This is a genomic window from Micromonospora marincola (assembly GCF_056150385.1).
The window spans coordinates 670,514-726,822 of record NZ_JAXCFT010000001.1 but is presented as its reverse complement, the minus strand read 5'-3'; the positions used below and the strand labels follow the sequence as shown (position 1 = coordinate 726,822).

Genomic DNA, 56,309 nt, shown 5'->3' with positions numbered 1-56,309 from the left:
CGCGGAGCACCCCGCTGGTGGTGCCGCCGAATATGGCAGACGCCGGGGTCGAGCCGGCGAACACCAGCGCGAACGCGAGGCCGGCCGCCGCAGCGGCTGCCGCACCTGAACGGATCAAGCGTCTGATCATGAACAAGGTTCTCCCGTCCACCCGTTGATGTTGGTCATTCTGCACGGGCGGCAGAAGCACCTGATGACAATGCGGTTTCGCGGTGATGACGCAACTCGCCGTCAGCGTGGCGCGCCCGCCCGCGCTCGTTCGAGGCCGTCGAAGAGCAGGTCGAGGGTGAATGCGAACTCGGTCTGACTGTCGCACCAGCCGAGCGTGGGGTCGGCCGCGTCGTGCGTCTCGGCGGCGACCATCGCGGCCAGGTGGGGCAGCCGCTCGGCCAGCGCCGCCAGCTCCGCCTCCGCCGCCTCGGCCCCCTCTTCCGCCGCCGGCTGGAAGACCTCCTGGGCGAAGCCGAGCGCCAGGCTGCCGAAGGCGTGCAGCGCCCGGTGGGCGATCCGGTACGAGAAGCCGCCGTCGACCAGGATGGCGAGGATGCCGTCGTAGTAGGCGTACACCCCGGCGGGGACGGTCAGACGGGCGGTGAGCAGCGCGGGGGCCCACGGGTGGCGCAGCATGACCGTGCGCGCGGCGAGGAAGCGCAGCCGCAGCCGGGTACGCCAGTCTCCGTCGGCCGCCTCCGCCTCGGCGCGGGCGGCGGCCGACCCGATTTCGGCGACGACCGCCTCGACGAGCCCGTCGAGCAGCCCCTCCTTGCCGGGCAGGTGGTGATAGAGCGACATCGCCTCGACGCCGAGTTCGGCGGCCAGCCGACGCATCGCCGTCGCCATCCTCGGCAGCGCCGCCATGCTCGCGACGGCCGTCCAGGTCGCGGGCGGCGGGCCGGGCGACGCCGCCGGCACCGTCCAGACGCTCTACCTCGTCAGCGGGAACCTGTGGGAGGTGGGTGGGATCTTCTTCGGCCTCTGGCTGGTGCCGATGGGCTGGTGCGTGCTCCGCTCGGGCTGGCTGCCCCGGCCCCTCGGCTGGATCCTCGTCGTCGGGGGCGTCGGCTACGTGCTCAAGACATTCGTCGCATACCTCGCCCCCGGTGCGGGAATCGTCGGCGACCTGCTGGTGGTCCCCGCCACCGTGGGCGAGATCTGGATGCTCGGCTACCTGATCACCTTCGGCGTCCGGCGGCGGGCGCTCGGGTGAGGTGGCCGGTTGTTAAGCGGGGCCCCCGCCTATACCGAATGCGTTAAGCGGGGGCCCCTCCTTACATGTTCACGCAGCGCAAGGCGGGGCGGCGGATCAGCGCCGCCGCGTCGAGCGGCGCGGGCGCGCGCACGGTGAACGCGGTGCTCTCCCCCGGCAGCAGCGTCACCAGCGCGGTGTCGACCTGCGCGGACGGGTCCAGCCGGTCCGGGAACAGCGTCAAGTCGCGCAGCACCGTCCGGGCGGTCACCACGATCCGCTGGCCGCCGTCGGTCGGCTCGACAGTCGCGTCCCACTCCGCCGCCGGCCACTCGACGTCGCGGTCCTCCGCGAAGAACCACAGCGCCCGCTCCGCGGTGTCGCCGGCCTCCGCGACAAGCAGCTCGCGGCGGCCCTCGTCCGGCCGCGCCAGCTCCGCCGGCAACGTCCAGACCACCGAGGAGTACGCCGGGACGTCGAGGTCGACCGAGGTCTTCGCCCTCGGCTCCCCGGTGACGGTGACCCGGGTGACAGTGGCCGGCGCGGTCCACGCCTGCGCGGTCTCGTTCACCGCGACCAGCGCCAGCCCGCCCCCGCGCGGCTGCACGGTGAGCAGCCGGTCGGCGTAGGCGCGGCGCAGCGCGTACCAGAGGGGTTTGCGTCGGCCGTCGCCGTCGACGGCGGCCCAGGAGGTGACCGGCCAGCAGTCGTTGAGCTGCCACACGATGGTGCCCATGCAGACGGGCCGGTGCGCGCGGAAGTGCTCGACGCCGAGTTGGATGGCGCGGGCCTGGTTGAGCTGGGTGAGGTAGTGCCAGTCGTCGAAGTCGGCGGGCGGCGGGAAGTGGGCGTCGAGGCCACGTTGGAGCTTGCGGTCCCCGTCGGCGGCCTTCTGGTGATGGGCCATGCCTGGTGAGTCGTGTGCGAGGGGTTCGTCGGAGATGGCCCGGCGCAACGTCGCGTACGCGGGTGGCCCCTGGTAGCCGAACTCGGCGACGAAGCGCGGCACGTACTCGCGGTATCTGGTGTAGTCGTCGTCGTTCCAGACGGTCCAGATGTGCATGGTGCCGTGCGCCGGGTCGTTGGGGTGGATGTCCTCCCGCCCGGACCAGGGGCTGCCCGGCCAGTAGGGCACGGTCGGGTCCAGCTCGCCGACGACCGCGGGAAGCAGTTCCAGGTAGTAGCCCCGCCCCCAGGTGCGGCCGGCGAGCGGTTCCTGCCAGTCCCAGTCGTGCCAGCCCCAGATGTTCTCGTTGTTGCCGGTCCAGAGCACCAGCGACGGGTGCCCGGCGAGCCGGGCCACCTGCTGCCGGGCCTCCGCCTCGACCTCGGTGCGGAACGGCTCCTCCTCCGGGTACGCCGCGCAGGCGAAGAGGAAGTCCTGTTGCACGAGCAGCCCGAGCGTGTCGGCCAGTTCGTAGAAGTCGTCCGACTCGTAGCGCCCGCCGCCCCAGACCCGCAGCAGGTTGACGTTCGCGTCGACCGCCTGCCCGAACCGCTGCGCCAGGCGTTCCCGGGTGACCCGGTTTCCGAAGGCGTCGTCGGGGATCCAGTTGACGCCCCTGACGAAGACCGGCACGCCGTTGACGTGCAGCGTGAACGGGGTGCCGTGGGCGTCGGGCGTGGTGTCCAGCCGCACCGAACGGAAGCCGATCCGGCGGTATGCGGCGTCCAGGTCCCGGCCGTCGGCGGCGTGCAGCGTGACGTCCAGGTCGTGCAGCGGCTGGTCGCCGTACCCGACCGGCCACCACAGCGCGGGGTCGGGCACGGTGAGGGTGAACGCGGCGGCCCGCTCCCCCGCCGGCACGGTGACCTCGGCGGTGACCCCGGCGACTGCGGCGCGGACGGTGAGCGGCTCGTCGGCGGCCCGCTCCACCTCGACGTGCAGTTCCACCCGGCCGGCGCCGTCGACCACCGTGACGAGCGGCCGGACCGACGCGAGCCGGGCGGTGGACCAGGCGTGCAGGCCGATCTCCTGCCAGATGCCGGCGGTGACCACTGTCGGTCCCCAGTCCCAGCCGAAGTTGCAGGCGGTCTTGCGGATGAAGTGGAACGGCTCCGGGTACGCGTTGGGCCGGTCGCCGAGCCGGTCCCGGTGCGCCTCGGCGTAGCGGTAGGGCGAGTCGAAGCGTACGGCCAGGGTGTTGTCGCCGGGACGCAGCAGCGCCCGGACGTCGAACCGGTATCCGCGGTGCTGGTTCTCGGTGCGGCCGACCTCGACGTCGTTGAGCGTGACAGTGGCGACCGTGTCCAGGCCGGCGCAGACCAGGTCCACCCGATGATCGTCGCCGGGTCGCCAGGCGAACGTGGTCCGGTAGACCCAGTCGGTGCGCCCGATCCAGGTGAGCCGGTTCTCGTTGTCGTCGAGGTACGGGTCGGGGATGAGGCCGGCCGCCAGCAGGTCGGTGTGCACACATCCGGGTACGGTCGCCGGCACCGCCGTCCCGGCGATCTCCGGTGGCGCCGCCGGGCCGGGCTCGGCCCGCAGCGTCCAACCCTCGTGCAGCAGCGTGGAACGGCTCACGACTTCACCGCGCCTTCCATGATTCCGCGGACGATCTGGCGTCCACCGATGAACAGCATGAGCAGCAGGGGGATGGTGGCGATGAACGCGCCGGCAAGCACCCGACGGTAGATGACGTAGTTGCCGCTGGCCAGGTCGGAGACCGCCACCATGGAGGTCGGGAAGTCGGTGCCGCTGAGCGTGATCAGCGGCCACTGGAAGTCGTTCCAGGTGGCCACGAACGTGAGCAGGCCGAGCACGGCGAGGGCCGGGCGGATCGCGGGCAGCACGATGGTGGCGTACACCCGCATGGTCGTGGCGCCGTCGACCCGGGCCGACTCGACAAGCTCGTCCGGGACGGTGTTGAGGATGAACTGCCGCATGTAGAACACGCCGAACGCGGTGACCAGGCCGGGGGCGATGACCGCGAGCAGCGTGCCGTTCCAGCCGAGCTTGCCCATCACGATGTAGAGCGCGACGATGCCGAGCTGGTTGGGCACGGTGAGCGTGAGCACCACGAAGAGCATCAGCGCGTTGCTGCCCTTGAAGCGCAGCTTGGCGAACGCGAACCCGGCGAGCGAGCAGAAGAACAGCACCGAGGCGGTCACCACTGTCGACACGATCACGCTGTTGACGAGCGAGGCGGCGAAGTAGACGTCCTGGAGGGAGAAGACCTCGTCGACGTTCGTCAGGAACCTGTCGCCCGGGACGATCGCCGGTGGGAGCTTCGCCAGCGCCTCGTCGTTGCTCGTGGCGATGACGAACATCCAGTAGAGCGGGAACGCGGCGAACAGCATGCTCACCGCGAGCAGCAGGTAGGTCCAGAGACCGGCCGGGGTGTCCTGCGGGGCCCGGGCCACCACACGTCGTGTCGTCACCGACGACCTCCGGAGAGTCGGTTGGTCAGCAGGTAGTTCAGGCCGGCGATGATCAGGATGATCAGGAACAGGGCCCAGGACATGGCCGCGGCGTAGCCGAGGTTGAGGTCCTTCCAGCCGACCTTGTAGATGAGCTGGGCGATGGTCTGCCACTCGCCGTTCGGCCCGCCGGTGGCGGCCTGGGCGTTGGGGTCGAAGAGCATCGGCTCGGTGAACAGTTGCAACCCGCCGATGGTGGAGAGGATCACGGTGAACAGGACGATCGGCTGGATCATCGGGACGGTGATCCGCCAGAGCTGCTTCCACTGGTTGGCGCCGTCGATGGCGGCGGCCTCGTAGACGTCGCGCGGGATGGACTGCATGGCGGCCAGGTAGAGCAGCGCGTTGTAGCCGATCCACTTCCAGTTGACCATGGTGGCGATGGCGATCCAGGCGTGCAGCTTGTCGGCCCGCCAGTCGATCGGGTCGTCCGCGCCGCCGATGCCGAGCAGGCTGAGGACCCAGTTGGCCATGCCGAAGTCGCGGGAGAAGAAGACGCTGAACACCATGCTCGAGGCCACGATCGGCGTCACGTACGGCAGCAGCACGCCGACCCGCCACCAGGTCTGCGCCCGCAGCTTCCGGTTGAGCAGCGAGGCGACAAGCAGGGCGAGCAGCAGTTGCGGCACGGTGGAGAGCAGGAAGATGCCGAACGTGTTGTAGAGCGCGTTCCAGAAGTCCTCGTCGGCGACGAGCCGGCTGAAGTTCTCGACGCCCGCCCAGTAGGGCAACGTCGGGTCGTCCAGGCGGTAGTTGCGCAGCGCGACCACCGCGTTGAACAGCAGCGGGAAGAGCCCGAACACGAGGAAGAGCAGGAAGAACGGCGCGATCATGAGGTACGGCATGTAGCGCATGTCGAAGCGGTACAGCCGGTTGCGCCAGGTCAGTCGCCGCTCGTCGGCCCCGGAACGGCCGCGCTCCGGCGCGGGTCGGCGGCTCGGCGACGCGGGCGCGGCACGGGTGCTTGACATCGGGTCACTCCAGGGCCGGGGAGGGTGGACGGGTACGCCGGCGCCGGAGCGGGTCGGGTCCCGCTCCGGCGCCTGTGGCACGTCAGGACTTGGCGGCCTTCTCGGCTTCCTTGACCGCCTCGTTCCAGGCGGCGTCCGACTTCAGCGACTTGTTCTCCACCCGCCGGATGACGTTCTCCACCGCGACCCGGGTCGGGCCGTTCTTCTTGCCCAGGTACTGCGGGGTGAGGCCCTGCGCCATCGTCGGGAAGATCTGACCGACCGGGGCGTCGTTGAAGAACGGGTTCTTGAAGTCGGCGATGGCCGGGTCGGTGTAGAGCGCCGGCTGGGACGGGAGGTTGCCGACCTTCTTGAAGATCTCGATCTGCTGCTCCGGCGCGACAAGCCACTCCAGCAACTTGTACGCCTCGTCGACGTGCTTGCCCTGCTTGGGGATGGTCAGGAACGAGCCGCCCCAGTTGCCGCCGCCACCGGGCACCGCGGCGATGTCCCACTTGCCCTCGGTGCCGGGCGCGGTGTCCTTGATGTGGCCGAGCATCCACGCCGGGCAGGCGAGGACGGCGAACGCGCCGCTTGTGAAGCCCTTGTCCCAGTCGGCCTGGAAGCTGACCAGGTTGGCCGAGAGGCCGGCGTCGACGGCCTTGACCGTGTAGTCGAAGGCGACCTTCGGGCCGCCGTCCATCTGGAGCTGCTCCTGGTCGTTGTAGAAGCCGACCTGCTGCTGCCCGAGGACCGGGTTGAACAGGTTGGTGCCGGCGTCGAGGAACTTCTTCTTGGTCCTGCCGGTGTACTGCTGGCCGACCTCGATGAACTTGTCCCAGGTGGGCCAGAGCGCGGAGACCTGGTCGCGGTCCGTGGGCAGGCCGGCGGCGGAGAACAGGTCGGTGCGGTAGCACATGGCCAGGCCGCCGACGTCGGTACCGAGGCCGATCTGCGTCTTGCCGTCCGCCGACAGCGACTGCTTCCACTTCCAGGGAAGATATTTGCTCTCGTACGACCCGGCACCCTTGTCCAGCAGGTTGACGAACTTGTCGGACTGGCTGCGGAACTGGACCATGAAGCCCTCGTCGATCGCCGCGATGTCCGGCGCGCCGTTGCCGGCGACGAGCTTCTTCTGCAGGTCCTCGTGCTGGGCGTTGTACTCGCCCGAGTTGAGCTGGATCTTGACGTTCTTGTGCTCGGCCTCGTACCTGGTCTTGAGGTCCTGGAGGCCGAAGTCGCCCCAGAAATTGATCTTCAAGGTGACCTGACCGTCGGCCGCGTCCGAGCCGCCGGTGGTGCTCCTGCCGCTGCATGCGGCGACCATGACCAGGCTGAGGGCGCCGACGGCGGCCGTGCGCGCCACGTGCGTCCAGGACCGTTTCATGTCATCCTCCGCGCCGAATGGGAACGCTCCCGATATCGAGAGACGTTGACTGAACCGGATAAGTGACGCCACCGTACGGTCCGCCTCTGGCAGTGTCAACGGCCGATTAACAGGGCGGCCGTTCGGTAACCTCCACGGCGGTTTTCCGGCGCGATCATGCGTGGTGGAGCGCTTTCCGGAGCACGCTCACCGCACCGACAGTCGTACGCTGAACCGGGCAAGTGCCGCACTGTGCGCGGTTCAGTCCCCGCCGGTTCGCCGGCGTACCGGTGCAGTAGCGTCACACCCGCCGGCCACCCCGGCGGTCGAGCAGCGCCCGCGAGGGCCGGACACAGGGGAGGAACGCTTCGGTGAAGCGGCCGACCATCGCCGACGTCGCCAGGCGCGCCGGAGTCTCCAAGGGCGCGGTGTCGTACGCGCTGAACGGGCAACCAGGCGTCTCCGAGGCGACCCGCCAGCGCATCCTGGCGATCGCCGCCGAGATCGGGTTCAGCCCGAGCAGCGCCGCCCGGGCGCTCTCCGGCGCCACCGCCAAGGCGGTCGGGCTGGCGCTGTGCCGGCCCGCCCGGATACTCGGCATCGAGCCGTTCTTCATGGAGCTGATCAGCGGCGTCGAGGCCGAACTGTCGGCCCGCTCGTACGCGCTGACGCTCCAGGTGGTCGCCGACCAGGACGCCGAGATCGCGGTCTACCGCAGGTGGTGGGCCGAACGCCGGGTGGACGGCGTCTTCGTCTGCGACCTGCGCACCGAAGACAGGCGGGTGCCCGCGCTTGAGGAACTGCAACTGCCCGCCATGGTCATCGGCGGCCCCGGGCACACCGGCGGCCTGGCAAGCGTCTGGTCCGACGACGCGGCGGCCCTGGTCGAGACGGTGGAATACCTGGTCGCGCTCGGGCACCGGCGGATCGCCCGGGTCGGCGGGCTCCCGACGCTGCTGCACACCGAGATCCGCACCGACGCGTTCATCGACGTGTGCGCGCGACTCGGGCTGGACGAGGCGAGCACCGTCTGGTCCGACTACACGGGCGAGGAGGGCGCCCGGGCCACCCGCCGGCTGCTCAGCTCCGCCAACCGCCCGACCGCGGTGATCTACGACAACGACGTGATGGCGATCGCCGGGCTCTCCGTGGCCCAGGAGATGGGCCTGGCCGTCCCCGGCGACCTGTCCATCGTGGCCTGGGACGACTCGCCGCTCTGCCAGCTCGTGCACCCGCCGCTCACCGCGCTCGGCCGGGACATCCCGGCGTACGGCGCGCACGCCGCCCGGCAACTCCTCGCCGTGATCGCCGGCGCGGAGGTGACGGGCGTGCAGGACGAGACCGCCCACCTCACCCCGCGCGGCAGCACCGCACCACCCCGCATCCGCTGAACCGGTTCAGCTTCCACCACGACTTGTCACCGCGACGGCGACGGGAACTCCTCGAACCACGCCTCGACCCGCTCCGCCGTCGCCGGCCGGGCCAGCGCGAAGCCCTGGCCGTACCGGCAGCCGGCCCGCCGCGCGCCGGCCACCTGGCCGTCCGACTCCAGCCCCTCGACCACCACCTCCACGCCGAGCCGGCTCCCCAGGTTCGCCACCACGTCGATGAGCGGGCGCTGCCCGTCGGCGCCCGGCGCGACCAGGTTCGGACCGACCTTGAGCAGGTCGATCGGCAGCCGGCGGAGCTGGGCGAGCGAGGCGTGCTCGGCACGGAAGTCGTCGAGCGCGGTGCGGACGCCGAGCGACCGCAGGCCGGCGAGCCGGGCCACCACCGTGGACAGCTCCGCTCCCACCGCCGGCTCGGCCACCTCCACCACCAGCCGCTCCGGCGGCACGTCGTACGCCGCGAGCGCGGTCGCCGTCCGCGCCACGAAGTCCGTCGCGGTCAGCTCCCGGGGGGTGACGTTCACCGCCATCCACAGCTCCCGGCCCCCCTCCGACCAGGAGGCGAGCTGCCGGCAGGCCCGGTCCACCACCCACCACCCGACCTCGCCGAGCAGGTCGAGGTCGGCGGCCACCGGCAGCAGCTCCGCCGGCAGCACGGTGCCCAACGCCGGGCTGCGCCAGCGCAGCAGCGCCTCGGTGCCCACCGGCAGCCGGTCGGCGAGCGCCACCACCGGCTGGTAGACCAGGTCCAGCTCACCACGGGCCACCGCGCCGGGCAGCTCCCGCTCCAGGTCGAGCCGGCGGACAAGCTGCTCCTCCAGGTAGGCGTCGTACCACTCGACCCGGTCCCGGCCGAGCTGCACCGCACGCCGCCGGGCCAGGTCGGCCTGGCGCAGCACGTCCTCCGGATCGCCGCCGGTGGTCTCCGCCAGCCCGATGCTGGCCCGCACGTGGACCACGCCGCCCGGACCGGGGTACGGCTCGGCGAGCGCGGCAAGCAGCCGGTTCCCCAGCGCGTACGCCGGCACCGGCCCGAGATCGGTGAGCACGGCGAACCCGGCGTCCTCGACGCGGGCGACCAGGTCGTGGGCGCCGCAGCCGGCGCGCAGCCGCCGCCCCACCTCGGCCAGGACCGGCCCGGCCGGCGCCACGTCGTCGTCGTGCAGGTCCACCACGAGCAGCGCGCCACCGCTGCGCAGCGGCAACGCCCGCACCAGCTCGGCCCGGGTCAACGGCGCCGGCTCAGAGGCGTCGCCGTCCCCGCCGACGAGGCGCCGCAGCCACTCCTCGCTCGCCGCGAGCCGCTCCACCCGGTGCCGCTGGTCGGCGGCGGCAAGCAGCTCGCTCACCATGATCGGCGGAATGATCGACAACCCCAGGGCCATGGCCGCCGGGGTGAACTCCCCGACCGTACCCAGATGCACGCCGGCGGCCAGGGCGGCGATGCCGGCCGGCGCGGTGAGCCGGGGCCACGCGGCCGGCGCGGCGCCCCGACGCGGTCGCTCCCCGGCCGAGGTACGCCGCGCGCCGGCGGCGGTGAGCAGCGCGCCGGCCAGCACCGGCGGCGCGACGGCCGACAGGGCCCGGTCCGGGGCGTCGTACGCCAGCAGCACCACGAGCAGCGCCAACCCGCCGAGCGTGAGCCCGGCCCCGGCGTGGCAGCGCGCGGCTCCCGGCCGCCGCCGGCGTTCGGCGAGCGCGGCCATCGCGAGCACGGCGAGCGTCACCGCCCCACCCACGCTGGCGACCAGCGCGGCCGGCGGCACCGGCCCGGCGGGCAGCAGCATCCAGCCGGCGAAGACCAGGCTGACGCCGAGGGCGAGCGCGTCGACCGCCCGACGCAGCCGCTCGCGACCGGGAAGCCGGGAACGGCCGGGCAGGCGGAGCAGGGCGGTGGCGTAGAGCGGCGTGGCGAGGCCCAACCCGACCAGCGCGACAGGCAGCCGGTGCCCCCGATCGCTAAGCGGCAGCACCGCGACGGTGAGCCCGGCGACCAGGACGGCGGCGTCGAGGATCGCGGCGACCCGGCGGGACAGCGCCACCCGTCGCGCCTGCCGCCCGGTCGCCGAGCCGCCCGCCCAGCCCACCACGGGCGCGGTGACCCGCCACTCCGACGGGTGGCGCGCCTCCACCGGGCCGGCCCGGTGCCCCACGTACGGCGCGGGACGCCGAGGGACCGCGTCGGCGTGCCTCAGGTCCGGGCCGACGAGCCAGGTAGGGGCCGACGCGGAGTCGCCCGGGGCACGGCCGGCGCGGTCCGCCGAAGACGGCCCCCGGCCACCCACCGGATCGGCGTGACGCGTGGAGCCCGCAGCCGGGTCGGGCGCGCGACTGACGTGGCGCACGGGAGTCGACGCGGGATCGTCCCGGCCACGGTCGGCGTGGCGGGTGGGGGGCGGCATGGGCGGGACGCCTGCGAGCCAGGCGAGGCGGACGCAGGCGAGGGCGGAGCCACCGGCGACGGCGAGCGCTGCGGCGGCCAGGCCGGGCACGAGCCCGGCGATGCCCGCCAGCAGGAAGAACGCGCCGCTGAGCGACACGGCGAGGTCGGGCAGGAGGGGCCACCGGCGGGGACCGGTGGGAGGCATGACGGGCACGGCGGTCGCCTTCGTGAGGGGGCACGGGGCGGTGCGGTTGCGGTGCGGCGTGCGGGTTGCCCGGGTGGGCATGGCTGCATCGGCGGGGACCGATGCGGCCATGCCTAGAAACGATTCCGGACGCGGCGGGTGACGCGACACCACTAGTGACGTCCGTCACAGCCCATGCGAGCGCCACTGAGGAAGCAGCTAGATCTTGGTACGAAACGGCCCCTGGAGGGGCCATTCCCTACCAAGATCTCCCAGGTCGGGGTTGCGCCGACGGGGCGACCGGGGCGGGAGTGTGGGCTGGGCGGGTGGGATCATCGGAGGGTGAGCCGCGCCGACACCGTCCATTTCCGCCACAACCAGGCCATCCTGGTGGCCGCGATCGTCGCCTTCATCGGCGCGCTGCCGCTGGCCACCGCCCGCTGGTGGCTGCTCTGGGTGCTGCTCGTCCCGCTCGTGATCGGAATCTGGGTGTGGCGGGCCGGCACCGATGCCGACGCCCGGGAGCTGCGACTGCGCGCCCTGGTCGGGCAACGACGGGTGCCCTGGGACCGGGTGACCGAGCTGGGCGGCGGCCCCCGTGGCCGGGTGGTCGTCCGACTCGACGACGGTCAGGTGCTGACGCTGCCCGCGGTCCGCGCGACCGATCTGCCCCGGCTGATCTCCGCCACCGGCCAGGCGCCGCCCGGCGACAGCGCCAGTCAGTAGCCGTCGGTCACCCGGTTCGCCAGTTCCTCCCCGGCCACGAAGCGGCGTAGCTGCGCCCCCACCAGCCGGTACGCGCGCGGCAGCAGGCCGCGCACCGACCCGGCTACGTGCGGGGTGAGCAGCACGTTCGGAAGCTCCCACAGCGGATGGTCGGCGGGCAGCGGCTCCGGGTCGGTGACGTCAAGCGCGGCCCGCAGCCGTCCCGACTCCAGCTCGGCGAGCAGTGCCGGCGTGCGGGCCACCGGACCCCGTGCGGCGTTCACAAGCAACGCGCCGTCCGGCATCGCGGCGAGGAACCGCTCGTCGACCAGGCCCCGCGTCTGCTCGGTAAGCGGCACCAGCAGCACCACCACGTCCGCCGTGGGCAGCAGGGTGGGTAGCTCGGCCACCCCGTGCACCTCCTCGTCCGGGCGCGGCGTGCGGGCGACCAGGGTGAAGCTCACCTCGAACGGGGTGAGCCGGGCACGCACCGCCGCGCCGATCGAGCCGGCGCCGACGATCAGCACCCGTTTGCCGGCGAGTTCGTCGGTCGGGGCCACCTCGTCGTACGCCCATTCCCGGCGGGCCTGGGCGCGGGCCAACGGCGCGAACCCGCGCAGCGCGGACAGGATCGCGGTGACCACCCACTCCGCGGTGGCGGAGTCGTGCACGCCCCGGGCGTCGCAGAGCGTCACACCCGCCGGGATCCGCCCCACCCAGGCGTCCGCGCCGGCGGAGAGAAGCTGCACCACCTCGACGTCCGGCAGCTCGGCCAGGAACGCTCCGGCGTCCGCGCCGGAGAGGAAGGGGGGCACCCAGAACCGCACGCCCTCCGGCGCGGAGGGGGGCCGGGCCGGATCCGTGAGGGTTTCCACGGTGACGTCTGGGGGCAGTTCGCCGAGCAGTCGGCGACCCTCGGGGTGCGGGATCCATGCCTTCACGACCGTCGACGATATCCGTACCCGCAGGTCGGCGCCGTTCGGGCCGTGACGAACGCCGCGCTGCGGGTCGGACACACGTGCGACAGGGTTTAATCGGGGACGGACGCCTGCCGGCGTCGCGACGCGCAGGACAGGGGGCCGATGAGCGAGGACGACCCGGAGCGGAAGGCGGCGCCGATTCCCGCGCTTGCCGATCCCGACCGGCTACGGTCCCTCGACGAGACCCGCCTCGACGCGGTGCCCGACGAGGCGTTCGACAGGTTCGCCCGGCTGGTCGGCGACCTGCTCGACGTGCCTGTCGCGCTCGTTTCCCTGGTCGACGCCGACCGCCAGTTCTTCCCCGGCGAGACCGGGCTGTCGCAGCCCTGGGCGGCCCGCCGGGAGACCCCGCTCAGCCACTCGTTCTGCCAGCACGTCGTCGACATCGAGACGCCGATGGTGCTGCCCGACGCCCGCCTCTACCCCCGGGTCCGGCAGAACCTCGCCATCGAGGACCTGGGCGTGGTGGCGTACGCGGGGATGCCGCTCACCGACCTGGACGGGCGAGTGCTGGGCTCGCTCTGCGCGATCGACAGCAAGCCGCGGGCCTGGACGAAGGAGCAGTTGCGGACGCTCGCCGACCTGGCCGCCGCCTGCTCCTCGGAGCTGCGGCTGCGGATCGCGGTCCGCAGCGCCGAGCAGGCCCGTCGCCGCGCCGAGGAGGCGCACGACCGGCTCGCCATGCTGGCCGGGATGAGCGAGATGCTCGGCGGCACGCTCGACCTGGGCACCGCCGTCGACCGCCTCGCGCACGCCATGGTCCCGCTGCTGGCGGACTGGTGCCTGATCACGCTTGTCGATCCGGCGGGGCGACCCCGCGGCATCTCCGGCGCGCACCGCGACCCCGAGCGCGAGGCCGATCTGCACCATTTCGCCCAGTTGCTTGTCACCGGGCTCGGTCCGGAGTCGCTGATCCGGTCGGTGGTGCGCAACGGCCGGCCGGTGATGCGCGCCACCGCCGGCCTCGAAGACGTGGCGCGCGGCACCACCCGTCCGGAGCTGGTGCCGCTCGCCGAACGGCTCGGCGTCGGTTCCCACCTGACGGTGCCGATCACCGCCGTCGGCGACCGGGTGATCGGCACCGTCTCGCTCGTCAACCGTCCGGGCCGGCGCGGCTTCGACACGAGCGACCTGCGGACCGCGCAGGACATCGGGGTACGAGCCGGGCAGGCGGTCGGCAACAGCCGGCTCTACGGCGAGCAGCGGCACGTCGCGGAGGTGCTCCAGCACAGCATGCTGCCGGTGCTGCCGACGGTGCCGGGGATCGAGCTGGCCGCCCGTTACCTGCCGGCGGCGGACCGGGTCGAGGTCGGCGGCGACTGGTACGACGCCTTCGTCCAGCCCGACGGCGAGCTGGTCGCCGCGATCGGCGACGTCGCCGGCCACGACATCGAGGCCGCCGCCACCATGGGCCAGTTGCGCAACCTGGTCCGTGGCAACGCGTACGGGCGGGACGATCCGGTGGAGGACCTGGTGGCCAACCTCGACCGGGCGATCGGCGGACTGCGGGTGCCCACGGTCGCCACCGCCGTGCTGGCCCGGATCCGCCCGGTCGACGGCGGGCTGCGGGTCCACTGGTGCAACGCCGGGCACCCGCCACCGCTGCTGATCCGCGCCGACGGCACGGTGTCGGTGGCGGAGGGTCGCGGTCCCCTGCTCGGCCTGGCCCGCCCGCCCCGACGCGCCGGGCGGACGGTGACCCTCGCCCCGGGCGACACCCTGTTGCTGCACACCGACGGCCTCATCGAACGCCGGGACCAGCCGATCGACGAGGGGCAGGCGGAGCTTGTCGAGCGGCTCGCCGCCGACGGGCCCCAGGTCCCGCTGGCCGTCCTCTGCGACCGCCTCCTCGCCGCCGCGGACCGCCGCGAGGACGACGTCGCCATGCTCGCCCTGCGGGCCGGCTGACCGTCGGACACCGCCGGCCGCACCGAGGCCCGCAGTCGGGGCCGGCGGACGCGGGGGCGCCCAGGCGGCGTACCGGCTCCCGGCAGCGTCGATGCGCCGGCGCGTCCGGCTACGCTGGGTCGGGTGAGCCCGCGTCTGACGTACCCCCGCATCCTCCGCCTCCGGACGGCGCTGGCGGCGTCCGGCGCGGCACTGCTGTTGGCTGCCGCCGGCTGCTCCCTCGGCGAGCCCGAGCCGGACCCGGCCGGCGAGCCGCCCAACCTGCCGACGCCCTCGGGCCCGGCCAGTTCCGGCGGGGCGAACCAACAGGTGGTGGCCACGGTGCTGGCGAAGGGGCTGGAGGTGCCGTGGGCGATCGCGTTCCTGCCCGACGGCGCGGCGCTCGTCACCGAGCGCGACAGCGGGCGGATCCTCCAGGTCGGCCCGGAGTCCGGGCCGGACGGGCTCACCGTGCGCCCGGTGCAGACGGTGCCCGGCGTGGCCTCCGGCGGTGAGGGCGGCCTGCTCGGCATCGCCGTCTCCCCCGGATACGCGCGGGACCGCACGGTCTTCGTCTACTACACCGCCGAGGACGACAACCGGATCGCCAAGCTGCAACTCGGCCAGGCGCCGACGCCGATCCTCACCGGCATCCCCAAGGCCGGCAACCACGACGGCGGCGGGTTGGCCTTCGGCCCGGACGGTTTCCTCTACGCGAGCACCGGGGACGCCGGGCGCACCGAGAACGCCCAGGACCCAAAGAGCCTCGGCGGCAAGATCCTGCGGATCACCCCGGCCGGAAAGCCGGCCCCGGGCAACCCGACCGCCGGTTCCCCGGTGTGGTCGTCCGGGCACCGCAACGTGCAGGGCTTCGCCTGGATGCCGGACAAGAAGATGTACGCCGTGGAGTTCGGCCAGAACACCTGGGACGAGATCAACCAGATCAACCAGGGCGGCAACTACGGCTGGCCGCAGGTGGAGGGGCGCGGCGAGGACAAACGCTACGTGGACCCGATCGTGCAGTGGCGCACCGGCGACGCCTCCTGCTCCGGGCTGGCCGCGGTGGAGCGGTTGCTCGTCACCGCCTGCCTGCGCGGTCAGCGGCTGTGGCTGGTCGAGCTGGCCGACAACGGGACCGTCCTCGGCCAGCCGCGTGAGCTGCTCACCGGCCGGTACGGTCGGCTGCGTGCCGCGACCTTGGCGCCGGACGGCTCGATCTGGGTGAGCACCTCGAACCGGGACGGCCGGGGCAAGCCGGCGGCCGAGGACGATCGGATCCTGCGTCTGGTCTTCGCCGACGGCGGCGCGGGCCGGAGCTGATCCGCTTCCGACAGGTTTGCCAAGATCACACAGTGGGCAGGTCAGAATCTCAGCATGGACGGCCAGGAGAACGAAGAGCAGCGCGCCGGAGACGTGACGTCCCCGGCCACCGGGCGTGCCCGCCGCCTCCCGGCGTGGCGGCCCGGCGCCCGCCTGCGCCGGGTGGGCGTGGTGCTGGCCCTGCTCGCGGTCACGGTCGGCGGCATCGTGATCGGCACGTACGCCGGTGGTCACGTCGGCACCGACATCGGCCCGTTCCGGGCCGAACTGAAGCTCAGCCCGTCACTGGGCGGCGGCACCACCGTCGACATCCCGCCGCTCGGCGCGCTGCTGCTCGACAGTCACGACGGCCCGGCGTACCTGACCGTCGAGGTGGGCTCGCTTGACCAGGGGCGCACCGAGGCGCTCATCGGCGACCCGGCGAGCATCAGCCGGGCCAGCCAGTCCGCGGTGGAGGACGTCCGCGGCGGGGTGATGCGGCTCGGGCTGCGGACGCTCGCGTCGACGGTGCTTGCCACCCTGATCCTGGCCGGGCTGGTCTTCCGCGACGTGCGGCGTACCGCCTGGGCCGGCGGGCTGTCGCTCGCCGTCACCGCCGGCAGCCTCGGCCTGGCCGCGGCCACGGTGCGCCCGCAGGCGATCGAGGAGCCCCGGTACGAGGGCCTGCTTGTCAACGCGCCGGCGATCGTGGGTGACGCGCGGCGGATCGCCAACGACTACACGAAGTACGCCGAGCAGTTGCAGCGGCTTGTCGGCAACGTCAGCAAGCTCTACACCACCGTCTCCGCGCTGCCCGTGGTGCAGCCGTCCCCGGGCACCACCCGGGTGCTGCACGTCTCCGACATGCACCTCAACCCCACCGGCTGGCAGTTGATCCGCACGGTGGTCGAGCAGTTCGGCATCGACGTGGTGATCGACACCGGTGACCTCACCGACTGGGGCAGCGAGCCGGAGGCGTCCTACGTCGGCTCGATCGGCCTGCTCAAGAAGCCGTACGTGTACATCCGCGGCAACCACGACTCGCCGCGCACGGCTGCGGTGGTGGCCCAGCAGCCGAACGCGGTCGTGCTGAACAACTCCGTCACGACGGTCGGCGGGCTGACCATCGCCGGCATCGGAGACCCCCGGTTCACCCCGGACAAGGAGACCTCACCGGCCGGCAGCGGCCTCACCGCGGCGGTCGCCGACCAGGTCATCGGTGCCGGTGAGCAACTCGCCGCCACGGTCGAGAAGTCGCCCCGGAAGGTGAACATCGCGCTTGTGCACGACCCGGCGTCGGCCGGCCCGCTCTCCGGCGTCTGCCCGCTCGTGCTCTCCGGGCACGCCCACGCCCGTCAGGTGTCGAAGCTGCCGCAGGCGCCGGGCCAGCAGCCGACGACGCTGATGGTGGAGGGCTCGACCGGCGGGGCCGGGCTGCGCGGGCTGGAGGGTGAGAAACCCACCCCGCTTACCATGTCGGTGCTCTACTTCGACGAGCAGAAGCTGCTCCAGGCGTACGACGAGATCACCGTGGGCGGCACCGGCCAGTCGCAGGTCAACCTGGAACGGCACGTGATCGGGGACCCGGCGAAGGGCGACCAGGTGCCGGTCACCCCGACGCCCACGCGCGGCGCGCCGGAGTCGTCGTCGCCGTCGGCGAGCGCGACGTCCCCGAGCCCGACAACCACCGGCTGACCGGGCCGCCGTTCGCCGGCCGGCCACGCTCCGCGACGTCTGCGGCACGCAGAGGCATTGACATCGATCGCACCTCCCGGCAGGCTTTGTAAAACCGTCTTCGGCAGACGAAGAACCGGGTTTCTTCAGTTGTGCAATTGATTCTCGAAAAACGTAGCGCCGCGATTCGGTAGTCCCGACTCTCTTCTTCCGATGGATCGGAGATCTGATGCGCGTCGCCCTGCTCACCACGACTCAGCATGGTCACCTGAACCCGTACGTCCCGGTGGTCAGGGCGCTCCAGACCGCCGGTAGCGAGGTGGCACTGCTGCTGTTGTCCGCCGACGGTGGCGCGCTCGACGAGCAGCGTCGCCAGGCCCTGGGCAAGGCGCGGATCCACCGGGTCGGGCACGTCGAGATGGCACCGTGGAGCGGCGACCCGGCGAAGATCGGCCCGATGCTCGAGTCGTCGCCGGTGGCGGACCGGACGACCGAGGCGATCCGTGCGGTGGAGCCGGACTTCGTGCTCGTCGACTCGCTGCCGGTCACGGCGGCGGCCATGGTCGGCACCCGTGCCTCAGGTGTGCCGTACGGAATGACCTGGGCCAACCTTGGCGGAGTGTGCCCGGCCGAGCACCGGCGGGGCCGCTGGGCGTACGACGAGCAGGTAGGCGGCTATCTGACCCGGCACGGGGTGCGGTGGTCGACCCGGACCCACTCCGCGCGGTCGCCGATCCTCAACCTGATGCCGACGATCCCCGCCCTCGTCGGGGCCGACGCGGTCACCGACGACGGCGTGCGACTGGTCGGGCTGCCCGGCACGACGGGGATCCGCGGCGACGAGGTCGCCTTCTCGGGCCTGGACCGGCTCGACCCCGACCGCCGGGTGGTGTTCGTCTCCTTCGGCACCATCTTCTACCGGCGACCGGACCTGCTGCGCACGGTGATCCTCGGGGCGGCGGCGACAGGCGCGCAGGTGATCGCCGCGGTGGGTGACCTCGCCGCGGAGCTGGCGCTCCCCGACGACGTGCTCACCGCCCCCTACCTGCCGCAACGTGAGGTGCTCGCACGCGCCGACGTGTTCGTCACCCACGGCGGCTACAACTCGGTGGCGGAGTCGATCCGGGCGGCGACACCGATGCTTGTGATCCCGCTGGCGGTGGACCAGCCCATCCAGGCGCACTTCGTGGGTCGCGCGGGCTTCGGCACGGCGTTGGAGCCGGCCGGTGTCACCGGGGAGGCGGTCACCGCCGCCGTCGCCGACCTGCTCGATCCCGCCCGGGACTACCGGGCCCGGCTGCGCGCCGCGCAGCCGGAGTGCGGCGACTCCGCCGCACGCACGGCCGAGCTGGTGGTCAGCACGGTCGAGACGCTGCCGCGACAGGGGGCACGGTGACGATCGAACTGCGGCGGCCGGTGGACGACCCGATCGTGCTCGACGATCCCGAGCACCTCTCCTTCCGGGTGGACCGCCGCGCCTACACCGACGAGGACGTGGCCGCTCGGGAGCTGACCAGGATATTCGACAGTTGCTGGCTGTACGTCGGGCACGAGTCGGAGGTGCCGGGGCCGGGCGCGTACGTGGCCCGCGACGTCGGCGGGCGTCCGGTGGTCATGGCGCGCGGGTCCGACGGGGCGATCCGGGTCTTCGCGAACAGTTGCACCCACCGCGGGGCCCTGATCTGCTCGCAGCCGGCCGGGCGGGTGACATCGTTCCGGTGCCCGTACCACGACTGGACGTTCTCCAATCAGGGCGACCTGGTCGGGGTCCCGATCCCGGACGGGTACGGACCGGGCTTCCGCAAGGCGGACTTCGGCCTCGCGCGGCACCGCAGCGACAGTTACCGCGGATTCGTGTTCGTCACCTTCGATCCGCAGCAGCCCCGCACGCTGACCGAATACCTGGCGGGCGCGACGGAATACCTCGACCTGATCGACGACCAGTCCGAGGTCGGGATGGAGGTGCTCCAGGGCGCGCAACTGCACGGGGCCCGGGCCAACTGGAAGCTCATGATGGAGAACAGCGTCGACATCTACCACTTCCGGGCCCTGCACAAGCGCTACGTCAGCTACATGCAGTCGCTGGGGTCGGTGCCGCCCCGACGGCGGGGCGGCTTCGGTCGCGCCCTCGGGCTGGGCCACGGAGCCAACGAGCTGCCCCCGGCGGCGGCCCGCCCGCTCGCCTACTGGACGCCTATGTTCGGCACCGAGGTCCGGCCCCGGATCGAGGCGACGGCCGCGCGGTTCGCCGACAGGTTCGGCGCCGAACGCGCCCAACGGATCACCGGCACCAATCGCGCGCTGCTCGTCTTTCCCAACCTGATGATCATCGACGCGATCGCCATCACGATCCGCAAGATCGATCCCGCCGGCGCCGACCGGATGGCCATCACCTCGGTCGCCCTGGCTCCCCGGGACGAGGACCCGGACATCCGGGAGCTGCGCAAGAGCCACTACCTGACGTTCCTCGGCCCCGCCGGCTTCGCCACCCCCGACGACATCGAGATCATCGAATCGTGCCAGCGGGGCTACCGCAACCGCGCGGTCCGCTACTCGGACCTGTCCCGGGGCATGAACAAGGCGGTCCCGGAGACGACCGACGAGCTTCCCGCCCGCGAGTTCTGGCGGCAGTGGGACAGGCTGATGCACGGCGACGACGGTCACCACGAGGTCGCCCGCCGGGCCGGAACGCAGGAGGCGGAACCACGATGACCATCGAGCTGACCGTCGACGAGACGGCCCGGGTGCGGTTGTGGCACCGGGTGAGCCAGTTCCTGTTCCGCGAGGCGCGGCTGCTCGACGAGTGGCGCCTGCGCGAGTGGTACGACGAGATGCTTACCGACGACATCCGCTACTCCGTGCCGGCCACCGACGTCCGCGACGGGTCGGCCGACGCGCTCGGGCTCATCGACGACGATGCCGCCCGGCTGCGCCAGCGCGTCGAACAGCTCCTCAACGACGAGGTGTGGTGCGAGAACCCCCGGTCACGCACCAACCGGATGATCGGCAACGTGGAGATCCTGACCGATCGGGGCACCCACCTCGACGTGGCGGCGAACGTCGTCGTGCACCGGTTCGGGCACGGGCGCTCCGACGCCTACGTCGGCAAGTACCGCTGCGAGCTGGTCGTCGAGGACGAGTCGTTCCGGGTCCGGCGACGGGTCGTGGTGCTCGACCACGAGACGTTGTACGAGCACGGCAAGCTCAGCATCATCCTGTGACCGGGCAGTGACGGCGGCCGGCATCGGCAACGCCCCACCCGTTGCCACCACCCACCTGTTCGGCCCTATGCGAGGAGTCGATCGATGAGCCAGCCGGATGTCCGACACGAGCGGGGCGTGGCCATGTTCCAGCAGGTCTTCGGCCGCGAACCGCGTCCGGGTTCCTACCCGGAGTTTCTGCGCATCACCGTCGACCACCTGTTCGGCGAGATCTGGACCCGCCCCCATCTCAGCGTCGAGGAGCGCGAACTTGTCGCGCTGACCGCGGTCGCGCTGGCCCGGACCGACTGGGAGCTGCGCGGCCACATCGGCGCCGCCCTGCACCTCGGGATGTCCCGCGAGAAGATCGTCGAGGTCATCATCCAGCTCGCCTACTACGGCGGCTGGCCGGTGGCCAACAACGGGCTGCGCGTCGCCCAGGAGGTCTTCGCCGAGGTGGACGCCGCCGCGGGGAAGGACGCGGACCGTGACCGGTGACCCGTCCCCTCTCGACCCGGCCGAGAAGGTCGACCTGTGGCGTCAGCGGTTCTTCGAGGCCCAGGCAGCCGCGGAGGAGTTCGTCCTGGCCGAGCACGGCGAAGCGGGCCTGGCCGCGTGGATCCAGGCGAACTCCCGGATCACGGCGGAGCTGCTGCGGGCGCAACAGCCCGCCGGGATGTCCGCCACCGATCACTTCATGACCCGGCTGCGCAACCAGTTGTTGCTGTACGACTCGGCTGTGACAAGTGAGCCCGAGCCGTCGGGCACCGTCCTGCGCAACGCCGACTGCGGGATCCTCAGATACCGCAGGCGGGCCGCCCGCGCGGGCGTCGTGCTGACGTTCTCGTCGCCGTGCGCGTACTGCCAGGCGCTCAACACCGCCATCGCCGCCCGCTACGTCGAGCGGGACGTCACGGTGTCGTGCGAACAGGCGGGCGACGGGTGCACCTGGCGCGCGGAGTCCCCTCAGCCCCGGGGAGGCGACGCCGCCGGGTCGCCGCAGCGGGGACGGGCCGGCGACTGAACCACCGTCAGGACCGTGCGGTCCGGGGCCGCCGACCGGCTGCCGTCGAGCGTCATGCCGAGTTGCCGGCCCACGGCCACGCACAGGTCGATCGCCGCGGTGCGGGTCAGATCCTGGTGCTCGTTCTGGGTGACGCACGCCGACGCCACGTTCCGGTTCCGCAGGCGCAGGTACCACGGGAACAACGCGCCAAGCGCGGGCTCGGTAAGCATCGTCCGTGAATGCACGATCGTGCCCACAAGCAGGTTGCCGAACGGGCGTCGCGGCGCGTTCATGTAGCTCTTCAGGCGTTCCTGGAAGATCTTCAGCACGGCGGGCACGTTCCCGGCGTACACCGGCATGGCGAGCAGCATGGCCTCCGCGCCCTCGGCCAGCTCGACGACGTGCGCGAAGTCGTCGTCGAGCGTGCACCGGCCCACCTCGGGATCGAGGCAGGTGTCCTCACCCTCACACATCGCGATGCGATGGTCGATCAACCGGATCCGCTGGATCTCCGCGTCGCCGACCTCCCGGACGAGGCCGGCGACCGCCGCGTCGAGCAGCGCGTCGGTCACCGACGGCAGGCGCTTCTGCGTGCAGGACAATGCGACGATCTTCATCCGGAGGGCCTCCCCTGTCCGCTCGGCGCCGCCCGGGAGCGGCCACCTGACGAAGCCCCGTGGCCGTCACGCGGAGGCAGCCTCAACCTACCGAGGGTGCGGCACCGCCGGAAGCGGCACAGGTCAACGCAACGCGAGCGCGGCAAGCGCGGCGTTGACGATGCTGCCGGGCAGCAGGTCGTGCAGCTCGTACAGGTCCCGGACGCTGCCGGACTGGCCGAACTCGTCCACCCCGAGCGGCACCGCCGGAGCGCCGACCGCCGAGCCGAGCCAGGCCATCGCGTGCGAGGCCGCGTCGTGCACGGTGACCACGGGCACCCGGTCGACGAACGCCGACCGCAGCGCGCCCGGCACACTCGGCACGGTCGCGGTGCGTACGCCCTGACGCAGGGTCCGCTGCCACGCCCGGTAGAGCCGGTCCAGGCTCGTCACGTCCACCACATGCGCGGCGACGCCCTCCTCCGCCAGCTCCGCGGCGGCGGCCAGGACCTCCGGCAGCACCGCGCCGGACGCGGCGAGCTGCACCACCGGGGCGTCCGCCAGATCCGGGTACGCCTGGTGCGCGTCGACGAGCCGGTACGCGCCGGCCACCACCTGCCGGCGCAGCACCGCGTCACCGAGCCGGGCCCGCGCCGCCTCGAACGGCGCCTGGTCGACCGGCCGGGTGCTGAGCCGGAAGTAGTACGCCCCGTCCTCGGCCGGCGCGGCGGTCGCCGCCGGCGCGCCGCCACCGGCGATCTGACCGAGCGCGTCGCAGAGCAGCCAGTCGAGGCTGCCGGCGTACGCGGGCTCCAGGAACGTCACCCCGGGCAGCTCCAGGCCGACCGAGGCGGTGATGGTGGACTGGTGCGCGCCGCCCTCCGGGGCCAGCGTGATGCCGGACGGGGTGCCGGCCACCACGAACCGGGAGCCCGAGTAGGTGCCGTAGAGGAACGCGTCCAGACCGCGCAGCACGAACGGGTCGTAGACCGTGCCGACCGGCAGCAGCGGCTGGCCGGACAGGTCCCATGACAGGCCGAGCTGGCCCAGCAGCAGGAACAGGTTCATCTCGGAGATGCCCAGCTCGATGTGCTGCCCGGCGGGGCTCTCCGTCCAGCGCAGCATCCGGTCCTCGGTCCAGGACCGCTGCTCGGTGGGGGCGAACACGCCTGTCTTGTTGATGAACCCGGCCAGGTTTGTCGAGGTGGCCACGTCCGGCGCGGTGGTCACCAGATAGGGCGCCACCTGCGGGTCCCGGGCCAGGTCGACGAGCACCCGGCCGAAGACCTCCTGGGTGGAGACCGGCTTGTTCGCGCGTACCCTCGTGGTTTCCGGCACGGTGACGCCGAGCGCCCGCTCGCGCGGCGTGCGGGACAGCGCCTCCCGGCGCTCGCCGGCCCGGATGCCCGCCTCCGACGCCGGGTCGAGGCGGTCCCACTCGGTCTCCACGGTCAGGCCGTGCGCGGCGCGCAGCGCGTCGATCTGCTCGCTGCTGAGCAGCGCCGAGTGGTTACGCGGGTTGCCGGCGATCGGCAGCCCCCAGCCCTTCACCGTGTACGCGAAGACCACGCTGGGCCGGTCGGTGACCGCGTCGCACTGGGCGTAGGCGTCGAGCATCGCCTGCGCGTCGTGCCCGCCCAGGTCGGTGACGAGCGGGCCCAGCTCGTCGTCGGGGATGTCGGCGACGAACGCGGCGACCCCGGCCGGCGCGCCGTCCAGGAACTGCTTGCGCAGGGCCGGTCCGGCCAGTCCGAACAGCGACTGGTACTGCTCGTTCGGCATCAGGTCGATCCAGTCGCGCAGCGCCGCGCCGCCCGGCCGGGCGTACGCCTCGGCGAGCCGGCGGCCGTACTTGACCTCCACCACGTGCCAGCCGGCGGCCTCGAACTGGCCGCGCCACTGGTTGATCCGGATGCCGGGGACTACCCGGTCCAGCGACTGCCGGTTGAAGTCGACGAGCCACATCACGTTGCCCAGCCCGGTGGTCGCCGGGTCCGCGACCGCCTCCCAGATGTTGCCCTCGTCCAGCTCGGCGTCGCCGATCAGCGCGACGAACCGGGAGTGCGGACGCGCGCCGAAGTGCGCGTCGACGTAGCGGCGGGTGACGGCGGCGAACAGCGGCGCGGCGGCGCCCAGGCCGACCGAGCCGGTGGAGAAGTCCACCTCGTCCGGGTCCTTGGTGCGCGACGGGTACGACTGGAGCCCGCCGCGGGCCCGCAGCTTCGGCAGGTAGGACTTGTCGAGGTTGCCGAGCAGGTACTGGATGGCGTGGAACACCGGGGAGGCGTGCGGCTTCACCGCGACCCGGTCCTCGGCGTCGAGGTGTTGGAACCAGAGCGCGGTCATCGCGGTGACGAGCGAGGCGCTCGACGCCTGGTGGCCGCCGACCTTCACGCCGTCGCCGGTGTCCCGGTCGTGGTTGGCCGCGTCGACGATGCGGGTGGCGAGCCAGAGCACCCGGCGCTGGATCTCGTCGAGGACATCGGTGTTCACGCTTGCTCCATCCGGGGCGTCGCCGTTGACGCCCACTTGGGGTGGGGGGTAAGGAGGGGCCCCCGCTTAACGCATTCTGCATAGGCGGGGGCCCCTTCTAACACTTCTCAGGCAGCGCCGAGGCGCTCCAGGATCAGCTCGCGGACGGTCTTCGCGTCCGCCTGGCCACGGGTGGTCTTCATGACGGCGCCGACGAGCGCGCCGGCCGCCGCGACCTTGCCACTGCGGATCTTGTCGGCGATCTCGGGATTGGCGGCGATCGCCTCGTCCACGGCGGCGGTGAGCGCGCCCGTGTCCGAGACCACCTCCAGATTGCGGTTCGTCATGATCTCGGTCGGCGAGCCCTCGCCGGCCACCACGCCCTCCAGCACGGCGCGGGCCAGCTTGTCGTTGAGCTTGCCGGCGTCGACCAACCCCTGAAGCTCGGCCACCTGCGCCGGGGTGGCGCCCACGTCGGCCAGCTCCACACCGGTTTCGTTGGCCCGGCGGGACAACTCGCCCAGCCACCACTTCCGGGCCGCGGCCGGGGTGGCGCCGGCGGCCACGGTCGCCTCGATCAGCTCGACCGCGCCGGCGTTGACCACCGACTCCATGTCCAGGTCGGACAGGCCCCAGTCCTGCTGGATCCGCTTGCGGCGCAGCCGCGGCAGCTCCGGCAGGGCGGCCTTCAGCTCGGTCACCCAGGCGGTGTCCGGCGCGAGCGGCACCAGGTCCGGCTCCGGGAAGTAGCGGTAGTCGGTGGCGGTCTCCTTGGACCGGCCCGAGGTGGTGTCGCCGGTGTCCTCGTGGAAGTGCCGGGTCTCCTGGACGATCCGGCCACCCGCGTCAAGCACCGACGCCTGGCGCAGCATCTCCGACCGGACCGCCCGCTCGACCGATCGCAGCGAGTTGACGTTCTTGGTCTCGGTGCGCGTGCCCCACTCCTCGCCCGGCAGGTTCAGCGAGGTGTTGACGTCGCAGCGCAGTGAGCCCTCCTCCATCCGGACGTCCGAGACACCGAGCGAGCGGACCACGTCGCGCAGCTCCGCCACGTACGCCTTGGCGATCTCCGGGGCGAGCGCGCCGGTGCCGGGGATCGGCTTGGTGACGATCTCCACGAGCGGGATGCCGGCCCGGTTGTAGTCGACGAGCGACTCGGTGGCACCGTGGATGCGGCCGGTGGCGCCGCCGACGTGAAGCGTCTTGCCGGTGTCCTCCTCCAGGTGCACCCGCTCGATGCCGATCCGCACCAGCTCGCCGTTGACCTCGACGTCCAGGTAGCCGTCGAAGCAGAGCGGCTCGTCGTACTGGCTGATCTGGAAGTTCTTCGGCATGTCCGGGTAGAAGTAGTTCTTCCGGGCGAACCGGCACCACTGCGCGATCGAACAGTTCAACGCCAGCCCGATCCGGATGGTCGCCTCGATGGCCGCCTTGTTGGCCACCGGCAGCGAACCGGGCAGGCCCAGGCAGACCGGGCAGACCCGGGTGTTCGGCTCGCCGCCGAAGTCGGTCGGGCAGCCGCACCACATCTTGGTGTTCGTGCCCAGCTCGACGTGGGTCTCCAGGCCGATCACCGGTTCGTAGCGCGCGACGACCTCGTCGTACGCGGGCAGTGTCGTCGTCATCTGAGCTCCAGGCGCGATCCGGACAGAACCGTTCCAGCCTAATCGGCTGGCCCGGCCACCCCGCTGCCGGGCTTCGAGATCGCCGCGCGGAGTGCCGCCGCGCCGGCATGAGAGAGACAACCCTGGGGTACGTGTCGACCATGACGAATACGGGGGACAACTCGACAGCACGACGGTGGCGGCCCAGCGTGATGTTGCTGGCGGTCACGGCGGCCTGGTTGGTGGCCGCCCTGACCGGTTGGGCGCTGTGGCTGACCAACGACGACCGTGAGCCCGGCAGCCTGGCCGCGATGCTGGCCGGCACCGCGATCCCCGGGCTGGTGGCGATCGCCGTTGTGCTGGCGTTGACCCGCCTCACCCGCCGCCGGAAGTGACCGCGCCGGACCGGGATCGCGCGGACCGGTGAGAACCGAAACGCCGACCGGCGCCGACGGGGATCCGTCGACGCCGGTCGGCGGGGGTGCTACAGGGCCGGTGGGGTGAACGTGCCGACGCTTGACTCCAGCGCGGCGGCGACCCGGTACATCCGGTCGTCGGCCATGGTCGGAGCCATGATCTGCAAACCGACCGGAAGCCCGTCGGACAACCCGCACGGGACCGAGATGGCCGGCCCGCCGTACAGGTTCGTCGGGATGGTGAAGAGGTCGGCCAGATACATCTGGTAGGGATCCGAGGTGCGCGCGCCGATCGGGAACGCCACGAACGGGGTGGTCGGCGAGATCAGCGCGTCCACCTGCTCGAACGCGGAGGTGAAGTCCCGGGTGATGAGCGTGCGGACCTTCTGCGCCTGGCCGTAGTAGGCGTCGTAGTAGCCCGAGGAGAGCGCGTACGTGCCGATCATGATGCGGCGCTTCACCTCGGGCCCGAAGCCGGCCTCGCGGGTCAGCGACATGACCTCCTCCAGCGACCGGTTGCCGTCGTCGCCGACCCGCAGGCCGAACCGGACGCCGTCGAACCGGGCCAGGTTGGAGGAACACTCGCTCGGCGCGATCAGGTAGTAGGCCGGCAGCGCGTACGAGAAGTGCGGGCAGGACACCTCGACGATCTCGGCGCCCAGCTTGGCCAGCGCCTCCACGGACTCCCGGAACGCGGCCATCACGCCCGGCTCGGCGCCCTCGCCGGTGAACTCGGTGACCACGCCGAGCTTGACGCCGGTCAGGTCGCCGGTCGCCCCGCGCCGCGCCGCGCCCACCACGTCCGGCACCGGGGCCGGGATCGAGGTGGAGTCACGCGGGTCGTGGCCGGCGATCACCTGGTGCAGCAGCGCGGCGTCGAGCACGGTACGCGCGCACGGGCCGGGCGTGTCGAGCGACGAGGAGAACGCGACAAGCCCGTACCGGGAGGTGCCGCCGTAGGTGGGCTTCGCGCCGACGGTGCCGGTGACCGCGCCGGGCTGGCGGATCGAGCCGCCGGTGTCCGAGCCGATCGACAGCGGCGCCTCGTACGCGGCGAGCGCCGCCGCGCTGCCACCGCCGGAGCCGCCCGGGATCCGGTCGAGGTCCCACGGGTTGTGGGTCGGCCCGTACGCCGAGTATTCGGTGGAGGAGCCCATGGCGAACTCGTCCATGTTCGTCTTGCCGAGCATCACCGTACCGGCGGCGCGCAGCCGCTCGACGATCGTCGAGTCGTACGGCGGACGCCAGCCCTCCAGGATCTTCGACCCGACCGTGGTCGGCACGCCCTTGGTGGTGAGCACGTCCTTGACCGCGACCGGCACACCCGCGAGCGGGCCCAGCTCCTCGCCGGCGGCCCGGCGCTCGTCCACGGCCCGCGCGGCGGCGAGTGCACCCTCGCTGTCGACGTGCAGGAACGCGTGCACCCGGTCGTCGACGGCGCCGATCCGGTCGAGGTGGGCGCGGGTGACGTCGATCGCCGAGGTCTCCCCGTTCGCCACCAGACCGGCGATCTCGACAGCGGTCAGCTTCGTCAGGTCGGTCATGAGGCCACATCCTCGTCCAGGATCCGCGGGACGCGGAACCGCTGTTCCTCGGCGTCGGGCGCGCCCGACAGCGCCTCCTGCGGGGTCAGGCTCGGTGTCACCACGTCCTCGCGGAGCACATTCGTCAGCGGCACCGAGTGGGACGTCGGCGGGATGTCCGCCGCGGCGACCTCGCCGACCTGCGCGACCGACTGGAGGATCACGTCGAGCTGGCCGGCGAAGGTGTCCAGCTCCTCCTCGGTGACGGCGAGCCGCGACAGTCGCGCGAGGTGCGCGACCTCCTCGCGGGAGATGGCGGCCATCGGGTGCCCCCTTCGTGGCTGTCTGAGAGACGACTGCGGTGTGCCGGCCGCGCGTACGACGGTGAACGATGACGCGTGGTGACCGGAGCGAGTCTATTGTCCCGCCGTCACGACGACGCCTTCGACTCCCCCTCCGCCTCCGGCCCCTCCCGGCCCTCGCCCTCCACCGCCGCCGGGTGGATCGGGCGGTACCGCGACAGCCAGGTAATCAGATCCTCCGCCGGCATCGGCCGGGCGTGGAACCAGCCCTGCGCCACGTCGCAGCCGGCGGCGTGCAGCAGCCGCCAGGTGCGCTCGTCCTCCACCCCCTCGGCGACCACCCGCAGCCCGAGCGCGCCGGCCAGCTCGATCATCGAGCGGACGATCGCCGCGTCGTCCGGGTCGTCGGCCATCCCCAGCACGAACGACCGGTCCACCTTCACCTCGGACAGCGGGAGCCGACGCAGGTGCTGCAACGAGGAGTAGCCGGTGCCGAAGTCGTCGAGCGCGATGCCGACCCCGATCCGGTGCAACTGGGTGATGCTTGCGAGCACCCGCCGGGGGTCGGCCATCAGCGCGCCCTCGGTGATCTCCACCTGGAGCCGTTCCGGCGGCAACCCGTACCTGGCGAGCCGATCGGCGATCTGGTCGGCGATCTCGCCGGTGTGCAGGTCCCGGACGCTGACGTTGAGCGCGGCGCGCAGCGTGAGCCCGGCCGCGAACCACTTGGCGAGCTGCTCCAGGACGTCGTCCACCACCCGGCGGGTGAGCAGCCGCATGACCGCGCTCTGCTCGGCGACCTGGATCAGCTCCCCCGGATCGACCATCCCCCGGCGCGGGTGCCGCCAGCGCAGCAGCGCCTCGACGCCGACCACCTCGCCGGTCGCGATGGCGATCTGCGGCTGGTAGTACATGGTGATCTCGCCCGGGTCCTCCATGTCGCGCACCTGCACGCGATCCCCTGTCACACCGCCGACGCCGCCTGTCGCACCGGCGACGGGGAACGCTCCGGCGGCGGGCGCGGCGTCGGGGACCGGCGTGGCCACCAGGGCGGATGCGGCGTCGGGGGCCGGCGCCGCCACCGTGGCCGGCTCGCTGCCGGGCCGTACCGGGCCGGCGGGAACGCCGGTACGCGCGGACCGGCGCCGGATCGGGTCGGCGCCGGTGAGGATCCGATCGATCAGTTCGTCGTCGGACCGCGCCTCGACCCGGGCCCGCCGCCACCGCAACCGCCACCGGGCCGGAGCGTCGGCGGGTCGCACCCCGTCCCGACCGTGATCGCGAACCGGCGGGCCCTCGCGAACCGGCCGCCCGTCGTGGGCCGGCCGGGCGGTGGGCAGGTCCGGCGTCAGCGCGGCGCCGTCACCTCCACGGACGCCCACCGGCTCGCCTGGTGACGGGGACTCCAGCACCCGGCGCAGGTCGGCCAGGAGACTCAGCCGCTCGGCCGAGTTGTGGTCGGACTCCGGGGCGTACACGGCGACTGTGTCGTTGCGATTCTTGGCGTCGTACATGGCGACGTCGGCGTGCCGCATCAGGGTGGCGAAGTCCTCGCCGTGCTCGGGGAAGAGCGCGACGCCGATCGCGCCACCCACGTCCAGCGGCAGCCCGTCCAGCGGCACCGGCTCGGCGAGCGCGGCGACCACCCGGTCGGCCCGCTCCCGCGCCGCCTCGACGCCGGCCAACCGGGGTACGACGATGGCGAACTCGTCGCCGCCGAGCCGCGCCACCAGCTCGCCGTCGTCGGCGACGTCGACCAGCCGGGCGCTCACCTCGACCAGCAGCCGGTCCCCCACCGCGTGCCCGAGCGCGTCGTTGACGTTCTTGAACCGGTCGAGGTCGAGCAGCAGCAGGGCCAGGTGGGCGTCCGGCTCACCCCGGGCGGCCCGCTCGGCGTGCAGGTGCACCTGCTCGGCCACCTCGGTCAGCAGCGCCTTGCGGTTCGACAGCCCGGTCAGCGGGTCGAGGTCGGCGAGTTGTTCCCGTTCGTCGGAGAGCCGGGCCATCCGGTAGACCGCGAAGAGCGGCACCAACACCAGCGGGATCAGCGCCGCGCTGGCCGCGGCGGCGGCCACCAGCACCGGCGCGAGCAGCAGCAGCGAACCGGTGGAAAGCAGCTCGTAGGCCAGCCCGAGCCGGACGGTCGGCCACCACCGGTGCCCGAACCGCAGCCGGATGGCGGTGTTGACCGTGCCGTAGTTGACCCCGAACCAGGCCACCGTGGCACCGCCCACCGCCACCACGTCGGTCCAGTGCAGCCGACCGTCGCCGAACAGCTCGCCCGGGCCGAACCGGGTGACCGCGTACGCGGCGGCGAGCGCGCACGCGTACTGGGCGGCGTTGAAGGCGGTGCGCCAGGCGGCGTAGCCGAGCCGCCAGCCGGAGACGGCCACGGCCACGGCCTGCACCGCCACGGCCGGGCCGAGCCCCCAGCCGAGCAGGATGGCGAAGGTGAAGCAGGTGGAGGGGAACACCGCCGAGGTCTGCCGCCGGCCGGGTGGGACGAACGGACGGGCGTCGCAGGCCACGGCGAGCGCCGCCATCGTCCAGAACGCGACAGGTAGCTCGGTCAGCCGGCCCGGAAGCTCGGCCAGCGGCCCGATCGAGACGAGCAGGGCGACAAGACCGACCGCGCCGACGAAGCCGAAGAACGGCCCGCTCCGCCCCGGCGGGACGGAGTTGCGCGGGTCGCCGGTCGCCATCGCACCTCCCGTGAACGGGTCCCGGCGCGCGCCGTCACGCGCCGTACGCCAATGAAACGCCCTCCGGACGGCTTTGCCCGACACGACAGTCACGAATAGGTGGCAGTCGTAATTAAGTTGGTATCCGGCCGCGTACGCTGCTCAGTCCTCCACCCGGGCCACCGCCCGGGCCGCCTCCGGGCCGGACTCCAGCAGCACCCGGAACCCGTCCTCGTCGAGGATCGGCAGCTTCAGGGTGGCCGCCTTGTCGGCCTTCGTGCCCGGGTTGTCGCCGACCACCACGAAGCCGGTCTTCTTGGAGACCGAGCCGGTCACCTTCCCGCCCCGGCTCTGGATCTCCTCCGCGGCCTGGTCGCGGCTGAACCCGGCAAGCGTGCCGGTGACCACCACGGTGACCCCGTCGAGCGGTCGCGGCCCCGCCTCGCCTGCCTCCTCGGCCATCCGTACGCCCGCCTCGGCCCACTTGCGCACCACGTCGCGGTGCCAGTCGACGGCGAACCACTCCTTGATGCTCGCGGCAATCGTCGGGCCGACGCCGTCCACCGAGGACAACTCCTCCTCGGCGGCCTCCTCGATCGCGGTGACCGAGCGGAAGTGCCGGGCCAGCGCCTGGGCCGCGGTCGGGCCGACGTGCCGGATGGAGAGCGCCACCAGCACCCGCCACAGGTCGCGTTCCTTGGCCACGGCGAGGTTGTCGAGCAGCTTGGTGGCGTTGCTGCCGAGCGTCCCGTCCTTGTTGACGAAGAACGGCGAGAGGATCAACCGCTCGGCGTCGAGGCCGAACAGGTCGCCCTCGTCGGCGATGATCCCGGCGTCGAGCAGCGCGGCGGCACCCTTGTAGCCGAGCACCTCGATGTCGAAGGCGCCGCGGCCGGCCAGGTGGAAGACCCGTTCCCGAAGCTGCGCCGGGCAACTGCGGGAGTTGGGGCAGCGGATGTCGACGTCGCTCTCCTTGGCCGGCGCGAGCGGCGTGCCGCAGGCCGGGCAGGCGGTCGGCATGACGAACGGTCGGGCGTCGGCCGGGCGCAGCTCGACCACCGGGCCGAGGACCTCGGGGATGACGTCGCCGGCCTTGCGCAGCACCACCGTGTCACCGATGAGCACACCCTTGCGCTCGACCTCCCGGGCGTTGTGCAGCGTGGCGAGCGCGACAGTGGAACCGGCCACCCGGACCGGCTCCAGGACGGCGAACGGGGTCACCCGGCCGGTGCGCCCGACGTTGACGTCGATGTCGAGCAGCTTGGTGTTGACTTCCTCGGGCGGGTATTTGAAGGCGATCGCCCAGCGCGGCGCGCGGCTGGTCGAGCCGAGGCGGCCCTGGATGGAGACCGGGTCTACCTTGACCACCACACCGTCGATCTCGTGCTCGACGTCGTGCCGGTGCTCGGCGTAGTAGGCGATGTATTCCGCCACGCCGGCCAGGTCGTCCACCACCTTCCAGCGGTCGCTTGTCGGCAGCCCCCACGCCTGGAGCGCGGCGTACGCCTCGGACTGCGCGGCCGGCCGGTAGCCCGTGCGGGCGCCGATGCCGTGCACGACCAGGCGCAGCGGTCGGGAGGCGGTGACCCGCGGGTCCTTCTGGCGGAGGCTGCCGGCGGCGGCGTTGCGCGGGTTCGCGAACGGCGCCTTGCCCTGCTCGACCAGGCTCGCGTTGAGGTCGGCGAACGCGGCCACCGGGAAGTAGATCTCGCCGCGCACCTCGAGCAGCTCCGGCACCTCGGGGAAGCCGTCGGTCGGGGTCAGCCGCGCCGGCACCCCTTCGATGCTGCGCACGTTGGCCGTGACGTCCTCGCCGGTGCGGCCGTCACCACGGGTGGCCGCCCGCACCAGACGACCCTTCTCGTAGGTGAGGTTGATGGCCAGCCCGTCGACCTTCAGCTCGCAGAGGTAGGGCACCGGGCCGCCGGCGTCCCGCTCGACCCGCTCGGCCCAGGCGGCCAACTCCTCGTCGGCGAACGCGTTGTCGAGCGAGAGCATCCGTTCGGCGTGGGTGACCGGGGTGAAGTCGGTGGAGAACGTGCCGCCGACCCGCTGCGTGGGCGAGTCGGGGGTGCGCAACGCCGGGTATTCCGCCTCCAGCGCCTCCAACTCGCGCAACTGCCTGTCGAACTCCGCGTCGGTGATCGTCGGCGCGTCCAGCACGTAGTAGCGGTATTGGTGCTCGGTCAGCTCCTGGCTGAGCGTGGCGTGCCGCTCCCGGGCCTCCGGGCTCGGCTCGGCGCCGGCCGCCGCCTGCTGGGCGGCGTCGACCGTCAGGGGAACCGCTTCTTCGGACACGCCACCGTCTTCGGACACCGCTGTCGACCTCCCGTGCTCGCGCTACCCGAGAACCGTAGCGGTCGGCTGTGACAACCGTCCGGCCACCGGCGTGAGCAGGCAGCGGCGCCCCGACGGCGTGCGCCGCGCCGGCGGAGCGGGCGGGCCCCGACCGTGCGACGATCACGGCGGCGGCGATGGGCCGAAGCGGACGGAAGGCGGGCACGGATGCGCGACGGGCTGATCTGGGCGCTTGTCATCGTGGCCTGCGTGGCCGCGGGCTGGCTGTGGAGCGAGTGGCGCCGCCGGTCCACCCGGACGGACCGGCGCGGGCGGCCCGGGGACCGTCGGCGGCCGGGCGCCGGTGGCGGCAGCCGGCCCGGGAGGGCGCCCCGCGGTGGCCGTGCCGGAGGCGGGAACGGCGGTGGCCGGACCAGCACGCCGCCGCGACCGCGCGACGCCGGGCGGCCGGGCCGGGACAGCCCGCGCCCCGGGGAGATCTGGTGGGCCGACGTGCCGTACGCCGACGGCACCGGCTCGAAGGTGCGCCCCTGCCTGGTGCTGCGGGTCGACGGTCGGGACGCCGAGGTCCTGAAGATCACCAGTCAGGACAAGTCGGGCCGGGACGACCACGTGTCCATCCCCACCCGGAGCTGGGACGCCGACGCCGAGCACGACAGTTGGCTTGACGTCAGCGAGCCGCTCCCGGTGCCGTTGACCGCGTTCGCCGACCGGGCTGGTGACTGCGACGCCGACGTGTGGCGCGGCGTACGCCGCCTTCCCCACCTCACCGCGTGACGACGACGCCGCTCAGTCGAGCGCGCCGGCGAGCGCGGTGAGCTGGTCGGCGTACTCGATCCGGCCCGCCCAGCCGGCCGGCCAGGCGGCCATGCCGTGCGCCGCCCCGACGAACGCGCCGGCCAGCGCGGCGATGGAGTCCGAGTCACCTGCGGTGGTGGCGCCCCGGGCCAACGCGCCGACCGGGTCGTCCGGGTGCCACAGCACGCAGAGCAGCGCGGTGGCGAGCGCCTCCTCCGCGATCCAGCCCTCGCCGGTGAGCCGGCACGGGTCGCCGCCGTCGTCGGGGCGGGCCAGCGCCGCCTCCAGCCGGCCGAGCACCCGCAGGCAGTCGTCCCAGCCCCGGGCGATGAACTCGGCTGCGGTGGTGCCGCCGGGACGCTGCCACAGGTCACCGAGCCAGTCGCCCCGGTAGACCGTGCGCTGCGCGTCGGCCCGCGCGGTGAGCAGGCCGGGCAGCTCCGCCGGCGCCACGCCGTCGCGCAAGAGCCGGATCGCGTACGCGGTCAGCTCGCTGGCCGCCAGCCCGGTCGGGTGCCCGTGGGTGAGGCCCGCCTGGAGCTGGGCCAGCCCGGCCATCGTGTCGAGGTCGACATCGAGCAGCCCGACCGGGGTGACCCGCATGTTCGCGCCGCAGCCCTTCGAACCGGCCACCGTGGCCTCCTGCCAGCGGACGCCCCGGCTCAGCTCGGCGCAGGCACGCAGGCAGGTCATGCCCGGCGCACGATTGTTCTCCGGGCTGGCCGCCCAGTCGAGGAAGCGCTGCCGCAGCAGCGGCTCCACCGCCTCCGGCGTGTACGCGGGCGCGTCGTGCAGCGCCCACGCCACCGCCAGCGCCATCTGGGTGTCGTCGGTGACAAGCGCCGGATCGCCAGTCAGCTCGCGCGGACCGGCCGGGCCGTAGCGCCGGACGATCTCGGTGACGGTGAGGAACTCGGTCGGCTTGCCGAGGGCGTCACCGTAGGCGAGGCCGAAGAGCGAGCCGGCGGCGCGGCGGGCGGTGGAAGTGCTCACGTCGATGATCATGCACCGGCCGGGCAAGCCCGGCGCGGTCAGTCCCAGCAGAGGCAGAACGGGTGGCCGGCCGGATCGGCGTAGACCCGGAAGCCTTCCTCGCCACCGGGCAGCCGCCGAGCCCCGAGGGCCAGCGCCGCCTTCTCGGCCGCCTCGATGTCGTCCACCGTCACGTCCAGGTGGAACTGCTGCGGTCGCTCCGGGTCGGGCCACTCGGGGGCGCGCAGGTCGGGCGCCTTCTGGAAGGCCAGCCGCGGCTGGTGCCCCGGCGGGCCGCCGAGCACCACCCACTCGTCGCCCTCGGAGTTCTCCTCGAGCAGCGGGAGGCCGAGCAGCTCCGCGTAGAAGCCGGCCAACGCGCGCGGGTCGGGACAGTCGATCACGGTGGAACGCAGTTGTCCGATCATGCCCGTCATCCTGCCCCGGGGGTACGACCAGAAAACGTCACTCCTCGGCGAGCCGCCGCCCGGCGTCGCGGCAGGCGGCCAGCACCGCCCGGGCGTACGCCGGAGCGGCGCCGGCCAGGCCGCACGCGGGCGTCACAACCACCTGCTCGGACAGCCGGCGGCGGGGAAAGCCGAGCCGGTCCCAGACGCGGCGGACCCGATGCGCGACCTCGGCCGAGGTCGGCGCCCGGCCGGACGACGTCGGCGCGGCGCCGGCCAGCAGCCCGAACCCGGCGTCGATCGCCTCGCCGAGCGGGTCCAGATCGGTGACGAGCGACAGGTCGAGGGCGACGCCGATCGCGCCGGCGGAACGGATCAGCTCCAGCGGCACGTCCGGCGCGCAGCAGTGCACGAGCGTGGGAACGCCGGCCGCGTCGAACACGCCGCGCAGCAGCGTCCGGGCCGTCTCCGCCTCCACCGGACGGTGGGTGCCGAAGCCGCTCTCGGTGGGCACCCGACCGGCCAGCACCGCCGGCAGGGACGGCTCGTCGAGCTGGAGCAGCACCGAGGCGCGGGGCAGCCGCCGGGCCACCGCCGCCACGTGCCCCCGCAGCCCCTCACCGAGCGAGCCGGCGAGGTCCCGCACCGCGCCGGGGTCGCGCAGCACCCGACCACCGAGCGGCAGCTCCAGCGCGGCGGCCAGGGTGAACGGGCCGGCGGCCTGGATCTTGACCGGACCGGTGTACGCCTCGGCCTGCTCGGCGAGCTGGTCCAGGTCGCGTTCCATCAGGTCACGGGCGCGGCGCAGGTCCCGGCCGGGGCGCGGGGCGATCCGCCAGCGGGCCGCGTACAGCTCGACCGGGAGTTCGACGAGCAGGCCGCCGGCGCGGCCGACGAGGTCCGCCCCCGGCCCCCGGGCGGGCAGCTCCGGCAGGTGCGGCAGGTCGGGCAGCTCGCCGAGCACGATCCGCTGTGCCTCGGCGATGTCGGTGCCGGGCAGCGAACCGATTCCGGTCGCCGCCCCGGCCGGCCAGGGCCACTGCTGATCAGTCACCGCCGAAGCCTATCCACCGTGCCGTCCGCAGCGGTCGGCGCGGCGGTCAGCGGGCCGGAGGCACGGCACGGCGGCGCATCGTCAGGGGTGGGTGACGGATAGGCGCGTGATGCCTCATCAAGCGCCTACAAACTTGATGGCGTAAATGACTCGTCGTGATCAACCGCGGTCCGGGCAGGCGCTCGCCGTGGGAGTCCGATCGCCGTTCGTCGCGGTGACCCATCCACGTCATCAAGTTTCCAGGCGCCTGAAAGCGAGTCCCTCCGCCCGTGCCGCCACACCGGAAATTCGCACCCGGAAGGTCGGCGCGGGTCACGGTCCGGCAGCCGATACGCCGGCCGGAGCCATCTCCGGCCGGGCCCGCCCACCGGCGAGGCACCCACAAGCGGGACGCCATCCGGCGAGGGCCCGCTCTGCGGCAGTGCGCCCTCTGGCGGGAGCGTGGCCAGGGGTCCGTTCAGCGAGCGGCCGGTCCGGCCAGGGGCGCTGAGCATGGGACACCGTTCGCTGACGGGGCCGCTGGCGGACCGCCACGCCCGTCGTCAGGCAGCGGCGATGGTGGCGGAGCCGAGGACCACGTCGCCGGCCGGGTCCGGCCGGTAGGCCACGATCGCCTGACCGGCGGCGACGCCGCGGACCGGGCGGCGCAGCGCGGCGTGCAGCCCGTCGGCGTCCACCGAGACGGCGGCCGGCACCACGTCGCCGTGCGCCCGCAACTGCACCTCGCACTCGATCGGCCCGTCGGGACGCGGCCCGCCGGTCCAGACCGGACGGGCGGCCCGCACCGAGGAGACCTCAAGCGCCTCGGCCGGGCCGACCGTCACGGTGTTTGTCGTCGGCGTGATGGAGAGCACGTAGCGGGGCCGGCCGTCCGGCGCGGGGCGGTCCAGGCGCAGCCCGCGTCGCTGGCCGACGGTGTACTGGTAGGCGCCGCTGTGGTTGCCCACGACCGCGCCGGTGAGCGCGTCCACCACCTCGCCCGGGGCCTCGCCGAGCCGCTCGGCCAGGAAGCCGCGGGTGTCGCCGTCGGCGATGAAGCAGATGTCGTGCGAGTCCGGCTTGTCGGCCACGGCGAGGCCGCGCCGGGCGGCCTCCGCGCGCACCTCGGCCTTGGTGGAGTCGCCGAGCGGGAAGATCGACCGGTCGAGCTGCGCGCGGGTCAGCACCGCCAGCACGTACGACTGGTCCTTTGCCTCGTCGACGCTGCGCCGCAGCAGGCCGTCCGCGCCGAGCCGGGCGTGGTGCCCGGTCACCACGGCGTCGAAGCCCAGGGCCACGGCGCGGTCCAGCACCGCGGCGAACTTGATCTTCTCGTTGCAGCGCAGGCACGGGTTCGGGGTACGCCCGGCCGCGTACTCGGCGACGAAGTCGTCCACCACGTCGTCGTGGAACCGGTCGGCCATGTCCCACACGTAGAACGGGATGCCGAGCACGTCGGCGGCGCGCCGGGCGTCCCGGGAGTCCTCAAGCGTGCAGCAGCCCCGGGCGCCGGTGCGGTAGGTCTGTGGGTTGCGGGCCAGCGCCAGGTGCACCCCGGTCACGTCGTGCCCGGCCTCCACCGCACGTGCCGCCGCCACGGCCGAGTCCACCCCGCCCGACATCGCCGCCAGAACTCTCACCGGCCCACTCCCCTCGTCCTCACCGAGGGTATCCGGGTCAGCGGGGCGTGCGGAGGGCGGCCGCGCGGCGGGCCCGCTCGACGGCGGCCGGCAGCGCGGCGATGAGCGCGTCGACGTCCGCGCCGGTGCTTGTGTGCCCGAGCGTGAAGCGCAGCGAGGAACGGGCCCGGTCGTCGTCCGCGCCCATCGCCAGCAGCACGTGCGACGGCTGGGCCACGCCGGCCGAGCAGGCCGACCCGGTCGAGCAGGCGATGCCCTGGGCGTCGAGGAGCAGCAGCAGCGCGTCCCCCTCGCAGCCGGGGAAGGAGAAGTGCGCGTTGCCCGGGAGCCGGTCCGTCGGATCGCCGTTGAAGACCACCTCGGGCACCGCCCGCCGGACCCGCTCGACCAGCTCGTCGCGGAGGGCGGCGATCCGGGCGGCGTACTCCTGCTGGCCCTTCACCGCGGTCTCGACGGCGACCGCGAACGCGACGATGCCGGCGGTGTCGAGCGTCCCGGAGCGGACGTCGCGTTCCTGGCCGCCGCCGTGCAGCAGCGGGGTGGCGGCGACGTCGCGGGCCAGCAGCAGCGCGCCGACGCCTGTCGGACCGCCGAGCTTGTGCCCGGTCACGGTGAGCGCGGCGGCCCCGCTCGCGGCGAAGTCGACAGGCACCTGGCCGACCGCCTGGATCGCGTCGGTGTGGAACGGCACCCCGTGCTCGGCGGCGACCGCGGCCAGCTCGGCCACCGGCTGGACGGTGCCGACCTCGTTGTTGGCCCACATCGCGGTGACGACCGCCACCTGGTCGCCGTGCGCGGCCAACTCGGCGCGGAGCCGCTCCGGGTCGAGCCGGCCGGCCGCGTCCACCGGCAGCCAGCCGACCTCCGCGCCCTCGCGCCCGACCAGCCAGTCCACCGAGTCCAGCACCGCGTGGTGCTCGACCGCGCTGGAGACCACCCGGATCCGCTCGGCCCGGGCGTCGCGGCGGGCCCAGAAGATGCCCTTCACGGCGAGGTTGTCGCTCTCCGTGCCGCCACCTGTGAAGATCACCTCGGACGGGCGGGCGCCGAGCGCGGCGGCCACCCGCTCGCGGGACTCCTCCACCCGCCGCCGGGCCCGGCGACCCGCCGCGTGCAGCGACGACGCGTTGCCCACCTCGCGGGCGGTGGCGACGTACGCCTCGAGTGCCTCGTCGAGCATCGGGGTCGTCGCCGCGTGATCCAGGTATGCCATCACCCTTCAGCCTAACGGCCGGCGCGTGGGCGGCCGGTGGCCGGACCGCCCGTCCCGCGCCGGAGGTGGGACGGGCGGTCCGGTGCTCAGGTGGGAACGGCGGTGACCACGATGTTGTCGCGGTAGTGCCGGGTCTTCGGATCGAACGGCCCGCCGCAGGTGATCAACGTCAGGCGCGGACTGCCGTCCCGGGCGAAGTAGCGGTCCAGCGGGATCTTCGTCTTCGTGTACTCCTCCCGGGCCACCACCCGGTAGCGGCGGTCCCGGCCGTCCGAGCCGGTGGCGGTCAGGGTGTCCCCCCGGTCCAGTTCGCGGAGCCGGAAGAACGCCCCCTTGCCCTGCTCGGCGCTGTCCACGTGCCCGGCGATCACCACCGAGCCGGCGTCCGCCTCCAGTCCCGGGCCGTAGCGGTACCAGCCGACCTGGTCCACGCTTGGCGGCACCTCGAACTCGTCGGTGCGCTCGTTGATGCCGACCGGGCCGACCGAGGCGGTAACCCCGATCGGCGGGATGCGCAGCCGTACCGGCGGCACGGTCGCCCCGTCCGCCGGCAGCGTGCCCGCGTTCACCGGCACCGACGCGCCTCCCGTCGCGGTCGGCGTCGGCGTCGGGGCGGGTGTGCTGCTGGCGAGCGCCGCCGCCTCGTCGGCGCCGACGTCCTCGACGGGCCGCGACCCGCAGGCCACCAGGGTCGCCACGGTGAGCGCGGCGGCGCCGGCGGCCATCGCCGCCAGCGCCCCGCGGTTACGCACCGTCACCGGCGACCGGCCCGGGCGGTGGCCACCCGCGCCCCGCCGCCGACCAGGAGCAGCACGCCGGCGCCGGCCAGCACGTACCACCAGGTGTCCACGCCGGTGCCGGCCTGACCGCCGGTGCCGCTCGGGACGCCACCCGGGGCCGAGTGCAGCCCGCTGATGGTCTGCGCGACCAGGTCCAGGTTCTTGTCGTCGGCGGAGCCGATCGCGTAGACGATGGTGGCGGTGCCCTCCTTGAGGTTCAGGTCGGCCGGGCCGATCGCGACGGTGTCGGTGCCGGCGAGCACCACGTCCGCCTGCACGGTGCCGGCGGCCACGTCGGCCTTGGCCTCCTTCGGGTTGGTCAGGCCCTCGAAGACCGGCTTGCCGCCGGCCCGCACGTCGACGGCCGGGGCGGCGGCGGTGTGCCGGACGATCAGCCGGGCCTTGCCGGCGCCCACCTTGGACACGTCGTTGACGAACGGGGTGAGCTGCGGCTTGCCGTCGGCGCTGAGGTGGGCGGCGAGGCTGATGTTCGCCCCACCCGGCACCTTGGCGTCGTCGACGGTGAGGAGCGCCTTGTCGACCGCCTCACCGGGCTTGGTCAGGGCGATGTCGTACTCCCCCTCGGGCAGGGTGAGCGGGCCGGCGACGTCGCCGGGCTTGAAGTTGTCGAGCGTCTTCTTGCCGTTGACGTAGACGTCGACCGGGGTGTCCGGGATGCCGTGGATTACGGAGACCTTGGACGAGGCGGCGTAGGCCGGGCCGGTGGTGGCGGCGCCGACGCCGACGAAGGTCAGGGCGGCCACCGCGCCGCCCGCGGCGACCCGACGGAACATGGCGAGCTGCATTTGTCTTCCTCCCGGTGGTTGGTGCTGATTCGTCAGGCCTGGCGTGCAGAACTGGTTACGCCGGCCCGGACGCCACCGGATGCGCCCCGGATTCGTTTTCTTTTTCCGCCGCACGACGCATCCGTCCGGGTCCTCGGCGACGAAGGGGAGGTGACGAGGGTCGTGCCTGTCACACCGGCGGAGTGGAGCGAGGGCGGTGAGAGCTACAGTGCGGCATGCCCCACGAAAGGCGAGCCGCCCGGTGACGGCGGGGAGGCAGGGCCCCGAGCCGCCGGGCGAGGACGACCTCGCGACGCGGTTCCGCGACGGCGACGAGGCCGCACTGCGGGAGGCGTACGACAGGTACGGCCGAGCGGTGCTGCATCTGGCCACCACGACACTTGCGAACCGGAGCGACGCCGAGGACGTGACCCAGGCGACGTTCGTGGCCGCCTGGCTCGGCCGGGAGACGTTCGATCCGGCGAAGGGTTCGCTCATCGGCTGGCTGCTCGGCATCGGACGGCGCAAGGTGGTCGACCGGATCCGCGCCGCGGCCCGGGAGAACCGGGTGGTCGAGACGGTGAAGCAGTTGCCCGAGCCGGTGGACACCGGCCCCGACCCCGACACGGTGGTCGACCGGCTGGTCGTCGCCGACGAACTGGCCCGGCTCCCCGACGAGCAGCGTCGGATGCTTGAGCTGGCGTTCTACGACGACCTGACCCACCAGCAGATCGCGACCGTGACCGGAGTGCCGCTCGGCACGGTCAAGAGTCATATCCGGCGCGGCATGCAGAGCCTGAAGCGCAGATGGGAGGTGGACGGTGCAGCACCTGGACCACGACCGGCTGGTCTTTCTGGCGCTCGGTGAGAGCGAGGCGGCGGACGGTGAGGCCACCCATCTCGGCGCCTGCGGGCACTGTCGGGGCGAGCTGGACACGCTCCGACACGTCGCCGGACTCGGCGCCGGCACCCAGGGCCTGACCGACCTGCCCGACCCGCCCGAGCACCTCTGGCAGGACATCGTCGCGGAGATCCGGGCCGCCGAGGAACTGCCCTCGGTGACCGACGGGCGTCCGCCGCGTTCCGGCGACCCGGACGGGCCGCCGGCCACCACCGCGCGTCCGCGCCGGGGTCGCCGCTGGCCGCGCTGGGCGAGCACCGCGGTCACCGCCACCGCCGCCGCGGTGATCGGGGTGGCGGGCACCGCCGTGGTGCTCGGCACCGGCGCGGACGAGCCGACGCCGCAGCCGACGGTGCTGGCGAGCGCCCCGTTGGCGGCGTTCGGCTCGACGCCGAGGGACGCCTCGGGCAACGCCCGGGTGCTCGGTGACAATCGGTTGCATCTGCATGTCGCGAATCTCCCGAGCGTTCCGGGGTACTACGAGGTCTGGTTGATCGATCCGAAGACGATGGAGATGCTCTCGGTGGGTACGCTGAGCAACGGATCGGGGGACGCGCTGCTGCCGATCCCCTCGAACGTGGACCTGCGCACCTATTCGGTGGTCGACATCAGCGCCGAGCGGTACGACAACAACACCCGCCACTCCGGCGACAGCTTGCTGAGGGGCACCCTGACGGGCTGATCGGCGGGCCGGCTCAGCTCCCCGGCCCGCCGATCAGCTCCCCACGTGGGAGAAGGCCGCCGCCCGGTTCACCGGGCGGCGGCCTTCGTTTGGTGACCGGAGGGTCACTTGCGCTTGCGGATCTCCTCGGCGGCCTGCGGAACGATCTTGAACAGGTCGCCGACCACGCCGTAGTCGGCCAGCTCGAAGATCGGCGCCTCGCCGTCCTTGTTCACCGCGACGATGGTCTTCGAGGTCTGCATGCCGGCCCGGTGCTGGATCGCGCCGGAGATGCCGAGCGCGACGTAGAGCTGCGGGGAGACCGTCTTACCGGTCTGACCGACCTGGAACTGGTGCGGGTAGAAGCCGGAGTCGACCGCCGCGCGGGACGCGCCGACCGCGCCGCCGAGCAGGTCGGCCAGTTCCTCGACCAGCTTGAAGTTGTCCGCGTTGCCGACACCGCGACCGCCGGAGACGACGATCGACGCCTCGGTCAGCTCGGGGCGCGAGCCCTTCTGCTCGGCGACCCGCTCGACGACCCTGGCCAGCTTGTCCGCGTCGGTGACCGACACGGTGAGCTGCTCGACGGTCGGGGTGGCCGCCGCCGGGATCGGGTTGAGCGAGTTCGGCCGGACGGTGACAAGGGGCAGGCCCTTGGTGACCTTGGACTTGACGATCGTGGAGCCGGCGAACGCGACCTGGGTGGCGGTGCCGTCCGCGTCAAGGGCGACCACGTCGGTCAGGATGCCGTTGTCCAGCTTGACCGCCAGGCGGGCGGCGATCTCCTTGCCCTCCTGCGAGGAGGCGAGCAGCACGGCGGCCGGCTGCACCCGCTTGACCAGTTCGGCGACCACGGTGGCCTTCGGAGCCACCAGGAAGCCGTCGATCTCCTCGCCCTCGGCGGCGTAGATCTTCTCCGCGCCGTACTCCCCCAGCTTGGCGCTCAGCGCCTCGGCCGCGCCGGTGCCGCCGAGCACGACCGCGCTCGCGGTGCCCAGCTCGCGCGCGAGGGTGAGCATCTCCAGGGTGACCTTCTTGACGCCGAATTCCCGGGTGGCTTCGACGACGACGAGAACCTCAGACATGTCCAGACCTCTCACACGAACTTCTCGGTGGCGAGGAACTCGACCAGCTTGACGCCGCCGGAGCCCTCGTCGGTGATCTTCTCGCCGCCGGAGCGCGGCGGACGCTTGGTGTGCTCGAGCACCGCGCTCGTGGCGCCGTCGAGGCCCACCTCGGCCGGGGCCACGCCCAGGTCGCCGAGGGACAGCGACTGCACCGGCTTCTTCTTCGCGGCCATGATGCCCTTGAAGGAGGGGTAGCGCGGCTCGTTGATGGTGTCCCAGACCGAGACCACGGCCGGGGTCGAGGCGGTGACCACCTCGTAGCCCTCCTCGGTCTGCCGCTCGGCGGTAAGCGTGGAGCCGTCGACGGTGAGCTTGCGCGCGCCGGTGAGCGCGGCCACACCCAGCCGCTCGGCAATCATGTGCGGCAGGACCTGCACCCGACCGTCGGTGGACTCGGCGCCGCAGATGACCAGGTCGGCGTTGAGCTGCCCGAGGGCGGCGGCGAGCACCTTCGAGGTGGCCACCGCGCAGGAGCCGTGCAGGGCGTCGTCGACGACGTGGACGGCCTTGTCCGGCCCCATGGAGAGCGCCTTGCGGATCGATTCGGTCGCCCGGTCCGGCCCCATGGTCAGGATGGTGACCTCACCGCCGTGCGCTTCCTTGATCTTTAACGCCTCTTCGATGGCGTACTCGTCCATCTCGTTGATGACGTTGTTCGCCGAGCCGCGGTCGACGGTGTTGTCGTCAGGACGCAGGTTGCGGTCCGCGCCCGAATCGGGCACCTGCTTGACGAGTACGACGATGTTCATCGCGCTTCGACGACCCTCCTGTTTGGGTGTAGCGATCACTCGCCCGGTCACGGGCGCAGCCTCCCGCGTGACTTAACGCTCGGTCAACCGCGAGCTGCTGTGCAGTTGCCCACGGACCAATGTTACCCACAAGTAGCTTCGCCTCGCCGGGGCCCCGGAGTGACCCAACTCACCGTAGCCCGACCGCCGTCACGCCGCTTCGGTCAGGGCCGCCCGGATCTTGTCGATCGCCGCCGCCTCGGCCGGCTCCACGCCCCGGTGCGCCTGCGCCACCCGGTCCGCCGCCGCCAGCACCACCGACCGGTACGCCTCGACGTCCCCCGGCGACTTGGCGCGCAGGATCTCCACCGCCCGGCCCAGCGCGGGCAGCACCACCGACTCGATCTCCAGCTCGGAGTCGCGGGGCAACTGCGGCAGCGGACCGGTGGTGAGCGCCTCCTTGACCACGCCGCTCACGTCGGCGAGCGCGCCTGATGCGGCGATGCTCTCCCGCACCATGCCCAGCACCCCCGGCACCGCGTTGGAGACCAGGAAGACCGCCCCGAACGCGCCGGTCTTGAGGGTGAGCTGCTCGTCCGCCGTCAACCGGTCCATGATCACGGAGTGTAGACGTACGGCGTCGAGGTGGTGACCGCAACGAGCCCGAGCCGCTCCAGGATGGGCCGACTGTCAGGTGAGCAGTCCACCTGCACAAGTGTCCTGCCGCGCTGCTGCGCCAGCCGCGCCCGGTACGCCACGAGCCCCCGGTAGATGCCTTTACGCCGCCACTGCGGCAGCGTCGAGCCGCCCCAGAGGCTCACGAAACCGGTGTCACCCTCGTAGCGGACCCAGCCGGCGCTGACCACCGTCTCCCCGGCCTCCGCCACCACGACGGTGATCGACTGCGGATCGGCCCCGATCTCGCGCTCCAGGCCGGTCACCAGGTGACTGCGGTCCTCGTGCCACACCTCCTGCTCCATGGCGGCGATCCGTTCCAGGTCCGCCCGGCCGGTGACCTCGCGCAGGCGTACCCCCTCGGGGAGCACCGGCACGGCGGCGGCAAGCGGCGCCACCGGGCCGACCACGACGGTCTCCTCGTCCTCCGGGACGAAGCCGGCGGCGCGCAACCGGTCCCCCAGGTCGGCCGGCTCGTCGTGGCCGGCGAGCTTCCACTCGACCGCCTCACCCCGGGCGCGGAAGACCTCGACCTGCCGGGCGATGAGCGCGTCCAGCTCGGCGCCGGCCAGGCCGCCGAGCGTCCGGTAGGTGAGGAAGCCGCGCTGGTCCAGGCCGAGGACGCGGAACAGCGGACCGTCCCGCTCGATGGTCACCCCGGCGGGCACCGGGTTCGGCAGCTCCGGGCGGATCTGGCTGTCGTAGGTCTCGCGCAGCACGCGAGCGTCAAGATCAGTCACCCGTCCAGGCTAGGCCGGGGGCAAAGCGGATAATCGGCGGCGTGTGGGAGTCGATCAGGCGCTGGTTCGACCCGCGGGAGCTGCGCTCGGTCGGCACCCCGCCGGACTACCGTTTCTCGCTTGCCAACGAACGGACGTTCCTGGCCTGGCTGCGTACCGGGTTGGCGCTCGTCGCGGGCGGGCTGGCCGCCGCGCAGTTCCTGCCCCCGCTGCCCCTGGCCCACCTGCGCGAAGGGCTCGCCGTCGGGCTGCTGCTGCTCGGCGCGGCCGTGTCGATCCGGGCGGTGGACCACTGGGCCCGCACCGAACGCGCCATCCGGCTCGGCGAGGAACTGCCGGCGTCCCGCTTCCCCGCCGTGCTGGCGCTGATCGTCGCGGTCGGCGCGCTGCTGCTGGTGGCCGCCGTGCTGGTGCGCGGCCTGGGCGGCACGACGTGACCGCCGGTGACCCCGGCCTCCAGCCGGAACGCACCCGGTTGGCCTGGCGGCGCACCCTGCTCACCCTGACCGCGGTGCTGCTGCTCCAGCTCCGGCCGGCGTTCACCGGCCGTGTCGTCGACGCGGTGCTGGCCGGGGTCGCGGTCGTGATCTGGCTGGCCGTGCTGGCGGCCGACTGGCGCCGGGCCACCGGCTCCGGCCCGCGCCGACTCGCGCGCCTGTCGATGCCGCTGACCGCGCTCGGCGCGGTCGGGCTGGCCCTGCTCGGCGTGGCGCACGTGCTCGGCAGGGTGCACTGACCGCCGCCGGTGCGCCATCATGGGGCATGGCCCGCCTCTACGTACTGCTCTTCCTGGCCCAGGTCGTGCTCGCCGCCTGCGCGCTGATCAGCTGCCTCTCCGCCGAGGACGGGCAGGTCAAGGCGCTGCCCCGGCTGGTCTGGGTGCTTGTCATCCTGTTCTTCCCGATTGTCGGCTCGATCGCCTGGTTCGTGGCCGGCCGCGAGCGTCCGGCCGGGCCGGCCGGCGCCGCATCCGGTGGGCCCGCCGCACCTGCCCGCCGCCCGCTCGCCCCGGACGACGACCCGGACTTCCTCGCCTCGCTCGACAAGCGCTCCCGCGACGACGACCAGGAGCGCCCCGAGGTCTGAACGCCGCGGGCCCGCCGCCGGTCACCCGGCCGGCGGCCGGCCCCGGCGGCGTCGCGGTCAGGCCAGGTTCGAGGAGCGGGGGTACGCGTCGGCCGGGTCGGTAAGCACGTTCACCAGATAGGGCACGCCCGAGTCGAAGGCGCGGCCCAGGGCCGGCCCGAGGTCGCTGGCCTTCTCCACCGTCTCACCCGCGCCGCCGAGCGCCTCGACCACCTTGTCGTAGCGCAGCCCGGGCTGAAGGTCGGCCGCGACGTCGTAGCCGTACATGGCGCGCATCGGGTGCTTCTCCAGCCCCCAGATGCCGTTGTTGCCGACCACGATCACCACCGGCAGCTTCTGCCGGGCCAGGGACTCCACGTCCATCAGCGAGAACCCGGCCGCGCCGTCGCCCATCAGCACGCAGATCTGCCGGTCCGGGTGGCTGACCCGGGCGCCCATCGCGTAGCCCATGCCGGTGCCGAGGCAGCCGTACGGGCCGGGGTCGAGCCAGGTGCCGGGCTGGGCGGGCTCCAGGTATTTTCCGGCGTACGAGACGAAGTCGCCGCCGTCGCCGATGGTGACGGCGTCCGGGGCGAGCACCTTGCGCAGCTCGCCGTAGATCCGGGCCGGCCGGATCGGGTCGGTCTCGGCGCCCATCTCCTCGGCGTCGCGGGCCTTCGCCGCGTCCTCCGCGGTGCGCAGCTCGGCGATCCAGTCGGTGTGGTCGACCCGGTCGCCGGGGTGCTCGGCGAACGCGCCGAGGATCAGTCGCAGGTCGCCGGCGGGCGCGGCGGCGGGCTGCACGTGCCCGGCGCGTTGGCTCGGCGCGTCCACCACGTGCACGACCTTGGCGTCGCCGAAGTCGCCGAAGGAGAGCCGGAAGTCGAGCGGCGTGCCGATCACCACGACCACGTCGGCGCCCTTCAGCGCGACCCGGCGGGCCTTCGCGAAGGCGAGCGGGTGCGTCGGGGGCAGCGCGCCCCGGCCCATCCCGTTTGTGAACACCGGCACCCGCAGGGACTCGGCGGCGGCACGCAGGGCGTCGACGGCGTCCCCGGCGTACACGTCGGAGCCGGCGATGACGACCGGCCGGGACGCGCCGGCGATCAGGGCGGCGGCCTTCGCGACCTCGTCCGGGTCGGGTTCGATCGGGGCGGGCGCGGCGACCGCCGGCAGGTCGGCGTCGCCGACGGAGAAGACCGCCTCAAGCGGGAAGTCGAGGAAGACCGGGCCGCGGTGCGGAGTGAGCGCGGTGGTCAGCGCCGCGGAGACGGCCCGCGGGATGTCGTCGGCGCTGAACACCGTCTCGGCGTGCTTGGTGACCGGGGCGACCAGCGGGAGGTGGTCCATCTCCTGGAGACTGCCGGCGCCCCAACGGAACTGCGGGGCCCGCCCGCCCATCACCAGCACCGGCGAGGCGTTGAAGAACGCGCTGGTCAGCCCGGAGACGCCGTTGGTGACGCCGGGGCCGGCGGTGAGCACGGCCAGGCCGGGGCGGCGCTGGAGCTTGGCCACCGCCTCGGCGGCGAAGACGGCGGTCTGCTCGTGCCGGACGTCATAGAGGGGAAAGCCCGCCTTGTGCGCGGCGTCGTAGAGCGGGAAGACGTGCCCGCCGGAGAGCGTGAACATCTCCCGTACGCCGTGTGCGCGCAGCGCCGCGAGCGCCAGCTCCCCGCCGTGCCCCTCGACCCGTTCCGTCATGCCACTCCCCTTCGTCGCGCGACCGGAGTCACACGCTACTGGCCGGTAGACCGGATGTGAACAGTCCTCGCGTCAGCGCCCGGTGAAGCCCGGCTTCCGCTTCGCCACGAACGCGGCCATGCCCTCACGCCTGTCGTCGGTGGCGAACAACGCCGCGAAGAGCTGGCTCTCCCAGGCCAGGCCCGAGGTGAGGTCCATGTCCAGGCCACCGTCGACCGCCGCCTTCGCCGCCCGCAGCGCCTGCACCGGCCCGGTCAGGAACGGCTTCACGTACGCCAGCGCGGCGTCGAAGACCTCCGCGGCGGGCACCACCCGGTCGGCCAGGCCGATGCGCAGCGCCTCCTCGGCGTCTACCATCCGCCCGGTCATGATCAGATCCTTGGCACGGGCCGGGCCGACCAGCCGGGCCAGCCGCTGGGTGCCGCCGGCACCCGGGATGATGCCGAGCTTGATCTCCGGCTGGCCGAGCTTGGCGTCGGCGGCCACGATCCGCCAGTCGCAGGCAAGCGCCAGCTCGCACCCGCCACCGAGCGCGTACCCGGTGATCGCGGCGACGACCGGCTTGGGGATGCGGGCGATCGCGCCGAGCGCGCTTGACAGGTCGGCGGCCCGCTCCGCCATGTCCACGTAGGACATGTCGGCCATCTCCTTGATGTCCGCGCCGGCCGCGAAGACCTTCTCGCCGCCGTACACGATGACCGCGCGGACCTCGGGGTCGGCGGTGGCCGCGCCGGCCGCGGCGCGCAACTCCTCCTGCACCTGGGTGTTGAGCGCGTTCATCGGCGGCCGGTCCAGCCGGATCGTGCCGACGCCGTCCTTCACTTCCAGCCTGACGAACTCGCCCACGGTGCCCTCACTTCCTCGTCGAAGTCGCGTGCCAACCTTACGACCCGCGTCGTTGGGGTAGATATCGCGGTGTGAGAGCCGACGCGGGGAGTGCTCATGATCACTTACTACGACGACCGGTCGACACAGGTCACCTCCACCACCCTGCGGGTCGACGACCGCAGCTACCCGCTGGCCGAGCTGACCACGGTGTGGCACCGGCGGGGTGACCGCTCCTGGCGGGTGCTGGCCGGCCGGGGCGCGATCGGCGCGGCGCTGGTCGGGCCGCTGGTGGCCGCCGCGCTTGGCGTCGCGCTCGCCGTCTGGTTGCACCGCTCGCTCACCGTCACCATCGCCATCGTCGGCGCCTCCGCGCTCGTCGGCCTCGCCGTCGGGCCGCTCGCCGACGTGCTCTTCGAACACCTGGACCGTTCGTACGTGCGGGGCAGCCGGGAGTTGGAGATGTGGGCGACCTGGCAGGGCCGCCCGGTGCGGCTGCTGCACACCCGCGACGCGCTGCGGTTCGGCCAGATCTACCGCGCGGTGCAGCGGGCCATGGAGCACGCGCCCGCCGCCGCTCAGAACGTGATCGGCTCGTCCGGCAGCAGGCCGAGCCCGCGCAGCAGGCCGTAGGCGCCCTCATGATCCACTCCACTCCGCCGAGGTGGCGCGCGGCGGACGTGAGTGGCGCACGGGTGGTTAGGCTGATTCATGACCCTCTATTACCGGGACGACGCGGTACAGGTCACCTCGGCGGCCATCCACGCCGGCGGGCAGGTCGTCCGGCTCGCCGACGTCACGTACGTGTGGCACGCCCGCGGCGCGACCACGCTTGCGGTCCGGGGTCGGGTGCTGGGCCGGGGCGTGCTGGTCCTGCTGCTGTCGCTGCCGCCGCTGGTGGCGCTGGTCTGCGTGCTCTCACTGGCCTGGGCGGCGCAGGACCGGGGCAACTGGAAGCTGGCTTTGATCATCCTGGCCGCGTTCGTGGTGTTCGGGCTGGCGCTCACCCCGTACCTGGAGGTGCCGCTCGGTTGGCTGGACCGGTCCTACGAGCGCGGCAACCGGGTGCACGAGCTGTGGGTGCAGGTGCACGGGCGGGAGACGATGCTGGTCCGCACGCCCGACGCGTTACGGTTCGGGCAGATATACCGGGCCGTGCAACGCGCCGTCGAACAGCAGGGGGACCGACGATGACCTTCCGCCGCGGCGAGGCCGTCGCGCTCGCCGGGCTACTCGCCACCGCGGGCATCACCCACATCGTCCGCCCCGGCTTCTACGACCCGATCGTGCCGCGCGTCCTGCCCGGGCCGGCCCGCTTCTGGACGTACGCCTCCGGCGTCGCCGAGCTGGCCGTGGCGGCGGCGGTGGCGCACCCGGCGACCCGACGACGTGGCGGCCTGGCCGCGGCGGCGTTGTTCGTCGCGGTGCTGCCCGCCAACGCGCAGATGGCCTGGGACTGGCGTCGGCGTCGACCGGTGAAACGGGCGATCGCCTACGGGCGGGTGCCGGTGCAGGCGCCGCTGATCTGGTGGGCGCTGCGGGTGGCCCGGCCCGCGCGCTGACCCTGGCCGGGCCGCGCCGCCGGGCACGGGTGGCCGGCGCGACGCACACTTGTCGGCATGGCGATCCCACTTCCCCGGCCCGGCGCCGTCGTCGGCCTCACCCGTTCCGCCCTGGACCAGGCCCTCGGTTCGGCCGCCGCGTTCGCCGCCGTGCCCGCCCGCGCCTTCGCCGTGCTCGACGAGGTGGAGGCGCTGGTCCGGCGGATCAACGGGGTGGTCGACCGGATCGAGGGCACGCTCGACCGCACCGACCGGGTGCTCACCGACGCGGAGACCGCGGTGCGCGAGGTGGGCGTGATCAGCGCCGCCGCCACCACCGCGATCGACACCGCGACCGAGGTGGCCGCCGCGGCGGCGGTGGTGGTCGGCGAGGCGGAGCGGGTCTCCGCCGCCGCGGCCACGGTGGTCGGCGAGGCCGATCGGGTGGCGCGGGCGGCGGCCGGCGTGGTGGCCGAGGCGGACACGGTGGCGACCCGGGCCGCGGGCACGGTGGCCACCGCCGACGCGGCGGCCGGCACCGCGAGCGAGCTGCTGGCGGCGTACGCGGAGACGCTGCGCCGGGCCGCGCCGATGGCGGCCCGCTTCGTCGAGCAGCTCAGCCCGGAGGAGGTGACCGCGGCGATCCGCCTCGTCGACGAGTTGCCGAAGTTGAAGGAGCACCTGACCTCGGACGTGCTGCCGATCCTGGCCACCCTGGACCGGGTCGGCCCGGACCTGCACGACCTGCTGGACGTCACCCGTGATCTCAAGCTCGCGGTGGCCGGCATCCCCGGCCTCGGCATGCTCCGCCGCCGCGGCGAACGCGCCGAGGGTTAAGGCGGGGCCCCCGCTTAACGCATTCGGTAGAGGCGGGGCCCCCGCTTAACCAGCGGCGTTAAGCGGGGCCCCCGCCTAACACCCGGGCGAACAGCGCGCTCAACACCTGCCGAACAGCGCGTCGATCTCGGCGCGCTGCGGGAGCGCCACGGACGCGCCGAGCTTGCGGACGCAGGCCGCCCCGGCCGCCGCCGCCCACCGCACCGCCTCGGCCAACTCCCGTCCCTCGCCCCAGGCCACGGCGAGCGCGGCGGTGAAGGCGTCGCCGGCCGCGGTGGAGTCGACCACGTCCACCGGCACCGCCGGCACGTGCTCCGCCGCCCGGTCGCGGTCGACGTACCAGGCGCCGTCGCCGCCGAGCGTGAGCACCGCCCGGGGCACCAGGTCGAGCAGCGCCGCCGGCTCGTCCCGGCCGCGACCGGTAAGCGCCTGCGCCTCCGGCTCGTTGACCACAAGCAGGTCGGTCGCGGCCAGCAGCTCGTCCGGCAGCGGCCGGGCCGGCGCCGCGTTGAGCACCACCCGGGTGCCGGCGGACCGGGCCGCCAGCGCCGCCTCGGTCACCGTCTCGACCGGCACCTCAAGCTGCGCGACGAGCACGTCCGCCTCGCGTACGGCGGCCAGCTCGTCCTCGGTGAGCCCGAGGAACGCGTCGTTCGCGCCGGGGGTGACCAGGATGGCGTTCTCCCCCGCGCCGCCCACCATGACCAGGGCGACGCCGGACGGGCCGTACGCCACCCGGAGTTGACTGGTGTCGACGCCGGCTGCGGTGATCCGGGCGCGGAGGGTGACGCCGAACGAGTCCGAGCCGATCGCGCCGAGGAAGACGCAGGACGCGCCGGCGCGTACCGCGGCGACCGCCTGGTTGGCGCCCTTGCCGCCGGGGAGCATGACGAAGTCGCTGCCGAGCACCGTCTCGCCCGGCCGGGGCAGCGCGGCGGCGGCGCCGACCAGGTCCATGTTGGCGCTGCCGACGACGGCGATCCGGGTCTGCGGCATGACGAGGTCAGCCCGCCCGCGCGGTCCAACGCTCGCCGGCCCGCGCGACGACGAGCGGCAGGCCGAACGTCTTCGACAGGTTGTCGGCGGTGAGCACGTCGGCGAGCAGGCCCTGCGCCACCACCTCGCCCTCGCGCAGCAGCAGCGCGTGGGTGAAGCCGGGCGGGATCTCCTCGACGTGGTGGGTGACAAGCACGATGGCCGGCGCATCCGGGTCGTACGCCAGCTCGGCGAGCCGGGCGACCAGGTCCTCCCGACCGCCCAGGTCGAGCCCGGCGGCGGGTTCGTCGAGCAGCAGCAGCTCCGGGTCGGCCATCAGGGCGCGGGCGATCTGCACCCGCTTGCGCTCGCCCTCGGAGAGCGTGCCGTAGCCCCGGTCGGCGAGGTGACCGACGCCGAGCTGGCTCAGCAGCGCGGCGGCCCGCGCCTCGTCGGTGCGGTCGTAGCTCTCCCGGAAGCGGCCGACCACCGCCCAGGCGGCGGTCACCACCACGTCGACGACGCGCTCGTCGGCGGGGATCCGCGCGGCCAGGGTGGCGGTGGAGAGACCGATCCGGGTACGCAGCTCGTTGACGTCGGTGCGGCCGATGCGCTCGCCGAGCACGTGCGCGACGCCGTCACTCGGGTACAGCCGGCCGGCGGCCAGGTTGAGCAGGGTGCTCTTGCCGGCGCCGTTCGGGCCGAGCAGCACCCACCGTTCGTCCAGTTCGACCCGCCAGTCGACGTCGCGCACAAGCGCCGTGCCGGAGCGCCTGACGCCGACCCCGTCCAGGCTGACCACCAGATCCGCGTCCACGGTCGAGGGTGCGGGGGCGCCGGCGGCGCCGGGGATCAGGTCACCAGTCACCGCCCCATCCAACCACGCACCGGCCCGTCGCCCCCCACGGGCGGCGCCGCCGCCATAGGGTGGGGCGCCGTGTCGTTGGTCACCGCCCCCGGAAGGACCACCCATGCCCCACCCCTGCCGGGAGGCGGGCGGATGAGCGCGGTCATCGAGATCGCCGGTCTCCGCAAGACGTTCCGCACCCTGCGCCACGGTCGGCGGGTCGCCGTCGACGACTTCCACATGCTCGTCGAGGCGGGCCAGGTGCACGGGTTCCTGGGGCCGAACGGCTCCGGCAAGACGACCACGTTGCGGGCCCTGCTCGGGCTGGTCCGGCCGGACCAGGGCTGGATGCACGTGCTTGGTGTCCGGTCGCCCGAGCGACTGCCCGAGGTGGCCGGGCGGGTCGGCGCGATCGTGGAGAGCCCGCAGTTCTTCGGTAACTTCACCGGGCACCGGACGCTGCGGCTGCTGGCCCTGGCCGGCGGCGTGCCCACCAGCCGGGTGGACGAGGTGCTGGAGCGGGTCGGCCTGCGGGACCGGGGCGGGGAGCGGGTGAAGGGCTACTCGCTAGGTATGAAGCAGCGCCTGGCGGTCGCCTCGGCCCTGCTCAAGCGCCCGGAGCTGCTGATCCTGGACGAGCCGGCGAACGGGCTGGACCCGGCCGGCATCCGGGAGATGCGCGACCTCACCCGCTCGCTCGCCGAGGCCGGGGTGACCGTGCTGCTGTCCAGCCACATCCTCGCCGAGATCCAGCTCATCTGCGACCACGTGACGATCGTCAGCCGCGGTCGGCGGGTGGCGTACGGGCCGGTGGCCGAGGTGCTTGCCGGCTTCGACGAGCACCAGTGGCAGGTGCGGGTGGCCGACCTCGACCGGGCCGCGGAGCTGCTGGGCCGGGCCGGGCTGTCGGTGACCGGCAACCCCGACCACCTGGTGGTGACGGGCGTGGTCGACGCGGAGGTGATCAGCCGCACGCTCGGCGAGCAGGGGTTGTGGGTGCGCGAGCTGGTGCCGCTGCGGCCCGACCTGGAGAGCGTCTTCCTGGAGCTGACCGGCGACCACGAGCACGTGGCGGTGCCACGGCAGGTGGACGGCGCCCCGACGCACGACGGAGTGATCGACCTGGACGTCCGGGACAGCCGGGAGGTGGACGCGTGAACCTGGTCCGTGCCGAGTTGGAGCGGCTCGCCGCCCGCCGCTTCGTGCAGCTCATGGTGGTGTTACTGGCGGCGGCGTTCGCGGTGACTGTGGTGACCACGCTCGGCGGGTCGCACCGGCCGACGCCTGTGGAGTTGGGCCGGGCCCAGGTGCAGGCCGCCGAGGAGGTGCGCCGGCTGGAGCTGACGTTCGACCGCTGCCTGCGGATCAAGGCGGGCACGCTCGCCCCGGACGAGAACGACTACCTGCCGCGGGACTGCGCCCAGATCGACCCGGCCCTGGCGGACCAGTTGCCGACCGCGTCCGACTATCTCAGCGGCGTCTTCGTCTTCAGCAAGGAGGCCAAGCCGCTGCTCTACTTCCTGATCGCGTTCCTGGCGCTGTTCGGGTTCCTGGTCGGCGCGTCCTACATCGGGGCGGACCTGAACTCGGGCGGGGTGGTCAACCTGCTGCTGTGGCGGCCACGCCGGCGGACCGTGCTCGCCACGAAGCTCGGCACGCTGCTGGGCGGCGTGCTGGGGCTCTCCGTGCTGGCGTCGGTGGCCTACCTCGGGGCGTTCTGGCTGATCGGCCAGGCGTCCGGGCTGACCGGTCGGATGGGCGGCGAGTTCTGGGCGTCGCTCGGCGCGGTCTGGGCGCGCGGCGTGGTGCTGGTGCTGCTGGCCGCGGCGCTCGGGTTCGCCATGGCCACGCTGGGCCGGCACACCTCGGCGGCGCTCGGCACGGTCGCGGCGTACGTGGTGGTGTGGGAGTTGGGCGCCCGACTGGTGTTCCAGATCCTCCAGGTCGGCCGCCCGGACCGGTTCATGCTCTCCAGCTATCTGGGGGCGTGGCTCACCGGTGAGGTGCGGTTCTGGGACGGCAACGCCTGCGGCGGCGGGATCTCCGGCTTCTGCGACGGCTCCTACACGCTCGGCTGGCCGGCGGGCCTGGTGGTCCTGCTCGGTCTGACCGCCGCGCTCGTGGCCGCCGCGTTCGCGGTGTTCCGCCGCCGCGATCTGATCTGAGCGGGCGGCGGTCAGCCGACCGTCGAGCCGAACACCTCGTCGCGGACCGCGTCGAGCGCGGTGCGCAACGCGCCGCGCAGGATCGGCTCCTCGGTCAGCCCCGTGGTCACCACCCGGGGCCGGACCAGCGTGATCGCGGCGACCTCGCGCTGCACCCGCTCGGCCAGCGCGGCCCCGCCCGCCCGCCCGACGGCGCCGGCGAGCACCACGAGCGGCGGGTCGAGCACCACGCAGGTGCTCGCCACGCCGAGCGCCAGCCGGCGGGCCAGCTCGTCAAGCACCGGCCCGCCGGCGGCGCCGGCGGCGATGGCCGCCCGTACGGCCTCGGCGGCCCGGGTCGCCGCGACGCCCTGCTCGGCCGCGTCGGCCGTGGC

Annotated in this window: 54 protein-coding genes and 1 pseudogene (2 of these 55 running past the window's edge); 24 read left to right on the top strand and 31 right to left on the bottom strand. The window is 73.2% G+C overall.

The genetic code is table 11. The annotated features are described in order from the left end of the window. A protein-coding gene (locus SM450_RS03490) for a trypsin-like serine protease (protein ID WP_474618171.1) crosses the window boundary here: on the bottom strand, positions 1–130 show its start. 584 nt of this gene lie to the left of the window's left edge; 130 of the gene's 714 nt are visible here — the first part of the coding sequence; its start codon is at positions 128–130; its stop codon lies beyond the left edge, outside the window. Between the two features lie 101 nt (positions 131–231). Continuing rightward, positions 232–828: a TetR/AcrR family transcriptional regulator gene (locus tag SM450_RS03485; protein WP_474618170.1), complete on the bottom strand. Its 597-nt coding sequence runs from the start codon at positions 826–828 to the stop codon at positions 232–234. A gap of 28 nt (positions 829–856) precedes the next feature. Here SM450_RS03485 and SM450_RS03480 point away from each other — a divergent pair, with 28 nt between their 5' ends. After that, positions 857–1,207 carry a DUF4386 domain-containing protein gene (locus tag SM450_RS03480; protein WP_474618169.1) on the top strand — a complete coding sequence of 117 codons (351 nt, stop codon included), beginning with the start codon at positions 857–859 and terminating at the stop codon, positions 1,205–1,207. A gap of 61 nt (positions 1,208–1,268) precedes the next feature. On the opposite strand, the gene SM450_RS03475 is transcribed toward SM450_RS03480, so the two are convergent. From SM450_RS03475 to SM450_RS03460, 4 genes are all read right to left on the bottom strand, one after another. Then, complete coding sequence (locus SM450_RS03475) at positions 1,269–3,710, bottom strand: glycoside hydrolase family 2 protein (RefSeq protein ID WP_474618168.1); 2,442 nt, start codon at positions 3,708–3,710, stop codon at positions 1,269–1,271. Then, positions 3,707–4,567 carry a carbohydrate ABC transporter permease gene (locus tag SM450_RS03470; RefSeq protein ID WP_474618167.1) on the bottom strand — a complete coding sequence of 287 codons (861 nt, stop codon included), beginning with the start codon at positions 4,565–4,567 and terminating at the stop codon, positions 3,707–3,709. The genes SM450_RS03475 and SM450_RS03470 overlap by 4 nt, the downstream gene beginning before the upstream one ends. Beyond that, entirely contained in the window at positions 4,564–5,577 is a 1,014-nt protein-coding gene (locus SM450_RS03465) for a carbohydrate ABC transporter permease (protein ID WP_474618166.1), read from the bottom strand. The genes SM450_RS03470 and SM450_RS03465 overlap by 4 nt, the downstream gene beginning before the upstream one ends. An 82-nt stretch (positions 5,578–5,659) precedes the next feature. Continuing rightward, a complete protein-coding gene (locus SM450_RS03460; protein ID WP_474618165.1) occupies positions 5,660–6,943 on the bottom strand; it encodes an ABC transporter substrate-binding protein in 1,284 nt (427 codons plus the stop codon). A gap of 350 nt (positions 6,944–7,293) precedes the next feature. Here SM450_RS03460 and SM450_RS03455 point away from each other — a divergent pair, with 350 nt between their 5' ends. Beyond that, a complete protein-coding gene (locus SM450_RS03455) occupies positions 7,294–8,313 on the top strand; it encodes a LacI family DNA-binding transcriptional regulator (RefSeq protein ID WP_474618164.1) in 1,020 nt (339 codons plus the stop codon). A 26-nt stretch (positions 8,314–8,339) separates the two neighbouring features. On the opposite strand, the gene SM450_RS03450 is transcribed toward SM450_RS03455, so the two are convergent. Then, positions 8,340–10,898 carry a putative bifunctional diguanylate cyclase/phosphodiesterase gene (locus SM450_RS03450; RefSeq protein ID WP_474618363.1) on the bottom strand — a complete coding sequence of 853 codons (2,559 nt, stop codon included), beginning with the start codon at positions 10,896–10,898 and terminating at the stop codon, positions 8,340–8,342. A gap of 321 nt (positions 10,899–11,219) precedes the next feature. Between SM450_RS03450 and SM450_RS03445 the strand changes: the two genes are divergently transcribed. Next, positions 11,220–11,603 (top strand): PH domain-containing protein, encoded by a 384-nt coding sequence (locus SM450_RS03445; protein ID WP_474618163.1) that lies wholly within the window; start codon positions 11,220–11,222, stop codon positions 11,601–11,603. Here the strand turns inward: SM450_RS03445 and SM450_RS03440 are convergent. After that, a complete protein-coding gene (locus SM450_RS03440; RefSeq protein WP_474618162.1) occupies positions 11,597–12,523 on the bottom strand; it encodes a 2-hydroxyacid dehydrogenase in 927 nt (308 codons plus the stop codon). The two genes, SM450_RS03445 and SM450_RS03440, sit on opposite strands and share 7 nt — an antisense overlap. A 141-nt stretch (positions 12,524–12,664) precedes the next feature. Here SM450_RS03440 and SM450_RS03435 point away from each other — a divergent pair, with 141 nt between their 5' ends. From SM450_RS03435 to SM450_RS03400, 8 genes are all read left to right on the top strand, one after another. Beyond that, positions 12,665–14,470: a SpoIIE family protein phosphatase gene (locus SM450_RS03435; RefSeq protein ID WP_474618161.1), complete on the top strand. Its 1,806-nt coding sequence runs from the start codon at positions 12,665–12,667 to the stop codon at positions 14,468–14,470. A 123-nt stretch (positions 14,471–14,593) separates the two neighbouring features. Continuing rightward, positions 14,594–15,769, top strand: coding sequence for a PQQ-dependent sugar dehydrogenase (locus tag SM450_RS03430; protein ID WP_474618160.1), 1,176 nt, complete (start codon positions 14,594–14,596; stop codon positions 15,767–15,769). A gap of 54 nt (positions 15,770–15,823) precedes the next feature. After that, positions 15,824–17,443, top strand: a complete 1,620-nt coding sequence (locus SM450_RS03425; RefSeq protein WP_474618159.1) for a metallophosphoesterase family protein — start codon at positions 15,824–15,826, stop codon at positions 17,441–17,443. Between the two features lie 208 nt (positions 17,444–17,651). After that, entirely contained in the window at positions 17,652–18,818 is a 1,167-nt protein-coding gene (locus SM450_RS03420) for a glycosyltransferase (RefSeq protein WP_474618158.1), read from the top strand. After that, positions 18,815–20,134: an aromatic ring-hydroxylating oxygenase subunit alpha gene (locus SM450_RS03415; protein WP_474618157.1), complete on the top strand. Its 1,320-nt coding sequence runs from the start codon at positions 18,815–18,817 to the stop codon at positions 20,132–20,134. The genes SM450_RS03420 and SM450_RS03415 overlap by 4 nt, the downstream gene beginning before the upstream one ends. Beyond that, on the top strand, positions 20,131–20,643 hold the full coding sequence (locus SM450_RS03410) for an aromatic-ring-hydroxylating dioxygenase subunit beta (RefSeq protein WP_474618156.1): 513 nt from the start codon (positions 20,131–20,133) through the stop codon (positions 20,641–20,643). Before SM450_RS03415 ends, SM450_RS03410 begins: the two co-directional genes overlap by 4 nt. Before the next feature lie 84 nt (positions 20,644–20,727). Continuing rightward, on the top strand, positions 20,728–21,120 hold the full coding sequence (locus tag SM450_RS03405) for a carboxymuconolactone decarboxylase family protein (RefSeq protein WP_474618155.1): 393 nt from the start codon (positions 20,728–20,730) through the stop codon (positions 21,118–21,120). Continuing rightward, positions 21,110–21,646: a hypothetical protein gene (locus SM450_RS03400; protein WP_474618154.1), complete on the top strand. Its 537-nt coding sequence runs from the start codon at positions 21,110–21,112 to the stop codon at positions 21,644–21,646. The genes SM450_RS03405 and SM450_RS03400 overlap by 11 nt, the downstream gene beginning before the upstream one ends. Here SM450_RS03400 and SM450_RS03395 read toward each other — a convergent pair. From SM450_RS03395 to gatB, 3 genes are all read right to left on the bottom strand, one after another. Next, positions 21,589–22,245 (bottom strand): flavodoxin family protein, encoded by a 657-nt coding sequence (locus SM450_RS03395; protein WP_474618153.1) that lies wholly within the window; start codon positions 22,243–22,245, stop codon positions 21,589–21,591. The genes SM450_RS03400 and SM450_RS03395 overlap by 58 nt on opposite strands. A 123-nt stretch (positions 22,246–22,368) precedes the next feature. After that, complete coding sequence (locus SM450_RS03390; RefSeq protein ID WP_474618152.1) at positions 22,369–24,717, bottom strand: transketolase-like TK C-terminal-containing protein; 2,349 nt, start codon at positions 24,715–24,717, stop codon at positions 22,369–22,371. Positions 24,718–24,824: 107 nt separating this feature from the next. After that, positions 24,825–26,321, bottom strand: a complete 1,497-nt coding sequence (gene gatB, locus SM450_RS03385) for an Asp-tRNA(Asn)/Glu-tRNA(Gln) amidotransferase subunit GatB (protein WP_474618151.1) — start codon at positions 26,319–26,321, stop codon at positions 24,825–24,827. 140 nt (positions 26,322–26,461) lie between these two features. Here gatB and SM450_RS03380 point away from each other — a divergent pair, with 140 nt between their 5' ends. Beyond that, a complete protein-coding gene (locus SM450_RS03380; RefSeq protein WP_474618150.1) occupies positions 26,462–26,695 on the top strand; it encodes a hypothetical protein in 234 nt (77 codons plus the stop codon). Positions 26,696–26,784: 89 nt separating this feature from the next. On the opposite strand, the gene gatA is transcribed toward SM450_RS03380, so the two are convergent. The 4 genes from gatA to ligA form a co-directional block, all read right to left on the bottom strand. Next, positions 26,785–28,260 (bottom strand): Asp-tRNA(Asn)/Glu-tRNA(Gln) amidotransferase subunit GatA, encoded by a 1,476-nt coding sequence (gene gatA / locus SM450_RS03375; RefSeq protein WP_474618149.1) that lies wholly within the window; start codon positions 28,258–28,260, stop codon positions 26,785–26,787. Next, the gene (gene gatC / locus SM450_RS03370) at positions 28,257–28,562 is read right to left on the bottom strand and encodes an Asp-tRNA(Asn)/Glu-tRNA(Gln) amidotransferase subunit GatC (protein ID WP_091063838.1); all 306 of its coding nucleotides are present in this window, start codon (positions 28,560–28,562) and stop codon (positions 28,257–28,259) included. Before gatC ends, gatA begins: the two co-directional genes overlap by 4 nt. A gap of 107 nt (positions 28,563–28,669) precedes the next feature. Beyond that, the gene (locus tag SM450_RS03365) at positions 28,670–31,243 is read right to left on the bottom strand and encodes a putative bifunctional diguanylate cyclase/phosphodiesterase (protein ID WP_474618148.1); all 2,574 of its coding nucleotides are present in this window, start codon (positions 31,241–31,243) and stop codon (positions 28,670–28,672) included. Between the two features lie 141 nt (positions 31,244–31,384). Then, positions 31,385–33,538 (bottom strand): NAD-dependent DNA ligase LigA, encoded by a 2,154-nt coding sequence (gene ligA, locus SM450_RS03360; protein ID WP_474618147.1) that lies wholly within the window; start codon positions 33,536–33,538, stop codon positions 31,385–31,387. Positions 33,539–33,727: 189 nt separating this feature from the next. Here ligA and SM450_RS03355 point away from each other — a divergent pair, with 189 nt between their 5' ends. Next, positions 33,728–34,297 (top strand): type II toxin-antitoxin system PemK/MazF family toxin, encoded by a 570-nt coding sequence (locus SM450_RS03355; protein WP_474618146.1) that lies wholly within the window; start codon positions 33,728–33,730, stop codon positions 34,295–34,297. Between the two features lie 12 nt (positions 34,298–34,309). Here SM450_RS03355 and SM450_RS03350 read toward each other — a convergent pair whose 3' ends face one another. The 7 genes from SM450_RS03350 to SM450_RS03320 all read right to left on the bottom strand — a co-directional run bounded on the left by SM450_RS03350 (position 34,310) and on the right by SM450_RS03320 (position 41,168). Then, positions 34,310–35,323 carry an ADP-ribosylglycohydrolase family protein gene (locus SM450_RS03350; protein ID WP_474618145.1) on the bottom strand — a complete coding sequence of 338 codons (1,014 nt, stop codon included), beginning with the start codon at positions 35,321–35,323 and terminating at the stop codon, positions 34,310–34,312. A gap of 26 nt (positions 35,324–35,349) precedes the next feature. Further along, on the bottom strand, positions 35,350–35,718 hold the full coding sequence (locus SM450_RS03345; RefSeq protein ID WP_474618144.1) for a VOC family protein: 369 nt from the start codon (positions 35,716–35,718) through the stop codon (positions 35,350–35,352). A 37-nt stretch (positions 35,719–35,755) separates the two neighbouring features. Next, positions 35,756–36,751 carry a methionine synthase gene (locus tag SM450_RS03340; protein WP_474618143.1) on the bottom strand — a complete coding sequence of 332 codons (996 nt, stop codon included), beginning with the start codon at positions 36,749–36,751 and terminating at the stop codon, positions 35,756–35,758. A gap of 542 nt (positions 36,752–37,293) precedes the next feature. Then, entirely contained in the window at positions 37,294–38,370 is a 1,077-nt protein-coding gene (gene mnmA, locus SM450_RS03335; RefSeq protein ID WP_474618142.1) for a tRNA 2-thiouridine(34) synthase MnmA, read from the bottom strand. A 37-nt stretch (positions 38,371–38,407) separates the two neighbouring features. Beyond that, entirely contained in the window at positions 38,408–39,583 is a 1,176-nt protein-coding gene (locus SM450_RS03330; protein ID WP_474618141.1) for a cysteine desulfurase family protein, read from the bottom strand. A gap of 86 nt (positions 39,584–39,669) precedes the next feature. Further along, positions 39,670–40,341 (bottom strand): class F sortase, encoded by a 672-nt coding sequence (locus SM450_RS03325; RefSeq protein ID WP_474618140.1) that lies wholly within the window; start codon positions 40,339–40,341, stop codon positions 39,670–39,672. Beyond that, a complete protein-coding gene (locus SM450_RS03320; protein WP_474618139.1) occupies positions 40,338–41,168 on the bottom strand; it encodes a DUF4397 domain-containing protein in 831 nt (276 codons plus the stop codon). Before SM450_RS03320 ends, SM450_RS03325 begins: the two co-directional genes overlap by 4 nt. Positions 41,169–41,409: 241 nt before the next feature. Here SM450_RS03320 and SM450_RS03315 point away from each other — a divergent pair, with 241 nt between their 5' ends. Both SM450_RS03315 and SM450_RS03310 read left to right on the top strand, forming a co-directional pair. Next, positions 41,410–42,015: an RNA polymerase sigma factor gene (locus SM450_RS03315; protein ID WP_474618138.1), complete on the top strand. Its 606-nt coding sequence runs from the start codon at positions 41,410–41,412 to the stop codon at positions 42,013–42,015. Further along, positions 41,969–42,730 (top strand): anti-sigma factor, encoded by a 762-nt coding sequence (locus tag SM450_RS03310; RefSeq protein ID WP_474618137.1) that lies wholly within the window; start codon positions 41,969–41,971, stop codon positions 42,728–42,730. Before SM450_RS03315 ends, SM450_RS03310 begins: the two co-directional genes overlap by 47 nt. Positions 42,731–42,834: 104 nt before the next feature. Here SM450_RS03310 and SM450_RS03305 read toward each other — a convergent pair whose 3' ends face one another. From SM450_RS03305 to SM450_RS03290, 4 genes are all read right to left on the bottom strand, one after another. After that, entirely contained in the window at positions 42,835–43,794 is a 960-nt protein-coding gene (locus tag SM450_RS03305; protein WP_474618136.1) for an electron transfer flavoprotein subunit alpha/FixB family protein, read from the bottom strand. A gap of 11 nt (positions 43,795–43,805) precedes the next feature. After that, the gene (locus SM450_RS03300) at positions 43,806–44,585 is read right to left on the bottom strand and encodes an electron transfer flavoprotein subunit beta/FixA family protein (RefSeq protein ID WP_474618135.1); all 780 of its coding nucleotides are present in this window, start codon (positions 44,583–44,585) and stop codon (positions 43,806–43,808) included. A 189-nt stretch (positions 44,586–44,774) separates the two neighbouring features. Beyond that, on the bottom strand, positions 44,775–45,179 hold the full coding sequence (locus SM450_RS03295) for a hypothetical protein (RefSeq protein ID WP_474618134.1): 405 nt from the start codon (positions 45,177–45,179) through the stop codon (positions 44,775–44,777). Positions 45,180–45,181: 2 nt separating this feature from the next. Next, a complete protein-coding gene (locus tag SM450_RS03290; RefSeq protein ID WP_474618133.1) occupies positions 45,182–45,979 on the bottom strand; it encodes a GNAT family N-acetyltransferase in 798 nt (265 codons plus the stop codon). A gap of 41 nt (positions 45,980–46,020) precedes the next feature. Here SM450_RS03290 and SM450_RS03285 point away from each other — a divergent pair, with 41 nt between their 5' ends. The 3 genes and pseudogenes from SM450_RS03285 to SM450_RS03275 all read left to right on the top strand — a co-directional run. Then, a complete protein-coding gene (locus SM450_RS03285) occupies positions 46,021–46,416 on the top strand; it encodes a YidH family protein (RefSeq protein ID WP_474618132.1) in 396 nt (131 codons plus the stop codon). Beyond that, positions 46,413–46,715 (top strand): DUF202 domain-containing protein, encoded by a 303-nt coding sequence (locus SM450_RS03280; protein ID WP_474618131.1) that lies wholly within the window; start codon positions 46,413–46,415, stop codon positions 46,713–46,715. Before SM450_RS03285 ends, SM450_RS03280 begins: the two co-directional genes overlap by 4 nt. Before the next feature lie 26 nt (positions 46,716–46,741). Further along, positions 46,742–47,050, top strand: a pseudogene (locus tag SM450_RS03275) (PLD nuclease N-terminal domain-containing protein); the annotation flags it as partial. Positions 47,051–47,122: 72 nt separating this feature from the next. Here the strand turns inward: SM450_RS03275 and SM450_RS03270 are convergent. Further along, complete coding sequence (locus SM450_RS03270) at positions 47,123–48,745, bottom strand: acetolactate synthase (protein WP_474618130.1); 1,623 nt, start codon at positions 48,743–48,745, stop codon at positions 47,123–47,125. A gap of 72 nt (positions 48,746–48,817) precedes the next feature. Continuing rightward, complete coding sequence (locus SM450_RS03265) at positions 48,818–49,591, bottom strand: enoyl-CoA hydratase/isomerase family protein (RefSeq protein WP_474618129.1); 774 nt, start codon at positions 49,589–49,591, stop codon at positions 48,818–48,820. A gap of 96 nt (positions 49,592–49,687) precedes the next feature. Between SM450_RS03265 and SM450_RS03260 the strand changes: the two genes are divergently transcribed. From SM450_RS03260 to SM450_RS03245, 4 genes are all read left to right on the top strand, one after another. Continuing rightward, positions 49,688–50,203 (top strand): DUF6232 family protein, encoded by a 516-nt coding sequence (locus SM450_RS03260; RefSeq protein WP_474618128.1) that lies wholly within the window; start codon positions 49,688–49,690, stop codon positions 50,201–50,203. A gap of 78 nt (positions 50,204–50,281) precedes the next feature. Further along, positions 50,282–50,764: a DUF6232 family protein gene (locus SM450_RS03255; protein WP_474618127.1), complete on the top strand. Its 483-nt coding sequence runs from the start codon at positions 50,282–50,284 to the stop codon at positions 50,762–50,764. Then, on the top strand, positions 50,761–51,132 hold the full coding sequence (locus tag SM450_RS03250) for a DoxX family protein (RefSeq protein WP_474618126.1): 372 nt from the start codon (positions 50,761–50,763) through the stop codon (positions 51,130–51,132). Before SM450_RS03255 ends, SM450_RS03250 begins: the two co-directional genes overlap by 4 nt. A gap of 57 nt (positions 51,133–51,189) precedes the next feature. Further along, positions 51,190–51,948, top strand: a complete 759-nt coding sequence (locus SM450_RS03245) for a hypothetical protein (RefSeq protein WP_474618125.1) — start codon at positions 51,190–51,192, stop codon at positions 51,946–51,948. A gap of 99 nt (positions 51,949–52,047) precedes the next feature. Here the strand turns inward: SM450_RS03245 and SM450_RS03240 are convergent, their stop codons facing one another. Both SM450_RS03240 and SM450_RS03235 read right to left on the bottom strand, forming a co-directional pair. Beyond that, positions 52,048–52,944 (bottom strand): ribokinase, encoded by an 897-nt coding sequence (locus SM450_RS03240; RefSeq protein WP_474618124.1) that lies wholly within the window; start codon positions 52,942–52,944, stop codon positions 52,048–52,050. A gap of 7 nt (positions 52,945–52,951) precedes the next feature. Continuing rightward, positions 52,952–53,896, bottom strand: coding sequence for an ABC transporter ATP-binding protein (locus SM450_RS03235; RefSeq protein ID WP_474618123.1), 945 nt, complete (start codon positions 53,894–53,896; stop codon positions 52,952–52,954). Positions 53,897–53,923: 27 nt separating this feature from the next. Between SM450_RS03235 and SM450_RS03230 the strand changes: the two genes are divergently transcribed. Together SM450_RS03230 and SM450_RS03225 are read left to right on the top strand one after the other, a co-directional pair. After that, positions 53,924–54,928: an ATP-binding cassette domain-containing protein gene (locus tag SM450_RS03230; protein ID WP_474618122.1), complete on the top strand. Its 1,005-nt coding sequence runs from the start codon at positions 53,924–53,926 to the stop codon at positions 54,926–54,928. Then, positions 54,925–55,935: an ABC transporter permease subunit gene (locus SM450_RS03225; protein WP_474618121.1), complete on the top strand. Its 1,011-nt coding sequence runs from the start codon at positions 54,925–54,927 to the stop codon at positions 55,933–55,935. Before SM450_RS03230 ends, SM450_RS03225 begins: the two co-directional genes overlap by 4 nt. A gap of 11 nt (positions 55,936–55,946) precedes the next feature. On the opposite strand, the gene SM450_RS03220 is transcribed toward SM450_RS03225, so the two are convergent. Then, positions 55,947–56,309: the 3' portion of an ROK family transcriptional regulator gene (locus SM450_RS03220; RefSeq protein ID WP_474618120.1), read on the bottom strand. 843 nt of this gene lie beyond the right edge of the window; the window shows 363 of its 1,206 coding nt (coding positions 844–1,206); its start codon lies beyond the right edge, outside the window — the gene reads right to left on this strand; it ends in the stop codon at positions 55,947–55,949.

Excerpts from the sequence above, each read along its gene's own strand:
- SM450_RS03425 (WP_474618159.1), top strand. The coding sequence starts at position 15,824 with ATGGACGGCCAGGAGAACGAAGAGCAGCGCGCCGGAGACGTGACGTCC.
- SM450_RS03260 (WP_474618128.1), top strand. The coding sequence starts at position 49,688 with ATGATCACTTACTACGACGACCGGTCGACACAGGTCACCTCCACCACC.
- SM450_RS03230 (WP_474618122.1), top strand. The coding sequence starts at position 53,924 with ATGAGCGCGGTCATCGAGATCGCCGGTCTCCGCAAGACGTTCCGCACC.
- SM450_RS03345 (WP_474618144.1), bottom strand. The coding sequence starts at position 35,718 with ATGATCGGACAACTGCGTTCCACCGTGATCGACTGTCCCGACCCGCGC.
- SM450_RS03365 (WP_474618148.1), bottom strand. The coding sequence starts at position 31,243 with ATGGCGACCGGCGACCCGCGCAACTCCGTCCCGCCGGGGCGGAGCGGG.
- gatB (WP_474618151.1), bottom strand. The coding sequence starts at position 26,321 with ATGACGACGACACTGCCCGCGTACGACGAGGTCGTCGCGCGCTACGAA.
- gatC (WP_091063838.1), bottom strand. The coding sequence starts at position 28,562 with ATGGCCGCCATCTCCCGCGAGGAGGTCGCGCACCTCGCGCGACTGTCG.
- gatA (WP_474618149.1), bottom strand. The coding sequence starts at position 28,260 with ATGACCGACCTGACGAAGCTGACCGCTGTCGAGATCGCCGGTCTGGTG.
- SM450_RS03300 (WP_474618135.1), bottom strand. The coding sequence starts at position 44,585 with ATGAACATCGTCGTACTCGTCAAGCAGGTGCCCGATTCGGGCGCGGAC.
- SM450_RS03405 (WP_474618155.1), top strand. The coding sequence starts at position 20,728 with ATGAGCCAGCCGGATGTCCGACACGAGCGGGGCGTGGCCATGTTCCAG.
- SM450_RS03395 (WP_474618153.1), bottom strand. The coding sequence starts at position 22,245 with ATGAAGATCGTCGCATTGTCCTGCACGCAGAAGCGCCTGCCGTCGGTG.
- SM450_RS03250 (WP_474618126.1), top strand. The coding sequence starts at position 50,761 with ATGACCTTCCGCCGCGGCGAGGCCGTCGCGCTCGCCGGGCTACTCGCC.
- SM450_RS03350 (WP_474618145.1), bottom strand. The coding sequence starts at position 35,323 with ATGATCATCGACGTGAGCACTTCCACCGCCCGCCGCGCCGCCGGCTCG.
- SM450_RS03450 (WP_474618363.1), bottom strand. The coding sequence starts at position 10,898 with ATGCCTCCCACCGGTCCCCGCCGGTGGCCCCTCCTGCCCGACCTCGCC.
- SM450_RS03480 (WP_474618169.1), top strand. The coding sequence starts at position 857 with ATGCTCGCGACGGCCGTCCAGGTCGCGGGCGGCGGGCCGGGCGACGCC.
- SM450_RS03485 (WP_474618170.1), bottom strand. The coding sequence starts at position 828 with ATGCGTCGGCTGGCCGCCGAACTCGGCGTCGAGGCGATGTCGCTCTAT.
- SM450_RS03355 (WP_474618146.1), top strand. The coding sequence starts at position 33,728 with ATGCGCGACGGGCTGATCTGGGCGCTTGTCATCGTGGCCTGCGTGGCC.
- SM450_RS03420 (WP_474618158.1), top strand. The coding sequence starts at position 17,652 with ATGCGCGTCGCCCTGCTCACCACGACTCAGCATGGTCACCTGAACCCG.
- SM450_RS03380 (WP_474618150.1), top strand. The coding sequence starts at position 26,462 with ATGACGAATACGGGGGACAACTCGACAGCACGACGGTGGCGGCCCAGC.
- SM450_RS03270 (WP_474618130.1), bottom strand. The coding sequence starts at position 48,745 with ATGACGGAACGGGTCGAGGGGCACGGCGGGGAGCTGGCGCTCGCGGCG.
- SM450_RS03330 (WP_474618141.1), bottom strand. The coding sequence starts at position 39,583 with ATGGCATACCTGGATCACGCGGCGACGACCCCGATGCTCGACGAGGCA.
- SM450_RS03460 (WP_474618165.1), bottom strand. The coding sequence starts at position 6,943 with ATGAAACGGTCCTGGACGCACGTGGCGCGCACGGCCGCCGTCGGCGCC.
- SM450_RS03240 (WP_474618124.1), bottom strand. The coding sequence starts at position 52,944 with ATGCCGCAGACCCGGATCGCCGTCGTCGGCAGCGCCAACATGGACCTG.
- SM450_RS03465 (WP_474618166.1), bottom strand. The coding sequence starts at position 5,577 with ATGTCAAGCACCCGTGCCGCGCCCGCGTCGCCGAGCCGCCGACCCGCG.
- SM450_RS03245 (WP_474618125.1), top strand. The coding sequence starts at position 51,190 with ATGGCGATCCCACTTCCCCGGCCCGGCGCCGTCGTCGGCCTCACCCGT.
- SM450_RS03305 (WP_474618136.1), bottom strand. The coding sequence starts at position 43,794 with ATGTCTGAGGTTCTCGTCGTCGTCGAAGCCACCCGGGAATTCGGCGTC.
- SM450_RS03255 (WP_474618127.1), top strand. The coding sequence starts at position 50,282 with ATGACCCTCTATTACCGGGACGACGCGGTACAGGTCACCTCGGCGGCC.
- SM450_RS03235 (WP_474618123.1), bottom strand. The coding sequence starts at position 53,896 with ATGGGTGGTCCTTCCGGGGGCGGTGACCAACGACACGGCGCCCCACCC.
- SM450_RS03410 (WP_474618156.1), top strand. The coding sequence starts at position 20,131 with ATGACCATCGAGCTGACCGTCGACGAGACGGCCCGGGTGCGGTTGTGG.
- SM450_RS03295 (WP_474618134.1), bottom strand. The coding sequence starts at position 45,179 with ATGGACCGGTTGACGGCGGACGAGCAGCTCACCCTCAAGACCGGCGCG.
- SM450_RS03435 (WP_474618161.1), top strand. The coding sequence starts at position 12,665 with ATGAGCGAGGACGACCCGGAGCGGAAGGCGGCGCCGATTCCCGCGCTT.
- SM450_RS03320 (WP_474618139.1), bottom strand. The coding sequence starts at position 41,168 with ATGCAGCTCGCCATGTTCCGTCGGGTCGCCGCGGGCGGCGCGGTGGCC.